General features: G+C 39.8%; 40 protein-coding genes, 2 pseudogenes and 1 CRISPR repeat array (1 of these 43 running past the window's edge). Of the genes and pseudogenes, 37 read left to right on the top strand and 5 right to left on the bottom strand.

The features are described from left to right. The 3 genes in view from FD16_RS04900 to FD16_RS04890 are tightly spaced (at most 58 nt apart) and all read left to right on the top strand, a layout consistent with a single transcriptional unit that may run on beyond the window. Positions 1–2357 carry the 3' portion of a heavy metal translocating P-type ATPase gene (locus tag FD16_RS04900; protein WP_010621262.1) on the top strand. Its footprint begins 64 nt before the window's first position, so only the last 2357 of its 2421 coding nucleotides appear in the window; the start codon falls outside the window, past its left edge; the stop codon is at positions 2355–2357. Position 2358: 1 nt separating this feature from the next. Further along, complete coding sequence (locus tag FD16_RS04895) at positions 2359–2655, top strand: rhodanese-like domain-containing protein (protein WP_010621263.1); 297 nt, start codon at positions 2359–2361, stop codon at positions 2653–2655. 58 nt (positions 2656–2713) lie between these two features. Beyond that, on the top strand, positions 2714–3028 hold the full coding sequence (locus FD16_RS04890) for a thioredoxin family protein (protein ID WP_010621264.1): 315 nt from the start codon (positions 2714–2716) through the stop codon (positions 3026–3028). Positions 3029–3407: 379 nt separating this feature from the next. Here FD16_RS04890 and FD16_RS04885 read toward each other — a convergent pair whose 3' ends face one another. The 3 genes from FD16_RS04885 to FD16_RS04875 form a co-directional block, all read right to left on the bottom strand. Beyond that, positions 3408–4949, bottom strand: a complete 1542-nt coding sequence (locus FD16_RS04885; RefSeq protein ID WP_010621265.1) for a glycoside hydrolase family 43 protein — start codon at positions 4947–4949, stop codon at positions 3408–3410. Positions 4950–4983: 34 nt separating this feature from the next. Next, positions 4984–6378, bottom strand: a complete 1395-nt coding sequence (locus tag FD16_RS04880) for a glycoside-pentoside-hexuronide (GPH):cation symporter (RefSeq protein WP_010621266.1) — start codon at positions 6376–6378, stop codon at positions 4984–4986. A gap of 405 nt (positions 6379–6783) precedes the next feature. Next, positions 6784–7782 (bottom strand): LacI family DNA-binding transcriptional regulator, encoded by a 999-nt coding sequence (locus tag FD16_RS04875; RefSeq protein ID WP_010621267.1) that lies wholly within the window; start codon positions 7780–7782, stop codon positions 6784–6786. A gap of 656 nt (positions 7783–8438) precedes the next feature. Here FD16_RS04875 and FD16_RS04870 point away from each other — a divergent pair. From FD16_RS04870 to FD16_RS04810, 13 genes and pseudogenes are all read left to right on the top strand, one after another. After that, positions 8439–9878 (top strand): glycoside-pentoside-hexuronide (GPH):cation symporter, encoded by a 1440-nt coding sequence (locus FD16_RS04870; protein ID WP_033385507.1) that lies wholly within the window; start codon positions 8439–8441, stop codon positions 9876–9878. Positions 9879–9920: 42 nt separating this feature from the next. Continuing rightward, positions 9921–11480: a tagaturonate epimerase family protein gene (locus FD16_RS04865; protein ID WP_010621269.1), complete on the top strand. Its 1560-nt coding sequence runs from the start codon at positions 9921–9923 to the stop codon at positions 11478–11480. A 140-nt stretch (positions 11481–11620) separates the two neighbouring features. After that, positions 11621–13069 (top strand): glucuronate isomerase, encoded by a 1449-nt coding sequence (gene uxaC / locus FD16_RS04860; protein WP_010621270.1) that lies wholly within the window; start codon positions 11621–11623, stop codon positions 13067–13069. A gap of 502 nt (positions 13070–13571) precedes the next feature. Continuing rightward, the gene (locus FD16_RS04855) at positions 13572–14603 is read left to right on the top strand and encodes a LacI family DNA-binding transcriptional regulator (protein ID WP_010621271.1); all 1032 of its coding nucleotides are present in this window, start codon (positions 13572–13574) and stop codon (positions 14601–14603) included. A gap of 126 nt (positions 14604–14729) precedes the next feature. Next, complete coding sequence (locus FD16_RS04850; RefSeq protein ID WP_010621272.1) at positions 14730–16355, top strand: hypothetical protein; 1626 nt, start codon at positions 14730–14732, stop codon at positions 16353–16355. Positions 16356–16476: 121 nt separating this feature from the next. Then, positions 16477–17133 (top strand): CRISPR-associated protein Cas4, encoded by a 657-nt coding sequence (gene cas4 / locus FD16_RS04845; protein ID WP_010621273.1) that lies wholly within the window; start codon positions 16477–16479, stop codon positions 17131–17133. Beyond that, a pseudogene (gene cas1c / locus FD16_RS04840) lies at positions 17130–18148 on the top strand (type I-C CRISPR-associated endonuclease Cas1c). Before cas4 ends, cas1c begins: the two are co-directional and overlap by 4 nt. After that, positions 18139–18447 (top strand): CRISPR-associated endonuclease Cas2, encoded by a 309-nt coding sequence (gene cas2 / locus FD16_RS04835; RefSeq protein WP_338048823.1) that lies wholly within the window; start codon positions 18139–18141, stop codon positions 18445–18447. The pseudogene cas1c and the gene cas2 overlap by 10 nt, the downstream one beginning before the upstream one ends. Positions 18448–18499: 52 nt before the next feature. Next, positions 18500–19222 carry a type I-C CRISPR-associated protein Cas5c gene (gene cas5c / locus FD16_RS04830; protein WP_010621277.1) on the top strand — a complete coding sequence of 241 codons (723 nt, stop codon included), beginning with the start codon at positions 18500–18502 and terminating at the stop codon, positions 19220–19222. Between the two features lie 2 nt (positions 19223–19224). After that, a complete protein-coding gene (locus FD16_RS04825) occupies positions 19225–21117 on the top strand; it encodes a type I-C CRISPR-associated protein Cas8c/Csd1 (protein ID WP_010621278.1) in 1893 nt (630 codons plus the stop codon). A 12-nt stretch (positions 21118–21129) separates the two neighbouring features. Next, positions 21130–22005 carry a type I-C CRISPR-associated protein Cas7/Csd2 gene (cas7c, locus tag FD16_RS04820; RefSeq protein WP_010621279.1) on the top strand — a complete coding sequence of 292 codons (876 nt, stop codon included), beginning with the start codon at positions 21130–21132 and terminating at the stop codon, positions 22003–22005. Positions 22006–22195: 190 nt separating this feature from the next. After that, positions 22196–22963: a CRISPR direct-repeat array (repeat unit 32 nt; unit sequence GTCGCACTCTTCGTGAGTGCGTGAATTGAAAT). A 429-nt stretch (positions 22964–23392) separates the two neighbouring features. Next, positions 23393–25591, top strand: coding sequence for a CRISPR-associated helicase/endonuclease Cas3 (locus FD16_RS04815; protein ID WP_010621280.1), 2199 nt, complete (start codon positions 23393–23395; stop codon positions 25589–25591). Between the two features lie 126 nt (positions 25592–25717). Continuing rightward, on the top strand, positions 25718–26179 hold the full coding sequence (locus FD16_RS04810; RefSeq protein WP_010621281.1) for a hypothetical protein: 462 nt from the start codon (positions 25718–25720) through the stop codon (positions 26177–26179). Positions 26180–26217: 38 nt separating this feature from the next. Here the strand turns inward: FD16_RS04810 and FD16_RS04805 are convergent, their stop codons facing one another. Beyond that, positions 26218–27069, bottom strand: coding sequence for a DMT family transporter (locus FD16_RS04805; protein WP_010621282.1), 852 nt, complete (start codon positions 27067–27069; stop codon positions 26218–26220). A gap of 324 nt (positions 27070–27393) precedes the next feature. On the opposite strand from FD16_RS04805, the gene FD16_RS04800 reads away from it, so the two are divergent. The 4 genes from FD16_RS04800 to FD16_RS13245 all read left to right on the top strand — a co-directional run bounded on the left by FD16_RS04800 (position 27394) and on the right by FD16_RS13245 (position 30667). Further along, positions 27394–28758, top strand: coding sequence for a cytosine permease (locus tag FD16_RS04800; protein WP_010621283.1), 1365 nt, complete (start codon positions 27394–27396; stop codon positions 28756–28758). Positions 28759–28785: 27 nt separating this feature from the next. Next, a complete protein-coding gene (codA, locus tag FD16_RS04795) occupies positions 28786–30021 on the top strand; it encodes a cytosine deaminase (RefSeq protein WP_010621284.1) in 1236 nt (411 codons plus the stop codon). A 13-nt stretch (positions 30022–30034) separates the two neighbouring features. After that, positions 30035–30436, top strand: a complete 402-nt coding sequence (locus FD16_RS13095; protein WP_010621285.1) for an NAD(P)-dependent oxidoreductase — start codon at positions 30035–30037, stop codon at positions 30434–30436. A gap of 105 nt (positions 30437–30541) precedes the next feature. Further along, positions 30542–30667, top strand: a complete 126-nt coding sequence (locus FD16_RS13245; RefSeq protein ID WP_010621286.1) for a hypothetical protein — start codon at positions 30542–30544, stop codon at positions 30665–30667. A 318-nt stretch (positions 30668–30985) separates the two neighbouring features. Here FD16_RS13245 and FD16_RS04785 read toward each other — a convergent pair whose 3' ends face one another. Beyond that, positions 30986–31546 (bottom strand): LysE family translocator, encoded by a 561-nt coding sequence (locus FD16_RS04785; RefSeq protein WP_010621287.1) that lies wholly within the window; start codon positions 31544–31546, stop codon positions 30986–30988. A 100-nt stretch (positions 31547–31646) separates the two neighbouring features. On the opposite strand from FD16_RS04785, the gene FD16_RS04780 reads away from it, so the two are divergent. The 17 genes and pseudogenes from FD16_RS04780 to FD16_RS13330 form a co-directional block, all read left to right on the top strand. Beyond that, entirely contained in the window at positions 31647–32048 is a 402-nt protein-coding gene (locus FD16_RS04780) for a MarR family winged helix-turn-helix transcriptional regulator (RefSeq protein ID WP_010621288.1), read from the top strand. 21 nt (positions 32049–32069) lie between these two features. Next, entirely contained in the window at positions 32070–32999 is a 930-nt protein-coding gene (locus FD16_RS04775; protein ID WP_010621289.1) for a DMT family transporter, read from the top strand. A 59-nt stretch (positions 33000–33058) separates the two neighbouring features. Continuing rightward, positions 33059–33382, top strand: coding sequence for a heavy metal-binding domain-containing protein (locus FD16_RS04770; RefSeq protein ID WP_010621290.1), 324 nt, complete (start codon positions 33059–33061; stop codon positions 33380–33382). 104 nt (positions 33383–33486) lie between these two features. Then, positions 33487–34323, top strand: a complete 837-nt coding sequence (gene hisJ, locus FD16_RS04765; protein WP_010621291.1) for a histidinol-phosphatase HisJ — start codon at positions 33487–33489, stop codon at positions 34321–34323. A gap of 410 nt (positions 34324–34733) precedes the next feature. Next, on the top strand, positions 34734–35876 hold the full coding sequence (locus tag FD16_RS04760; RefSeq protein WP_010621292.1) for an ATP phosphoribosyltransferase regulatory subunit: 1143 nt from the start codon (positions 34734–34736) through the stop codon (positions 35874–35876). Further along, positions 35877–36521: an ATP phosphoribosyltransferase gene (hisG, locus tag FD16_RS04755; protein ID WP_010621293.1), complete on the top strand. Its 645-nt coding sequence runs from the start codon at positions 35877–35879 to the stop codon at positions 36519–36521. A gap of 16 nt (positions 36522–36537) precedes the next feature. Further along, positions 36538–37815, top strand: coding sequence for a histidinol dehydrogenase (gene hisD, locus FD16_RS04750; protein ID WP_010621294.1), 1278 nt, complete (start codon positions 36538–36540; stop codon positions 37813–37815). After that, positions 37815–38399 (top strand): imidazoleglycerol-phosphate dehydratase HisB, encoded by a 585-nt coding sequence (gene hisB, locus FD16_RS04745; RefSeq protein ID WP_010621295.1) that lies wholly within the window; start codon positions 37815–37817, stop codon positions 38397–38399. The genes hisD and hisB overlap by 1 nt, the downstream gene beginning before the upstream one ends. Beyond that, positions 38399–39025: an imidazole glycerol phosphate synthase subunit HisH gene (gene hisH / locus FD16_RS04740; RefSeq protein WP_010621296.1), complete on the top strand. Its 627-nt coding sequence runs from the start codon at positions 38399–38401 to the stop codon at positions 39023–39025. The genes hisB and hisH overlap by 1 nt, the downstream gene beginning before the upstream one ends. Further along, the gene (gene hisA, locus FD16_RS04735; RefSeq protein ID WP_010621297.1) at positions 39006–39719 is read left to right on the top strand and encodes a 1-(5-phosphoribosyl)-5-[(5-phosphoribosylamino)methylideneamino]imidazole-4-carboxamide isomerase; all 714 of its coding nucleotides are present in this window, start codon (positions 39006–39008) and stop codon (positions 39717–39719) included. The genes hisH and hisA overlap by 20 nt, the downstream gene beginning before the upstream one ends. Then, positions 39719–40477: an imidazole glycerol phosphate synthase subunit HisF gene (gene hisF / locus FD16_RS04730; protein ID WP_010621298.1), complete on the top strand. Its 759-nt coding sequence runs from the start codon at positions 39719–39721 to the stop codon at positions 40475–40477. Before hisA ends, hisF begins: the two co-directional genes overlap by 1 nt. Continuing rightward, on the top strand, positions 40474–40809 hold the full coding sequence (gene hisI, locus FD16_RS04725) for a phosphoribosyl-AMP cyclohydrolase (protein WP_010621299.1): 336 nt from the start codon (positions 40474–40476) through the stop codon (positions 40807–40809). The genes hisF and hisI overlap by 4 nt, the downstream gene beginning before the upstream one ends. Before the next feature lie 29 nt (positions 40810–40838). Beyond that, positions 40839–41168, top strand: a complete 330-nt coding sequence (gene hisE, locus FD16_RS04720; protein ID WP_010621300.1) for a phosphoribosyl-ATP diphosphatase — start codon at positions 40839–40841, stop codon at positions 41166–41168. A gap of 38 nt (positions 41169–41206) precedes the next feature. Beyond that, on the top strand, positions 41207–42274 hold the full coding sequence (gene hisC, locus FD16_RS04715; RefSeq protein ID WP_010621301.1) for a histidinol-phosphate transaminase: 1068 nt from the start codon (positions 41207–41209) through the stop codon (positions 42272–42274). Between the two features lie 186 nt (positions 42275–42460). After that, complete coding sequence (locus FD16_RS04710; RefSeq protein ID WP_010621302.1) at positions 42461–51970, top strand: mucin-binding protein; 9510 nt, start codon at positions 42461–42463, stop codon at positions 51968–51970. Between the two features lie 580 nt (positions 51971–52550). After that, positions 52551–56693, top strand: a pseudogene (locus tag FD16_RS13335) (KxYKxGKxW signal peptide domain-containing protein); the annotation flags it as partial. A gap of 203 nt (positions 56694–56896) precedes the next feature. Then, positions 56897–57671: mucin-binding protein (locus FD16_RS13330; RefSeq protein WP_056938530.1), on the top strand; the 775-nt coding region annotated here is incomplete at its 3' end.

Genomic DNA, 57671 nt, shown 5'->3' with positions numbered 1-57671 from the left:
AAGCAGTTCGGAAACTGCCAGGAATTGATGAAGCAAACGTTAATTTAGCGTCTGAACGGATGCAAATTGAATTCGAAAATCAAGCAGTGACACCAGCACAGGTGATTCAGGCGGTAGTGAATGCTGGTTATGGTGCCGAATTGGCGGGTGAACTGACCAAAGAGAGTGATCAGCATGATCGACAAGCAAAACAGATTGAATTAGGCAAGCAGAAGCGATCAATGATTAGTGCGTTGGTTGTGGCGGTCGTCTTAATGTACGTCGCTATGGCTAGTGATCTGCATTTACCGATGATTAATTGGCGCAACACGCTATCTATGGCCAGTGTGGAGCTCTTGTTGAGTTTACCAATTATTTGGTTAGGTCGTAGTTATTTGATTGCCGGTGCTAAGGCGTTAGCCAACTTACACCCAAATATGGATTCACTGGTGCTAGTGGGGACGGCGACGGCTTGGCTTTACAGTGTGGTTAACACGGTTATTATGGCAGTCAGTGGCGCGGAACAACCGTTATACTATGAGGCTAGTGGCACAATCTTAGCTTTGATCATGTTGGGTAAGTACATTGAAGCGTTGTCGAAACAAAAAACAACCAATTCTTTGACATCGTTGTTAACACTAATTCCGGCGACTGCGGAAGTTGTCGGTGATAGCGGGGATGTTACGACCGTCGACGTCAATGACATTCACGTTGGTGATCATGTGCTGGTTAAATCTGGCCAATCAATTCCTGTTGATGGAAAAGTTCTGACCGGGCAAACAACGGTTGATGAATCGATGCTGACGGGTGAAAGTATGCCCGTCACAAAGATGACCGGCGATCCGGTGGTTGGTGGCAGTATTAACAAAAATGGTCAAGTAACTTATGAAGCAACACATGTGGGTAGCGATACGGCATTGGCTCACATTGTTAAGCTCGTATCAGATGCGCAGGGTTCCAAAGCACCAATTGCGAGGTTGGCCGATCGTATTTCCGGTGTGTTCGTCCCTGTAATTATGACGATCGCATTATTAGGGGCTATTGCCTGGTTGATCAGTGGTCAATCGCTGGCCTTCTCGCTGACAATCTTTGTATCTGTTCTTGTGATTGCTTGTCCATGTGCACTAGGACTTGCCACGCCGACTGCGATTATGGTCGGTACGGGAAAGGGTGCTCAGCATGGTGTGCTCTTTAAGAACGGTACTGCATTGGAGCAGCTAACTCAGGTAAATACCGTTGTATTGGATAAGACGGGAACAATTACTGAAGGTCAACCACGTGTCACCTCAATTGAGACGAATCATCAAGATACGTCAACAGTGTTGCAGCTGGCGGTTAGTCTTGAATATTACTCCGATCATCCCCTAGCAGCCGCAATTGTTGAAGCAAATGATCAACAACGTTTGCCGGTTGAAGGTTTCAAAACGCGTCCCGGGTTTGGTTTAACCGGAACGATTGATGATAAGGTGATTGCTGCCGGTAATCAGAAGCTGATGGCGGAACAAAATGTTGATGTTTCATCATTATCTGCGACAACAGATCGTTTAACAGTGCAAGCTCAAACCTTGATTTATGTAGCTAGTGATCATGAACTGATGGGCGTGATTGCGGTCGCTGATCCAGTCAAAGAGGATAGTCGAAAGGCTGTGCTACAGCTGAAAGAGCGGGGATTGAATGTGGTAATGTTGACGGGCGATAATCGTGCCACAGCGATGGCGATTGCCCAGCAAGTTGGTATTACTGACGTGATTAGTGATGTGCTACCCGATCAAAAGGCTGCTGCTATCCAACAAATTCAAACGGATAACACACGGGTCGCAATGGTCGGTGATGGTATTAATGACGCACCTGCCCTAGTGCAGGCGGATGTCGGAGTAGCCATTGGCAACGGCACTGATGTGGCAGTTGATTCGGCTTCAGTCATTTTGATGAACTCAGATTTAAGTTCACTGGTGACAGCACACCGTCTCAGCCATGCGACGATGACTAACATTAAAGAGAATCTGTTTTGGGCTTTCTTTTATAATGTGTTGGGCATTCCTGTTGCGTTAGGTGTTTTGTATCTTTTTGGTGGTCCGCTGTTGAACCCGATGATCGCTGCAGCGGCGATGGGTTTCAGTTCAGTGACCGTTGTGTTGAATGCATTAAGGTTGAACCGATTTAAGGTTTCGAAAAACGAAAGGATGAATAAAATGAACAAAGTTGCAGTTGAAGGTATGATGTGTCAGGGTTGTGCGGATACAGTTACAGAAAAATTAGGGCAAGTTGTGTCAAATGTGAAAGTTGATTTAGATGCTAAGTCAGCAACCTTTGATGGGGATGCTAACATTGATCAGTTGAATCAAACGTTAGCTGATACCCCTTATTCGGTTAAATAAAATGTCCGAATCAATCAGCACTGACCAACTGGCAGTACTGTTGGCGCAATCACAAATTAATCTGATTGATGTGCGAGAAACATTTGAGTTTAATGTTCAGCACATCGATGGTGCGGTGAACCATCCGTTGAGTGAGATTGATAAGTGGGACCAACAGCTAGATCATAATCAAAAGTATTATTTGATCTGTCGCTCCGGACACAGATCGAGCCAAGCACAAATAACGTTAACACAACTTGGTTTTGACACTGTGAATGTCGAAGGTGGCATGTTGAACTGGCATGGGTCAACTGTTTAGCCTCGACTGATTACATAGATGGCGCTATACTGGTTCATAATTGAAGGGTGGCGTTCACATGGCAGTGCTTGAGGTAACAGATCAAAATTTTGCAGACGAAACTGGGACTGGGTTAACGGTCACTAATTTTCACGCAACATGGTGTGGTTCATGCCAAATGATGACGCCAATCATTAGTAAGTTAGCGGAAGAAATGAATGGCACGGTTAAATTCGCCAACATGGACATGGACCAAAATCCCTATGTAGCTCGGTATTACGGTATTAAGAGTTTACCAACAATGTTAGTGCGTAGAGATGGTAAGGTCGTGAAGATCATTGTCGGTGTTAGGTCTGTTAGTCGATTGAGGGCGGAGATTAAGCAGTTAGAGTGAAACAAGAGATGCCCTGACCCGTCTCCAATAAGTAGTAAAAGACTAAATCGTCTCGGTTTTTGAGATGGTTTAGTCTTTTACTGCTTATTGGATGTGGGTCAGTCTCTTGTTTCACGTTTCGGCTAAACTGCATGAAACCAATCTAAAAATATCACTATAAAAAATCACCCAAGCAATATCCACTTTGCTTGGGTGATTTCGTCGGTGTTAGATTGTTGGAAGGTTTGAAACTTTGGGTGTGTTATGGTTGAAGCTTGTCTAGCTATGCTCCGAAAACCAGTTCATTCCGCTTAACCCAGTAATATCAATCATCCCAAGCCCAGGGATAATTAATATTACTTCATTAATGCTCATGAACTACTCGGTTTTCTCCGCACACTTATTTTGCTTTATAATCAAAGTCCGTAAACGTGGCCTTTGCTCTATTGAACTGACCCATATCAATTGTATCTAGTGCAATGAAGTTACCCGTAAAGCCACCAGATAGGAAGCTTAGATCAATGTTATCATTAACGATCTTATGTTGATCGCCATCCGTGAATGAAACTGATCCGCTTAAACCAGTGACGTCAATTTGCATGTTAATAGCCGCATCACTAATCGCAATTGGTTCGGTCAAAATTTTGAAATCACTCTTGACTGCCTGAATTAAAGTTATCGCACGGCCCACTTTTTCATCGTGCGTGATAGCTAGAAACAGGTAGTTATCAATATCTAGATAAAGGCCTAACCCCGCTAACTGCATATAATTAGTCGGTTGAAATTCTACCGTTACGCTGGTGCTGAAATTAAAGTCGGTCTGACGTTTAGCAATCAGGTGCTGGTCGAATTCAGACTGTGGTGATTGACCACCGGCGAGTGTCACACCATGACCGGTCAATTGTAGCCAATCATCAGTCGGCATCTTGCGGAGAGTATTCCAGTGCTTGAAGTCGATCTTACTGTCAGTAAAATCATCATGAAAATCGTGGGGCTCAACTACGACATCAGTATCAATTGGAACCGTGTAATAATCATCCGGTTGATTAGTGCCGTTTGACAATCTTAACCAGTCGTCATCAGTCCAATAGACGTTTTGGATGGCTGATTCACGTCCTAGTAGTGTAACATCGTCTTTCAGTGGACGTGTTGTGAGGTGAGCCATGTACCAGTTATCGTTATCATCCCTGACGATACTGGCATGCCCAGCGTTTTGCAGTGGAAGTTTTGGATTATCTCGTGAAGTTAACATTGGGTTTTGCGGATCAAGTTCGTAAGGCCCAGTGACATTTTTTGATCTAGCAACTGTTACCTGGTGGCCTGCTTCAGTGCCGCCTTCCGCAGTTAGCAGGTAGTAGTAACCGTGATGCTTGTATATTTCAGGTGCTTCAGTCTTTTTAGCCTCTGTACCATTAAACAAGACTTGAGGATCACCTTTAACATCAAGCGTTGACGGATAGAGTTCCTGAATTAGAATCCCAGCAGACTTGTTATGTGTTGACATGCGATAGTCCCAGTACTCATTCAAAAAGTAAATCTTACCGTCATCATCAAAGAAAATTGATGGATCGAAACCTGAACTATTAATGTACTTGGGTTCGCTCCAAGGACTATCGATACTGTCAGATGTAATAATGTAGTTATTAACATCTTTGTAGGGGACCCGAGTGCTTTTGACATCGGTATAGATTACATAGTACTTGCCATTATGGTAAGCGGCAAAGGGAGCCCAAATCGAGCAACCTCTGGTATTACCGGTTAGATCAATATCAGTAAGAATTGAAGTGCGGTAAGACCAATTAGCTAGATCATTCGATTGATAAACTCGGATTCCCGGCATGAATTCAAACGTTGAAACTAACAGATAATAAGCATCTTTTCCTCTGAACAAGCATGGATCGGGGTTGAACCCTGGCAGAACCGGGTTAGCAACTTTTACCATGAAATCACTCTTTTCATATACAAATATTTCAAAATTAATCTTGTGAATCTAATTCCTTAGCGTTACGTGCCTTTAATTCAGCGGAAATCTTAGCATAAGTATCCTTGTCCAAGTTGTAGAACTTCATTGAGATAATGGCGATGAAGTAGATAATGATTGGAATAATTGTGGTTGCAAGCACGATACCGTGAATGGCCCCAGCACTTTGATGTTGGACACCTTCAACGTAACCAGTCATGGATAATACCAATCCTGGAATCATACCGCCTAGAGCTGTACCACACTTAAACACGAAACCAATAATGGCATAAATCATCCCGCCCATTCGTTTGTTAGTTTTCCATTCACCATATTCAACGGTTTCAGGAATAAGAGCCCACATGTATGCACTGATCATCCCATTACCAACAGATGCAATTCCACGTGAAATAAAGATTAAAGCAATCCAACTTGGTTGGCAGAAGAATAATCCAGCCATACCAATGATATCGCAAGCAACGGATACAATAATTAGTTGAAATTTTGTCATCTTTTTTGCTAACCATGGAATAATAGGAATAAATGCTAAAGCTGGTAATGTACCCGCCAGTGAATACCATTTAACTAAATCAGCACGGCCAACATAGTAGGTAACGTAATAGATACCAGTTGAACTAACAATTGATTTAACACCATAGATAACAAAGAAGAAGATACATAGGACAACTAATGGACGATTTACTCTGAATTGTGCGAAGACATCTTTTAATGATATCTTTAAATGTGTAGGTGGAGTCTTTACACGTTCATGAGTTGTACCAAAACAGATAAGCAATAGTACACCACCAATGGTACCCATGATGACCATTGTTAACTGCCATGCTTTGGAAAGACCAACAGATTTTGTCATTGCATCTGCTAAAAATGGAACACCAAATGCAACGATAACTTGACCAACATTTGCTAAGAATGTCCGGTAAGTAGTTAAACTAACGGATTCTTGTTGATCATTGGTCATAGCAGCAGTTAAAGCACCATAAGGCACATTGACAAATGTATAGCACACATCCAACAAGATATAGGTGGCATACGCATAAATTAACTTAGTTGCACCCTGAAATGATGGACTTGAAAAACAAAGAACAGCCAAAACAGCAAATGGAACAGCACCATAGAGCAAGAATGGACGGAAACGACCAAATCTTGTATTTGTGTGATCAATGATGAAACCCATGATGGGGTCTGAAAATGCATCTACAAATCGCACAATCAGAAACATTAAGGCTGCGGCTGCAGCACTTATACCGAAGACATCGGTATAGAAAAATAAAAGATAGCTAGAGATACTGGCATAGACTAGGTTACAAGCCATATCACCTAATCCAAACCCGAACTTTTCACCCGCCGATATTTTACCAATTGGGCGAATTTTTTTTGAACTGGCGTCCATGTGACGACTCCTCCTTAGTTAATTGAACAAATCAATTACGTGCAGAATTCGAAAAGCGCTTTCAAAAATATCTCAAAAAAAATCTCCATTGCAATGGGTAAGAGATGCTAAATTAATGTTAACGTTAACATTAATTTGATAAACACACATTAACATATAATTTTTAGAAGTGCAACACTAACTTATGGCAAATATAAATGGCTATATCACCAGTATAGTAAGCGGTTACTGAAATGCGACGAGATTTAAAACTGAAAATATTTTGAAATAATGTTAACGTTAACATAAATATTCTGTTTGTTGGTACAGATATCAAATGTTTAGAAACTAATAAAAGAGTAGTAGATCATCTAGATAAGAATGATTTACTGCTCTTTTAACTATACTGTTAGTGTTTTGACAAATTTAAATTTTAGCCACTGATTCTCTAATAATTAACTTAGTAGGTAATGACTGGAACAGACGAACTTTTTTGGGACTTTCAATTGTTGAGATCAGCCGTTTAATTCCTAAACTGGCCATTTCAGGAATCGGATTAGAAATTGTTGTTAATGCGGGGGTGCTCAATTTTGAATAACTGTTGTCATCAAAACCAGTAATTGACATTTCCTCAGGAATTTTAATGCCTTTTTCGTAGCAAGCACGAAAAGCACCAATGGCCATATCATCATTAGCACAGACGACACAAGTTGGCCTGATTTCCTTAGGCAGTTCTAGAATTTCTTCCATTAAGTTCTTACCGGTGATTGGACCAAAATCACCGATCTTGATTGCATCATCAACCAGTTTTAAATGGTTGGCAACACATCCTAGTTCAACACCACGTCGTCTTTTAATTGTGTTTTCATAAGAGGGTGGGCCTTCAATAAATCCAATTCGTTTGTGCCCTTGCCTAGCAATGTAGTTGATAGCATCTAGGATACCTTTTTCATCGTCTGCGTAGATATTGTCAATCTCTGGATTATCCATTGCACGGAGGACGACGACCATTGGAATGTTATTATTTTTTAACTTGTAAATGAATTGGTTATCAGCAGCAGATTGACTAACTACCAAAATTCCATCAAATCGATTTTTAACCTTTTGATCGAAGCTCTGAATACGATCGATTCCCTCGACCGATAACAGGTAGTTTTCCGGTAGAGAATCGTGAATGTTACTTATGATATCTGATAGGTAAGTAGACATATCAGTATGAATACTTGAAAGAAAGACGCCAATCACGAACTTCTTGTTTGTGACTAAACCGCGGGCACTGATGTTTGGTGCATAGCCAATGTCGTCAGCAATTTTAAATATTCGCTGGCGTGTTTCTTCTTTAATGACCGCTTTAGGATTAAAGGCTCGTGACACGGTAGTCATGGAAACCCCAGCGATTTTTGCGACTTCTCGAATTGTTACCATTGGAAAACCCCTCAGAGTGTGACGGAACGCGATTTGAAGCCGTGGGATAAGACATGATTGGAAATCGATTGCGTTTTTTGCAATTGATTTCCAATCATGTCTTATCCGTTAGGCTTCAGCGTTCCGGAACACGTTTAATCTATATAAAGCTAAGGAAAACAACCAAATCTTCCCAAATTAACCTGACAACATTCTACCATAATTATCCCAGCATCCTCGTCCTGACGACTAAGTTAAATATTTCAAAGTAAAAAAATAGTAAAACTAAATAATGTTACCGGTAACATATAAGCACAAATTCATCCCAGTAAAAACCGCTTTAGAATAAGAATACAACCGATTTAACAATCGTGACGCTAATCACATATGCAATTATTTTTTAGTAAAAATGTTGATCCACTAGGATTTAGTTTCAAAAAAAGCGTTGACAAAAATATGATAAGGCTTACAATGAAACCGTTAACAAAAATAATTTATTGCTATTTTAACGAAGCGCTTCGTAAAAATTATTATTCTTGTTAAGTCGTTGGTTTGTTTGGTGTTTGAAATTTTATATTTTTTTCGGATAAAATGTTACCGTGTGCATTTAGAGCCGAAAAAGGGAGTGAAAAATAATGAGTGACAATCCAAGTACAGGGCATCACCGCGAGCCGTCAATGCCGCAAAAGATGGTCGATGCTAACTATAGTAAGCAAATTCCCGTAACGCAAAAGATTGCTTATGGGTTTGGGGACTTCGGTAATGGTTTCATGTTTGACTTAGGTCAAGCATACCTGACTAAGTTCTGGACCGATGCCGCAGGTATTGGTGCCGGTGCCGTTGCCGGTATCTTCGCATTTACAAAGATTTTCGATGCATTTATGGATCCAATTGCTGGGACTCTTATTGATAATCGTAAGAACATTGGTAAGCAAGGTAAGTTCCGGCCAGTCATGATGTTGTCAGCTATTATTCTTGGTATTATGACTGTCGTTACATTCTACATGCCACTAGGCTTATCTGGTGGTGGCAAGATCGCGTACGCATATATTGCATACATGATCTGGGGCTTGTTCTATTCATTTACTAATGACCCTTATGGATCACTGGCGTCGGTTATGTCGCGTAACCCACAAGATCGTAGCTTCATGGCTACTTCACGTCAGATTGGTTCAGTTGGTGCCCAATTCATCGCCGGTGTTGCATTTATTCCTTTGATGGAATTGCTTGGTGGTGGTATGGGTAGCAGTAACGAACGTCATGGCTACTTCTGGACAGCCGCAATCTTCGCATTTATCGGTGTATGTATGTTCTTCGTTTGTTTCTTAGGAACAAAAGAAAACGTTAAGATCGATCGTAAGAAGACTGACAAGAGTAAGAGTGGTAACGCCGCTAAGGATTACTTAAAGGTTGTCTTTACTAACGGACCTTTGTTTACAGTTATCCTGATGACTTTGTTCACTATCTCAGCCATGAACACTAACAACACGATGATGGTTTACTTTGCTCAATACAACTTGGGTAACATTAACTATCAACCACTTGTTAACTCAATCATGATGGGTGTTTCTATCATTGCTATCTTCTCAATTCCATTCCTTACTAAGGCATTTGGTAAGAAGAAGACAACAGTTGTTTGCTTGGTTATTTCTGGTTTAGCTAGTCTTTTGAACTTTGTTATGCCAACTAGTCCTACAACATTTATTGTTTTGGTTACAATTGGTTACGCTGCAATGTGTATCCCTAATGGTATTACTTGGGCCTTCGTTTCTGACGTTATTGATTACGGGGAATGGCATACTGGTATGCGTAAGGAAGCTATCACATACGCTGCCTTCAACTTTTCACGTAAGATTGCTCAATCATTAGCTGCTATTGTCAGTGCTGGTATTCTTGCCATCACTGGTTACGTTGCAAACGCACATCAATCTTCAGATACTTTATTAGGTATCAAGGGTGCGATGACTCTTTACCCTGGTGCATGTATGATTATTGCTGCTATTGTTATCGGTCTTCTTTACAAGTTGAATGACGATCGTTTCGAAAAGGTTGCTACTGATCTTGATAACGGCAAATGGGAACATGGTACTATCGGTGATAATGACGATAATGAATAATCTTTAATTAGACTATTTAAAAAAATTTATGGAGGTAATTTGATGAGTACAAGTAAGTATATTGATGACGCAAGAGAAATCTTCGCCGCAAATGGTGACTATTCAAACCTAAGTGACAAGGATGTCTATGTTCCATCAATTCAGGTTGATCGTACAAATGTTTACTTCATTTCACATGCTAACAATGAAAAGAAATTAGTTGTTTTTGAAAACGGCAATACAATCGGTGACTTTGACGCCGAAGAAACAGAAGTTGCCGGCGCAGGCAAGACTTTAGTTGTTGCACCTTTAACTAAGGCTAACAACGATGCCATTGCAAAGCGTTTCCAATGGGTTAAACCAATTTCACGTCATGGCTACAAGTACACCTTTGGTTTAGGTGATCGTTTAGGCAATGCTTCAAACGCTCACTTACGTTTATTCAAAGGCCGTGGCATCTTCCCTATCTTAGGCCAACAATCAATTCGTGAATTGCTTTTGACTGACCGGACAGAATTAGATGTTGTTACTTCAGCTGCATGGGCAATCTTCGAAGAAGGTTACACAACTGGATGGGGTGCTGATGGCGACCACGTTAAGGAACCTTATGAAGTTGAATATGCCGTTGAAAGTGGCTGCACCATGATCACTTTGGATGCTACTAAGAAGATCCACAACGAAATTGCTGATCTATCTGATGAAGAATTGGATGCTAAGTTCAATGCTTTGGATGATGACTATGTTAAGTACTTCAACGACACTTACTTGGACAAGACATTCGATCTTGGCGACGGTGCAGAAGTTCACTTTACCAAGAAAGATGTTGAACAATCAGTATTAATCTTCTTTGACGCCGTACTTTATGGCGAATTCATCTATCATCGTTTCATCGAACCAAACAACTTGGACTTCGAAATTTCAATGGATGAAACTATCGTGCCAACAACTCCAGCAAACCATTACTTCTTTGCTAACGAATTGCACGAAAAGGGTATCACTCCAGAAACTTTGGCACCTAAGTTCTATGGTGAATTCCAGAAAGCCATCGATTACATTGGTGACTTGGATCGCTTCGAACGTGAATACAAGATTCACCAAGCTATTTCAAAGCACTTTGGCTACCGTGTAAGTATTCACTCAGGTTCAGATAAGCTTTCAGTATACCCAATCGTTCACAAATTGGACGACGGTACTGGCTGGCACGTAAAGACTGCCGGAACGAACTGGCTTGAAGCTATGCGTGTTATCGCAAAGCATGATCCTGAATTGATGAAGGAAATGTACTCATATGCCTACAACCACCTGCAAGATGTTAAGCCATTCTACGTCTTCACTGCTGACAAGGACAACTCTCCTAAGCCAGAAACAATCAATGACAGCAACGTTATGTCATTGCTCAGTGATGACAACCCACGGCAAATCATCCACACTATGTATGGGAACTTGTTGACATATCAAGAAAGCTTCCGTTATGTCTTCCGTGATCGTTTCTTCAAGGTATTGACTGATCACCAAGATCAATATGATGACTACTTGAACCGTCACATCTCAGAACATATCGACTTACTACAAGGTAAGGCTGCTTCTAGAGACGAAGTACGTGCAAAGTACGAACCAAAATAATGTAGCGCTTGATCGCTAACACATTGATAAGTCTGTTTTTCCTGCGGGAATCGCAGGCTTATCGTTTTCAAAACGGTGTGTTGTTATGACAGATACAAATTTCTAAATAACCGATAAAAATTAAGGAGAGTGTATTTCACATGGCATTACTAGACGACAACTTTTTGTTACAAAATGACATGGCTGTTAAATTGTTTAATGACTACGCAAAAGATATGCCAATCATCGATTTCCATTGTCATTTAAACCCAGAAGAAATTTACGAGAACAAGAATTATCCAAACATCACACGGATTTGGATTAACGAAGACCATTATGGTGATCACTACAAGTGGCGCTTAATGCGTGCCAATGGTGTTCCTGAAGAACTCATCACTGGTGACGGTGACGAATATGAGAAGTTCCTTGCTTGGGCAGGAACGATTGAGAAGTCAGCTGGTAACCCATTATACGAATGGACTCACCTTGAATTACGTCGGTTCTTTGGTATCAATGACACCTTTAACCGTGAGAGCGCTCCAGCAATCTGGGAAAAGGCTAACAAGTTATTAGCCACAGATGCATTCAAACCACGCAACTTAATCAAGGATTCAAATGTTAAGGCTGTCTGCACCACTGATGACCCAGCTTCAGACCTTAAGTATCACAAGTTATTGAAGAAAGAAGAAAAGGAAAACGGCTTCCGTGTTCTTCCTGCAATGCGTCCAGATGGACTGATTCAAATCTTCAAGCCTAACTACGGCGAATACTTGCAGACACTTGGTAAGGCAGCTGGCGTTGAAATTACTGATTTCAAGAGCATGATGAAAGCTGTTCACCAACGCTTTGAATTCTTCAATGAAATGGGTGGCCGTTTATCAGATCACTCATTGTGGACATACCACTTTATTGAAGCTAGCGAAGCAGAAGTCAACGCTATCATGCAAAAGGGTATCAAGAACGAAGAACTAACTGATGATGAACAAGATAAGTACCTCACTGCTTTACTTGAGGAACTCATGAAGTACAACAAAGAATTTGATTGGACAATGCAGTTCCACATCAACTCAGTTCGTGACTTGAACCGTCCTATGTACGATCAACTTGGTGCCGATACTGGTTACGATGCCGTTGGTACTCAACCAGATATCGCATTGCACATCCAAAAGCTATATACCAAGATGCGCAACACTAACGACATTCCAAAGTCAATCTTCTATTCATTGAATCCTAATGACTGGATGGAATTGGCCACAATGATGGGTGCCTTCCTCGAAGGTGGCGTTCAACGGATGCAGTTAGGTGCCGGCTGGTGGTTCAACGATACTGCCGAAGGTATGCATGAACAACTACGGGTATTTGCACAAGAAAGTTTGCTTCCTAACTTTGTCGGTATGCTGACAGATTCACGGAGCTTCCTATCATACCCACGTCATGAATACTTCCGTCGTGTATTGTGCAACTTCTACGGCGAACTAGTTGAACAGGGACGTGTTCCTGATGACGAAGAATACCTTGGTAAGATTGTTCAAGATATTTCTTACAACAATGCTTACAACTTCTTCGGATTCTTCAATGACGCTACTCCAGAAGAATTATTCGGTAAATAAGTTAGACAGTCTGTGTTAAAAAGGAGTTACGTGATTAAGGTTGCGTAACTCCTTTTTTTCGTCGAGGGTGTTTACGTGGAAGAAAGGTTGGGCTAGTCAAATGGGCTTTATAGTGTGTGGTTTGGATTCCTTATTATGTGGGGCCATTAACTAGAGGAACGCCTTTGTTTTCCAACAGACTAAACTGGCTGCATGAGGCATATCCGACTGTCTAACACAGAATAATGAATACTCCCAAGTGCAGGGACTATCCATTATTCTACGTTAGTCAATCGGATATAAACGCCTCACTCCGCACCAAATAAAACTGGCTACACAGGGCATATCCGGAGTTCTAACACAGTCCAGGGGACAACTCCAAACCCGGGAGTTATACCCTGGACTACGTTAGCTCACCGGATATAACCGCCCTGTTCTGCACCTAATTAAATCTAAAGCTGTAAAAACGTGTTGCATTACTCTATAATTCATTATATGTATACATGCTTCAAGGCTAAGGGAGTTGAGTATTATCGCCTCAAGTAAAAAAGATGCTACAATTCGAACAATTGCAAACATTGCTGGTGTGTCACACACGACGGTATCGCGCGCATTAAATGATAGTGCGTCTGTAAAAGAAAGTACTAAAACTAAAATTAAAGAAATCGCCGAACAGTTAGGATATGTTCCTAACCTGAATGCCAAAGGGTTGGCAAGCCAGAAAAATTACTTGATTGGTGTATTTTTTACCAGTTTAGGTGTCGGAACTTCTGACAGTTTTTTGTCCGACGTTGTTCATGAAATCAACTTCAACTTACCTTCTGAATACTCGATTTCCATCAATAGTATGGAGGAACGAGACAAATCCGCTTCAGCTCAAAAATTTGATGGGGCGTTAGTGATCAGTCAAGCTAAGTCAGATGACAAGTCGATTGACCAAATTTTTAATCGTAATCTACCCTTGGTGGTTTTAAACCGGCCAATTGATCGCAATGATATTCCTAATATTACGGTTGATGAATATGTTGGCTCTAAAGCGATCACTGACTACGCTATAAGACTTGGTCACAAGAATTTCGGAATTATTCGTGGAGAGAATAACTTTGCTTCTAGCCATCTGCGTGAGCGAGGGTTCCGTGATGCATTGGACGAAAGTGGCCTCGACCTTAATCCGTCATTTGTTGCAAATGGTAACTATTTACCTAAGAGTGGGTATTCAGCCATGCGTGAGATTCTTTCAGGTGGTACACACCCAACTTGTGTATTCTGCTTGAATGATGAAATGGCGATTGGTGCGATTCGTGCTTGCTCTGACTTGGGCTTCCGGGTGCCAGAGGATATTTCGATCTATGGGTATGATGATACGCGTTACTCAAAATACCTACTACCAGCACTCACAACCGTTAATAAGCCGACTGATCTATTGGCTCGTAAAGGTATTAAGTTGTTAACCAAGATGCTGATGGGTGAGGAACCGGTCCGTTCGAATGTTCGAGAGGCAATTGAACCAATTCCGATTATTCGTAATTCGGTCGTTGATTTGAGAAATAAATAAGTTAGTTACGTGGGAAATGAGGCAATTACCTTGTTTCCCACGTTTCGTTGAATGCCGTTTTACGATACAATGTAACCATATTGCTCGCTGTCTTTTTGTGAAGCACGATGAAAGGTGACTAACCACATGGCGAAAATGAACTATGAACAAAACAAGCAGCACGTTGCTGAATTTGTGGCATCGAAAAATTTTAAAAGATTAACTGACAATCAGCAGAAATATGCTGAATTAATTTTGAATCGAATTAATGAATTTATGGAAAAAGAATCTGAACGAGATGATCAACATTGGACAGCACCAAGCTTGAGAAAAGTTTTGTCTGGCGGTTTTTCGTTTGATCAAACTTTTTCTGATAACAAATATAAAGTAGCTATTGTACCGGTCTTGAAGAGCTACATTAAATATCTGGGGCTAAAAAATAAAGATGCACTGGATAAAATGTTAACGGATAACAGAGAAAAGATCATTTACAACAGAGATTTTCAAATTAATCAAATCGTCGGTAATTCAAATATCAGCGATATTTTTTCCGATGACGATGAAGAATGGGAGAAGATTGATGATGTCTTACAATTGATCCCTGATATTGAAAGCAAGCTGGTTAAAAGTTCTGAGTTCAAGAAAATCGATTTGGATGAAGAATCTAAGATAAATATTGCGTTTATATTTATGACTGATTTAGCCGGTCAATTGGATCAGATGCCAACAGAATGGAATGCTGATGGGCTTGGCATTGTTCTGACACAAATGTTGCCAATTGATGTTCAAATTGAAGAAGATGATATGCAGTTTATAGTGCCGGTTATCCGTTCTTTGATTAACAGTTTATCAGCTAACGATCAAATATCGGTAAGACAGGCTTCTCAGCTGTTAACCGCGTTAAGTGATCTAATGCCAATTATCGATCAAGTGATCTCAATGGATGATATGGGTCGTCATGTGATGGCCATGGGACCATTTATTCAATCTCATATTAAGGGCGAACCCACGGATGAAAAGATGCAAAATTATGTCATGGAGCATATGGATGAAGTAGTTGCTTACATGAAGTGGTTACAACCGTGGATCGAAGACCTGAATGTTGAGGATGAATTGAGTGATCAGGATATTATTATGGGTATTACTGACGATGATATGTCTGATCTTTCACCGAAAGAATTACAGAGAGTTCGTGATACGAATGAAATGGTAGCTCGTAAAGAGGCTAAATCGTTTGCTAAATCAGAATATTTTTCGAAGTTGTCTAAGGGTGAAAAGGCCGATGCTCAAGATATTATTGAGTCAACCGCTGATTGGATGTTTGATGTAGCTCAGCAGCAATTAACAGATTGGACACCTGATGCATTTGAAGATGTTTTGACCATGGTGATTCCAGGTAAGGTGACGGCGCCGAAGGAATATTTTGAACATATCATTCCTGTGTTGATGCAATTTGTTGGGTATGAAGGTATCCAAAGAAATATGCAATCTGCTGGTGATTTACTAGAGGTTATTGGTGATAATTTAGAAACCGTTGTTAAAAATTCACAGGATCCTAAGATGTGGGGATCAGGTAAACAGGTGGGGATGTCAATGATGGATGCTGGAGTTGATCCTACTGATGAAAATGCGGTTAATAAATTTATTATGGACTATAATCAACAACTTGGTGTTGGTCAGATGGCAGAACGTAGGATTCCTGAGAAAAAAGAGCGTAAGGTGATTCCATTTAGTAAGAAAAAACGTGGGAAAAGGAAGAAACGTAAGAAGTAAAATATTTTAAAATGAAGCTAAGATTTTTTTCTTGGCTTATTTTATGCTTTTATAAGTAAGCGTTTACATTTGCTACGTAAATAATTAAACTAGTAGTTAAGACAATTGGGAGGGATGATGATTGGAGTATTTGGAAGATGATTTCTTAATGATATCTGGAATTCAACATTTTTTGTTTTGTAAGCGTCAGTGGGCACTTATACATGTTGAACAGAAGTGGGAAGAAAATTTTTTGACATATGAAGGTCAAAGATTGCATAAAAAGGCTGATAATCCATACATTAAGGAAAAACGAGGTCGTAGTTTTTTAGTTAGAGCGATGCCTGTTCACTCAAGAATATATGGATTGACTGGTAAATGTGATGTTGTTGAGTTTATTGAATCAAAAACTGGAATAAATGTTATTGGACATGACGGAAAGTACACTTTAAGACCAATTGAATATAAACATGGTCATAAAAAATATGATTTATCAGACTCTCTACAGTTATTGGGAGAAGCGTTGTGTATCGAAGAAATGATGCAGTGTGAAATTACTCAAGGATACATTTATTACAATGAAACAAAACATAAAGAGACAATTGCATTTGATGATAAGTTGCGCAGCATATTAAAAAAGACGATCGAAGAAATGCATATGTATTGGTATAAGAAATATACACCAAAGGTTAAAACTGGTCGTTGGTGCAATAGTTGTTCATTAAAGGACGTTTGTTTGCCAGAACTATTGAACAGACAGACGGTTGCGTCATATTTAGATAGGCGGTTAAACGAATGAAAGAAATGCTTAATACGTTGTACGTTACGCTTCCTGAATCGTATTTGTCGTTGGATGGCGGGAATGTTGCAGTCATCGTTAATCATAAGTCAATTGGAAAGGTTCCGTTACTGAATCTTGAAGGAATTGTAACGTTTGGTAGATCTGGAGCAAGTCCCGCATTAATGCAAGATTGCATGGCAAGAGGCATACATTTATCATTTCTTACGCCAAATGGTAAATTTATGGGACGTGTAGAGGGCGCAGTTACGGGTAATGTTTTACTAAGAAAGAAGCAGTATAAAGTTTCTGAAGAAGATTATGGTAGCTGCATAATTGCCAGAAATTTTATTATTGGCAAATTGTATAATTCGAGATGGCAATTTGAGAGATCAACAAGAGACCACGCCATGATTATTGACGTTCAAAAGTTTAAAGAGATATCGGGAAAAATGAAACAAGCTATTAGCAGTGTCAGAACAGTTTCAAATCTTGAAACCCTGAGAGGTATTGAAGGTAATATGGCAGCCGAGTATTTCTCAATTTTTGATCAAATGATTCTTCAACAAAAAGACGTATTTAAATTTAGTGGTAGAAATAGACGACCACCACGTGATCGAGTAAATGCGTTGCTTTCTTTTACTTATACACTATTATCACATGATGTAACTTCAGCGCTTGAAACTGTTGGATTAGATCCATATGTAGGATTTATGCATGACGGGCTTCATTGTCGTTAGATATGATGGAAGAACTAAGAAGCGTGTTCGCTGATAGATTCGTTTTGACAGTAATAAATAAAAAAATATTGAAAGAAAAAGATTTTGTTGTTAAAGAAGATGGTGCTGTGATACTCACACAAAATGCACGTAAATTATTTTTAAGTGAGTGGCAAAAAAAGAAACAAGAAGATATAACTCACCCATACTTAAAAGAAAAAATTTGCTGGGGACTTGTACCTTACACACAAGCTGCACTGTTATCAAGATACTTAAGAGGTGATATAGATGAATATCCACCTTTTTTGTGGAAGTAGGTGAAAAATTGCTAATTGTGGTAGCCTATGATATTTCAATTACTACAGAAAATGGTACAAAAAGGCTAAGTAAAGTAGCCAAAATATGCTTGAAATATGGACAACGAGTGCAAAATTCAGTTTATGAATGCAATATAGATACTTTAAATTATAAAAAGTTGAGGAATGAATTGATTGATACAATTGATTGTTCATATGATAGTGTTCGGTTTTATAATTTAGGAAAAAATTATGAAAATAAGATAATACATTTTGGCAGTAAAACTATAAATAATGTTGACTCACCTTTGATATTATAGAATAATATTAATACAATCGTTTTTAACAATTTTTATAGATGGAGGACGAATTATGAATTATTATAATAAGCGTATGTCACCACCAGTTACCTTTAGAGTATGGGGACCTCTCGCACTGTTCACAGACCCAATAACTAAGGGCGGTGAAAAAGCAAGTTATCCGGTTCCTACACAAGAGGCTTGTAAGGGAATTACTGAGTCTTTGTACTGGAAACCAACAATCATGTATCATGTTATAAGTGTAAGAATTTTAAATGAAATCAGATATCAGGCGATGGGAGAAACGCCAATGATTACTGATCAATATGCAACAGGACATACGTCTCGTCGAACACAGGCATATAATACTTATTTAGCAAATCCAGCATATGAGATAACAGTTCGCATACATTTCAATCCATTCGAAAAAAATATGGTTCAGGATAGAGATATGACAAAACATGTTGCCATGCTAAAACGAGCTATTAAACATGGAGGACGTCGAGACATTTTTTTTGGCACTCGTGAGTGCCAAGCACATGTTGAGTTGGTAGATTCTGAAAACAAAGAAGAAGGATTTTACGATCAAGTTTCCACAGATATTCCCTTTGGTAATCAGTTTTTAAAGTATGAATATCCTAACGAAACCGGTGTTCCAGAACTGCAAGCTGACTTTGGACTGTATGTAATGAAGCGTGGAATTATTGATTTTACTGAAATTGAAAAAAAAGTAAGGCAGCAACTGGTAAAAAGAATTGATCATATAGACCTCTTTAAAAATAAGAAGGTGGATTGATTATGCAGTTGTATGAGAGTTTGTACAATCTTTATGAACAAAATAAATCGCTAGTTTTACAGCCACAAATTGATAGATTTGATAACGAGTATTGTTTATTGCCACCAGGTGATTACGTCTTAAAAGCTGCTATTCAAGTTACAGTAGACTTAAATGGAAAATTACAATCTATTATAAAAAATGAACGAAAAATACCAGTGCTTGCAAGTCCACAAAACAATGCTCGAACAAGTAATCCGGCACCACTAGCTTTATTTGATAAAGTTGAATATTTGACTGATACTTCGCTACTACAATTATCTGCAAAAACCCAAGAGAAAAATACAAATAAAAGAAAAATATACTCGGAACAATTGCACGATTGGATAGACTATGCATCCAAAAACCAAAAAAATGATCTAGTTTTAGAATGGCTAACTGCTATCAGTGAATATTTGAGTAAAGATACACTTATTAGTGATATTGATAAAAGTATTGGCTTGAAAAGTTTTAAGACCGCTAATATTGTTTACTTTGATATTATGGATCTTAGTCCACATTTATGGTATCAGACAGCCCTAGCTGAAAGTTGGTGGAATTTTGTTTGCAAAACGCAGTCTGGAACTAAGGGACTGGATTTAATTACTGGTAATTTTACAGATAATCAGGCAACTGTATATTCAAAAGGACTCGGCGGTTCTGCCAATAATTCGTCTAAACTTATCAGCTATAATGATAATGATGGGTATACCTATCATGGCATTTTAGGCAATCAGGAACTTAAAACTAATGGGGAAGCGCACTATTTAGCTCCCATGGATGCGACAAACGCCGCTAAATCAGAAAATATGCTTCTTTTCTTGAGACAAACTCAATCGATGCCATTAGTTTCAGGCTCATCGAATAATACAACATCTATAGTAATTTGGTCTGACAATAATGAAAAAGTAAATCATGATACACAACTTGAAGTATTTGCAGCTTTGGGCCTTAATTTGTCCAATACTAGCAAGGATAATCTTGATGAGAGTACAGGACAAAATGATGCTACTGCTGCGATGGAATTGTTGCGAGGAGAGCCATTAGGCGGCGAATATAATAGTCACATTAATTTATTGACAGTAAATGCTACAAGCACAGGGAGATTGTCTGTAGTTGATTTTCAAAGTATTACTTTAAATGAGTTCAAAACTGGATTTAAAAATTGGCAAAATCGTTGTAACTATCGACATATTGATGATTACAAGCAACCAAATTTAAAACAAATGTCCAAGATGATATATGCTGATAAACAAACAAGCTCTGATAAAGGGGCATCATTTGTTAGTCGTGCATATAGTCAATTATTAAATTGTATGCTTAACAATACTAAAATACCTTCCTACATTATTAGACTTGCTACAAAGCGCTATGTTGATGGAGTCCTTAATCGTGGTGGAGGATACGTTCGAAGATGTAGTGCTCAATGGAACGATATTTTACTTACATTAGTTAATGCTGAGAAACCGGAAAGGAACGACAAATTGATGTCAGACAAATCGATAGAAACAAGAGACTATAAATTTGGAAAATTGTTGGCTACAATCCATTTGTTGGAAAATGACGCTTTATATAAACGTTCAACAGGTGGAATTATTAGACAAACTAATGCCCAAAAAGCATTGGGACGTCTTGGAGATCAGCCAGCTAATACTATTAAAGTGCTGGTAAAAAAGGTGAATCCTTATTTCAAAGACGATCCATACTTAGTCAAAGAAATAATGAAACAATTAGCTGGATTCGATGCTGAGGAAATGACCAATGAACCACTTAAAGCAATATATCTTGTTGCATATGGAAGAACTATTGACAAACATTTTGAAGATTTAAAACGTTATAAACAAGAAACTGATAAAAATATTGAACAAAATGGATAGGGGATAAATAAAATGACAAAATTAGAAAATCGAATTGATTTCACTGCTGTAATTGGTGTTAAAAATGCTAACCCGAATGGAGATCCTTTGGCAGACAATATGCCTCGTGTGAATAATCAGGGTAAGGGAATTATTACGGATGTTGCATTGAAACGAAAAATTCGAAATGCTATGTTGGATCAGGGGGGGAGTGTATATGTTCAATCTGATGATTATTCTAATGACGATTACAAAGATATGAGAAGTAGATTACTTGGAAATAAAGAAATTGCAAGTGTTCTTAGTGAAAATGATGCTACCAGTGACGAAGGGAAACCAATTTTTTATAAAACAGCGTGTGAACAGTTTTTAGATGTTCGAGCTTTTGGTGCTCTTTTTGCTTTTTCAAAAGGAAAGAAAGATGGATTAGATGGTGCAGCAATTGGTATTCGTGGCCCTGTTTCTATTCAAATGGCAGAATCAATTAAACCTATAGATGTTACAGATATGCAAATTACAAAGTCAACTTCAGCAGAATTAAAAGATAACGGTGCAAGAGGTTCAGATACGATGGGCCATAAACAAATAGTTGAATTTGGTGTGTATAAGTTTAGTGGTAGTATTAGGCCAAATTTAGCTGAAAAAACTCAATTTAGTTTGGAGGATTCGGAGCTTTTGAAACAGGCGTTATTACATATGTTTGACAATGACGCATCAGCTTCAAGACCTGCAGGATCTATGCAGTTATTAAAAGTAGTATGGTCTGTGCACGATAATAAATTAGGCCAGTATCCGCAGTGGAAAGTAGAACAACAGGTTTCTGTTGAATATAATGATACGGCTTCTGATTTTGAAAATGTTAAAATTAAGTTTAACGCATTACCAAATCTTAAAAATGAAGAATTTTAAAAAGTTTAGTAGCAATAATTTTCATCAGTGCGAAAGTGTTGTGCACATGAAATTGCACGTTAATTCGCACTTGATGGAATTAACATATTACTGCATATAGTATTATTGTATTAGCTTTCTTTACACGAATTATGTATATTTTGAATCTTAAAAACGGATTATATTACCTGAATTTGGGTATTTATCCGCAGTCGCACTCTTCGTGAGTGCGTGAATTGAAATTGAAACAGGTAGTATGCGTAGATTACGAAATGAAACGTCGCACTCTTCGTGAGTGCGTGAATTGAAATATCATCTGTAAGGCCAGCTAGTTATGGTGGTACTGTCGCACTCTTCGTGAGTGCGTGAATTGAAATATGATCGAACAAAACGCTCTTTCACCGATCTTAAGTCGCACTCTTCGTGAGTGCGTGAATTGAAATACAACAGGATAAATATAAAAAATGTTGTTCTTTAGTCGCACTCTTCGTGAGTGCGTGAATTGAAATTTAATCACGGGTACTAGTGCCGACGCCATACGATCGTGTCGCACTCTTCGTGAGTGCGTGAATTGAAATAACGCTACCATGTTGATGAATTTGAATTAGATGAAGTCGCACTCTTCGTGAGTGCGTGAATTGAAATAAAACGAATTTCCAGAAGAAATGGCAAAACGTACCGTCGCACTCTTCGTGAGTGCGTGAATTGAAATCATCTTGCCAGCCTTTTGTAGTGCTTTAATCAGAGTCGCACTCTTCGTGAGTGCGTGAATTGAAATGGAACTGCCCAAATGAATTAAGTGAAGTCATGCCGTCGCACTCTTCGTGAGTGCGTGAATTGAAATATGTTTGGTGATGATTTGGCTAATGGGTCGAGTAAGTCGCACTCTTCGTGAGTGCGTGAATTGAAATAAGGAAAAGCTAGAAGAGGCCACTAGGGCTAAGCACGTCGCACTCTTCGTGAGTGCGTGAATTGAAATCAAGAGGCATTTAGGCTTAAAAATGGTTTAGTTGGTGTCACACTCTTCATGAGTGCGTTAAGATCTATTATCTGAAAAAATAATGCCTGTAATTACCATTTTTTATCAATTGTAGTTTTTGCCGTCACCTTGAAACGATATATAAATTATCTCTACTAATGTGTAGACACGTTTTTATACTACAAGACAAGTAGAATAAATCTCGCTATCGTCTGTTTACTACGCAAAACGAAAATCTATTTTTATAAAATGTTATAATGATTGAAGTCGCATTCTTTTAAAATGCGTGAATTGAAATTATAAGATCAAGGGTCCTATTTGAGCCTTTTACTCACATACTTATTTTATGAAAGCATGTGAGAATACATACTTTTCAAAAATGAATTGTTGGCAGTGTAACATAACGTATGCTTAACGGGGTGACTAGATTTGGAATATTTGGCACATAAGAATGATGATGGAAGTATACAAACACTTAGAGAACATTTACAACAGACAGCTAACTTGGCTTATAAACTAGCACCTGGCAATCTTAAAAATATCGCCTATTTGCTAGGACTGCTACATGATATTGGTAAGTATCAACCAGAATTTCAGTCTCACATTCAAAAACAGGATCATAACAAAGTTGACCACTCTTCTATGGCAAATGCGATTTTAATAAATTACTTTGAACAGGTAAATGATGATATGTCACGACTATGCATTGAAGCATTTGGTGGTATCATTATGGCTCATCATGTGGGATATTTACCAAACTTTGGTAACGAATTGCTTCAAGAAACAGATTATGAAAAAAGAAGCAAACGGTTTGATTTCGAAAGTGTTAATGACTGCTATTTAAGCTTTTTAAAGGATAATAACATGTCAGAAAATCAAGTAGAAAACTTATTTCAAAAAGCAAAGCAACAATATATTGACTATATTAAATCCCACAGCAACAATGTATACGTAATGTACTGGACAGAGAGATTATTATTGTCGATTTTAATAAATGCTGATCATAGCGATACTTCAGGGATAATCCCAACTGCTAGCTATGCTAAATGGATTCACAGCAAATACAATATTTTGTTGAATAATCTAGAAACTAAATCGATTGAGACCAACGTTGATAAGGTGCGACAAATAATTTCATCACAGTGTGATGAGGCGGCAAATAGCATTCAGCCGAATATTCGTACATTGGCGGCACAGACGGGTCTTGGGAAAACTTTTGCGTCATTAAGATGGGGACTAAAGACTTGTATGATGACAGATCAGAAGCAAATTATAATAGTTGTTCCACTTTTATCTGTTATTGAACAAAATGTAAAAGAAATAAGGAATATATTGAATGTAGACAGTTCAGATTTAACAGTTATAGAGGATGATTCCAACACAAACCATCATACTTTGGACGATTATGAGCTTAACAATTGGGATGCTCCGATAATTATTACGACGACTGTTAATTTTCTTAAGGTTTGTTTTGGATCTGGAACAAGTCACGTGCAGCATTTCAGTAATATTGCAAATGCAGTAGTAATTTTTGACGAAGTTCAAGCAATACCAACAAAATCTTTGGATTTATTTAGTATTCTGCTCGATTGGTTCAATAGTTTTAGTACATCAAAAGTACTTTTGTCTTCAGCAACATTACCAGACTTTAGAGTGCTTCTTCCAACACTTAAGGTTAGTGACAGAGCTTCACTTGTTTCAAAAAGAATTAAAATTTCACCTCGTTACGAAATTAAGTATCATATGGATCATGTAGTTGACCCTGAAGATATAGTAAAATTTGCTTCTGAACGTGCAAAAACTGGTACTGTACTTATAATCGTAAATACAAAATCATTGGCTAATGAGATTTATAATAAGCTAGATTTTAATAATAAAAAGTTAATTACAACGGATATCTGTCATGCTGAAAGACTTGATAACTTAGCGGATATCGCTGATTTATTAAAAAAAGATAAACCAGTAATCTGTGTTAGTACACAAATTATGCAGGCGGGTGTAGATTTATCATTTGACTATCTAATTCGTGATTTAGCAGGATTGGATAGTATTATTCAGTCTGCCGGTAGATGTAATCGAAATGGTAATAAACACCTTGGCTGCGTGGATGTGTTTAATATAAGTGAAGATCTCAATAAGCTTCCTGAAATAAATGCGTCAAGGCAAGCTATGTTAGAGATAGATGATAAAAATGATGTAAATAAATATTTTAAAAAGTATTTTGGATTGATTAATACTAAATTTTATATCACTCTTTCGAATGGAAAAACATCTATCTTACAAGACTTAATAAATTCAACAAACATTAATTATAGTTTAGGAAAAGAAATTCACTCACAGTTGTACGGAACCGTAGCCCGCAATTATGAACCAATTGACAATGAAGCAAAATACACAATTTTAATTCAGTGTAAAGGTAGAGGAGAAGATGAGGACAAGGGTGTACGAATTGTAAACGAATTAATGGATGCTTACAATAATAATGACCCTAAAATGATAAAAAAGATGACACAATTGGCTCAAGATTACATGGTAAAAAAGTATAATAAGCCTGATAGACATGAGTATAAAGAAGTTGTTCCAAATGAGCTCTATTGTAAGATTAGTAAAGATTCTTTAATATTTTAGAGATATTTAGTAAGACCATTTTTTATGAAGTAAATTATAATGTCTGCTATGCCATTAATGATGTATAATAACCTCAACCGATTTCTAATCGAATTTTAATAATACATAGCAGGAAGGAAGATAAAAATGGCAGATAACAATACTGCAGCAACTAAATTACATACTCTCGATGACGAACATGACTACGATCGCCAAACGTTCACTAGTTCAACCGACAAGGATTACAGCCAGACGGCTGACAATCGTGAAGCATTTATTGAAAAATACAATGTTAACGAAATCAATGAAGGTTGGCGTAATTCAGAATTAGCAGAGTATTTAAGCTATAACTTTGATAGAAATAGCGAATATAGGTTTTTATTTAAGAATGCACGACGAGTGGCTTACGATACTGATGGTCAAACACATGAAATTTTAATGACCAGTGTTAACAAAGCTGACACTGATAAAGCAAAACAGGCCACCAAAAAATTGAGTGACAATGTTCAAAATGATTTGCGACGCAAATTAAATTACGAGTTCAAAGATACCGAGGACAGTATTTTCGATGCTGGCAACACAACCGATCTAATGATTTACAGCCGTTAACATAAAAGTGATCCACCATAATTTGGTGGATCACTTTTTTAACGTCTCAGATACAACCCAACGCCCCAAAGTACGACAAGACCGCCGATTACTTGCATTATGGATACCTGTTCACCTAACAATGGAATTGCAAGAATTGTGGTGCCAATTGGCTCACCTAACATGCTCATCGAAATCACGGTGGTGTTGACATATTTAAGGAGGTAATTATAGATAACGTGCGATGCAGTGGGGAAAATAGCGAGTAGCCAGAATAGCGACCATTCATGACCAGAATAGCCCATAGTCGGCACGTGACCGATCAGATTAAAAACGTTGAGCGTGATGCCGGCAATTAGGAAGACGCTAAAACTATATGTAATAAACGAAATTTCTTTGACGTGATGCTGACCAATCAACATATAACTGACCAGCGCCACGATACAGAGAAATGAAAGAAGGTCTCCGAAAATAGCGTCCATACTGCCACCACCAAGGTCACCCCATGCTACAAAGGCAATACCGATAATTGAAATGCCGATTGCAATCAAAGATTTGCGACTAGTAGTTTCATGGTACACAAGAAACCCGCCAATCAAGGCCACTAGTGGTTGTAACGCGGTAATGATCATCGAACTAGCGACAGTCGTTAACTTTAGTGACTCGAACCAAAGCGAAAAATGCATTGCTAGTAAAATACCGGCAAGAATAAGATAACAGGTTTCTTTGACCGACAACTTGAGCCAATCTCGTCGTTTAATCCATGCCGCTGGTAAAAGCAATATGCATGCTAAGTACATCCGATACATACTAATAATAGTTGCGGGTGCACTGCACCATTTGACTAAAATCGAGGAGAATGAACTAGCGATGATTGAAAAAATTAGTAAAGAGATTGTTTTCTTATTCACCAATAAATCCTCCCAATTCGAAAATAATTACTCTCTATTATACGCAATATGCTAAAAGTTATTAAGTCCGGATTTTACTAATTGTGATTGATTTTAAAAATTACGCATGACGTCGTGATGTTATGTGTGTCTCAACAATTATCGATAGTTCAAAAACTCAAAATAAATTTAGTTTTTAACGTAAAACATTTTACGTTGCGTCAAAACGCTAACATTCACGTTTGAATCTATCTTGATCGTTAAGAAAATGCTTTAAAACTACTGAACGTTGTTATACCATGTTACAGGGCATTTTTAAAAATAAAGATAGAGGACGTGGAAAATTTGAAAGCAACGCGACAGTATCCGCTCGAAAGTATTGCACCAAAACACCGTCATATGAACTACTGGGATATGTTTGCCACCTGGGTTGGGGCGAACGCCAACAACGGTACCTGGTTTATCGGTGGCGTAATCGCAGCCTGTGGTTTGTGGGGCGGCGTATCAGCATTAATTATCGGATCGTCAATTGCTTACGTCTTTCTTGCAATCGTTGGATTGATTGGTTATCGCACTGGAATCACGACAACCGGACTATCCAGAGCTTCATTTGGAATCCGTGGCAGTGTGGTCCCTTCGATTGTTAATTTGGTTCAATTTATTGGCTGGACTGCAGTGAATACATTTATTGCTGCAACCTCCATCTCGTACATTTGTAATACGGTGTTTGGGTGGCCGGTGTATGGTAAACCTGGTGGTAACTGGACGCTATTGTTCGGGATTGTTGTCATGAGCGTGTTACATCTGATTAGCGTTAGTGCGGGGCAGCGTTCCGTGCAAATGATCGAACGGATCGGCATGATTCTGGTCTTTGCGTTCGTTGTATGGGAAACGTTTGTCGTGTTCAAGCAAACTTCATTTCATCAAATTAGTCAGTGGCAGGTACCATTTAAGCAAAAGATGTCGTTTGGATCAGCGCTGGATGCTTTAGCTGCATTTAACCTGGCATGGGTGACCGCTGGTGCCGATTTTACTAGATTTACTAACAAACGGTTTGTGGCAACGAGTGCACCATTTTGGGGTGCCTTAATTGGAGTTTTGTGGTTTGCCTTAGTTGGCCTTGTAGCCACTATTAGTATTGCCGTTTCATCAGGGACGTACGATGCTAATAACTCCGATCCAAGTACAATCGCTGCTAAGTTAGGGCTCGGCATTTTAGCCATGATTGTCATTATTTTAACCAGTATGACGGCCAATGCGGTTAATCTGCAGGCAGCCGGTTCCGCCTTGAATAATATGATGCCAAAGATCAGCTTAAAGGTTGCGCTGTGGATTGCCACGATTGTAGCAACCTTTGTGACAATGATTCCAATGGTTGTTGGTAGTTTTCTGGATACGTTCACTGCGTTTCTGGACATTTTGGGGATGATTCTAGGACCATGGATGAGCATTATGTGTGTGGACTACTTCATTTTACATCGAGGTCATTATTCAATGGATGATCTGACTAATGGGGATGGACCCTTCTGGTATCGTCTAGGAATTAACTGGTGGGCATTCGCATGCTGGATTCTTGGCGTGGTTGTTTTCCTAGGCCTGCAAAAGATTGAATGGTTCGACCAGACAGTTGGTGCAGCTTATCCTGCCATGGTAATTGTCGGTATTGTATACTATATTATAATGAAGATAAGAAGCACGATGATTCATTAGGAATGGACATTTACTGGGAGGTAAACCATGTTAATTAAAAATGTGCACATCGAATCTAACGAAGAACCACAAGATGTTCGAATTGAAGATGGCAAATTTGTGCAAATCGCTGATAAAATTGACGCCCGTGATAACGAACAGGTAATCAATGGGGATGGCAAGCTAATATTACCGCCATTCATTGACTCACACGTTCATTTAGACGCTACCAGAACGGCTGGTCAGCCAGAATGGAACGAAACTGGGACTTTATTTGACGGTATTCGAATTTGGTCAGAACGTCGTAAGACACTAACCAAAGAAGATGTTAAAAGTCGCGCTAAGCAAACTATTCGTGAACAGGTTGCCAATGGTATTCAGGTTGTCCGTAGTCATGTGGACGTGACTGACCCTAGTTTGACAGCGTTGGAAGCTTTGTTGGAAGTTCGTGAAGAAGTTAAAGATGTGATTGATCTTCAACTGGTTGCTTTCCCACAATCCGGTATTTTGTCATTTCCACACGGTAAAGAATTAATGGAACAAGCCGTAAAAATGGGTGTGGATGTAATCGGTGGCATTCCGCACTATGAATTCACCCGTGACTACGGTGTTGATTCACTGAAATTCATCGTTGGTTTGGCACAAAAGTATGACCGTCTAATTGACGTTCATTGTGATGAAATTGACGATCCTAATTCTCGCAACCTTGAAGTTTTAGCAACGCTAGCATATGAAACTGGGTTAGGTAACCAGGTTACGGCTAGCCACACAACGGCGATGGCATCTTACAATGATGCATACTGCTACAAGTTATTTCGGCTGTTGCAAATGTCTAACGTGAACTTTGTCTGCAACCCAGAAGTTAACCTGCACCTTGGTGGACGTTTTGACACTTATCCTAAGCGTCGTAGTATGACTCGAATTAAAGAATTATCTGAAGCTGGCGTGAATGTGTCATTTGGTGAGGATGACATTAATGATCCATGGTATCCAATGGGTAACGGCAACATGCTGGATCAGGTTCAAGTTGGTATTTTAGGTGGTGGCTTAATGGGCTATACCCAAATTAAAAATGCCTACAATTTTGTGACCAACAATGCTGCCAAAACGCTACACATCAGTGATTACTACGGTATTGAACAGGGTAAGCCTGCTAACTGTATTTTGTTGAATCAGACTAATTTTTACGATGCTCTAAACGAGCATGCAGAAGTCTTGTATTCGATTCACAATGGTGAGATATTAGTGGAGACCCAGCCTAAGCAAGTCAAATTAAATTTCTAATGAGGTGAAATGCATGAAGTTAGCAGTAATCGGCGCAACCGGTAAACAAGGCTCGCGCATAGTTACAGAGGCACTTTCGCGTAATATTGATGTGACCGGTATTGTACGTAACCGTGCAAAATTAACGGTTGATATTCCAGTAATTGAAAAAGAAATCAAAGATATCACTAAAGAGGATGTGGCAGAGTTTGACGTTGTTGTTAATGCGTTTGCTGCACCAATTACTCAGCCTGAGCTACATGTAGAATATGGTCGTCATTTAATTGAGATTTTTACCGGTATCACTACACGTCTAATCATTGTTGGTGGTGCCAGCAGTTTATACACTGACAATACGAAAACTGACCAATTATTTAATCACCTAGATGTTCCAGATGAATTGAAGGGTGTCATGAAGGGCCAGTTGGACAACTAAAAGGATTATGAAAAATCATCAATTCGTTGGACATTTGTCAGTCCGGCCAGTTTCTTTGATCCAAACGGACCAAAGACGGGTCACTATCAAGTATTTGATGATGTAATGCATAATAACCACGACGGCGAGAGTTATGTCAGTTATGACGATTATGCCAGTGCAATTGTGGATGAAGCTCAGCAAGGGTTGCATGTGCAGGAGCATATTTCGGTGGTTTCGGACAAAAATTAAAAATTAGACAGCGAAGCAACACGGGTTAGCTCGTGTAAAATAACAGGGCAACCACAAATGGTCACGAACTTGGACCGGTTGTGGTTGCCCTGTTATTTTATGACGAGCTGTGTTGCGGAGCTGCTTTAGGCTGATAAGTTGAAATAGTGGTTCATTAATGACTAGCAAACCATACTTATATGCAGTCTAGCCGAAAGCAGCTCCGCCAAGCAGGCATCCATGATATAGTGAGAAAATAGACTAACCGTTCAAAGTGCGAACGATTAATCTATTTTCTCGCTATATCACAATGCCTAACCGCTTGGCTCCGCTGTCTGATTACTGCCACAAATCCCACACACTATAAACCAGCAACAAAGCCACAATCACATTTAACAACCGATAATGGTCGTTATAAAATCGCTGAATCAATTGGCCCGCAAGAGTCCAAGTTAGGGTTCCTAGAATACCTATAATCACCATCAATCCGAATTTAACCGGGAAACTGCCCCATACTCCGGCGATGATGAAGGTGCCCATTCCTGTGACAAAATATAGGTAACACTTGATGTTAGTGGCCTGTAACAGTGCTCCCGTCATTAGAGGATGACTGCCAGCCGAGGCATTATCACCTGGTTTAGACACAGCCACATGATAGGCCAAATATAGCAGGTAAATTGAACCAATTATTTTTAATCCATTAACTACCAGCACGTTGCTCTGAAAAATCGACGAAAAGATTGAAATGACTCCGCCGATTGTCAGTAAACCAATTAAAATACCAAAATTAAAGACGAGGCCACGTCTAAAACCCTTAGTCTGGCCCTCTGTCATCGCCATCAGGGTGTTTGGCCCGGGCGTAAATGACATCACCGTCACAAATGTTAAAAATCCAACCATGTGTATCGCTTCTCTCTTTTTTATTGCAAATGCAATTTTTATGTATTGCTGATGATTCTAGCATGTTATAATGACGATTGCAACGAAGGGAGCAAAGTTTATGTTTGAGATTATTCGCCGCATTGGTGCCATCACTCGATTGATTCAGATCGATTCTAATCAGCATTTCAAGGAACAAAAGCTAAACAACAACCTATTTATTTACATCATCCGGACTGTTGAACAGCCGGGAATGTTTTTGGGTGAATTGGCCGATAGTATGCAGATTGATCGGACGACGAGCTTTCGCACCGTCAAAAAATTAATTGAAATGGGCTACCTTGAGTTAGAAAATGATACGGAGAACCGTAAGATTAAGCGGGTCTATCCAACACAGCGGGCGAAACAAATATATCCAGAGCTCCATAGCTACGAACAGGTAAAGTCGGACAATTTATTGTCTGCGCTGACGGAAGATGAACGGGAACAGCTTCGCCAGCTATTGAATAAATTAACGGTATAGGAACGAAGAGAGGGAAGATTGGTGACAGATAAACATAAAGGGCTCCTATTTGCAATTTTAGGACCCGTCTTTTGGGGTGTATCCGGTAACGTCGCCGAATACTTATTTAATGATCCACTAATCACACCGCACTGGCTGGTGGGGATGAGATTAATTGGCTCTGGGATTTTACTAATGGGCTGGTGTCTGATTCGTCAGCGCAAACAGGCGTTTCAGATTTGGCGTAATCGTGAATCCGCCATTCGGTTGATTGGGTTTGGACTATTAGGCGTTTTAGTTTCACAATATACATATTTTTCGGCGGTCAAAAACAGTAATGCGCCGACTGCCACAATTATCCAGTATTCGGCGCCAATCATGATCATTATCTACTTGGCTATCCGACATCGGCAGTTACCGCGACGAGTTGATGTGATTTCAATTGTAATGGCTGTGGTGGGGACTTACATGTTGGTTACCCATGGTCATTGGAATTCGCTAGCCATCTCACCGGCTGGTGTGTGGTGGGGCTTAGGAGCCGGCGTTGGTGGTGCAATTTATACACTCATGCCCCGCAAGCTATTATTTCATTACAACGCACGTATTGTGACTGGCTGGGCCATGTTAGTAGCCGGACTATTAATGTTTCCGACATTATTTCATCAGCAATGGCCAGCCATGACCTTTACAACGGTGGTTGGTACGTTATTTGTGACCGTGATTGGCACAATGGGCGCCTATTTGTTGTACATTCAAAGCTTGAAGTATTTGACACCTACCACAGTCGGAATGCTTGGCGTGTTTGAACCATTAACGGCATCGTTCGTGTCGGTTCTTGTATTCGGCACCAGGTTTGACTGGGCTGAAATTATTGGTGCAATTCTTGTACTGATGACGACGTTTTTACAGACGATTCCGGCCAAGAAAAGGGTCACGCATAAAATGGATCATAACGTGAATGCGAAACTCTAGATTGTATTGCCTTGCTTTCGTGAATACGCTATCATTACAGTAGAAACGGGGGATTTAAAATGAGCGATATGCTAGTAACTACCACTGAAAAAATTCCAGGTAAGGATTACGAGATTATTGGTGAAGTATTTGGGCTGACGACCCAGTCTAAAAATATTGTGCGCAATATTGGTGCTGGACTGAAAAACATTGTTGGTGGTGAAATCAAAGATTACACCCAGATGATGGTTGAAGCACGGGATGTATCAATTGACCGTCTCCGTGAAAATGCGGCAGCCATGGGCGCCGATGCAGTGGTAATGATGCGGTTTGATTCTGGCTCAATTAGTGCGGATATGCAATCGGTCGCCGCATATGGAACGGCTGTTAAATTCATTGATTAAGATTAAATTAGAACAACGAAATTCATTAACTTAGTGAATCTCGTTGTTTTTTTATGGTGAAAACTTAAAATAGAAATATAAACACGCAATTCGGAGGGTAGCTAATGGTCAAAAAAGATGGACACACGCACACGCAATTTTGTCCGCACGGCAGTGGTGATGATGCGGAATTAATGATTCAAAAAGCGATTAAAATGGGATTTGAAGAATATAGCATCACAGAACACGCACCGTTGCCGGAGACGTTCGGGGATGTTTATGCTGGCGAAATTACGGGTTACACAGAAGCATCAATTACCATGGAACAAGTTGAACCATATTTGAAATTTGCTGAAAAAATGCAACAAAAGTATCGTGATCAAATTAAAATTAACGTTGGCTTCGAAGTTGATTATTTACCAGGATTTGAAAATTGGACAACCGAATTTTTGAATCGATTTGGTTCGCGGACGCAAGATAATGTTTTGTCTGTTCATTTCATGCCTGGTAAGGATAATAAATTCTGGTGTGTTGACGACACGATTAGTGACTTTGCAACGGGCTTTGCCGCATCTTTAACGGATCCACAAATACTGTTTAATCATTTCTTTAACTTAGAATTACAAGCAGTGACTGTCGACCTTGGCGAGTATAAACCTCAAAGAATTGGTCATTTGACCTTGATCCGTAAATTTCAGGATTACTTCAATTTGCCGCAACAGCTTGACGAAAAAAATACTGCATTGATCGATGAAATTTTGCAAGAGATTAAACAACGCGGATATCAACTTGATTTAAATACAGCTGGCTTATACAAGGAATATTGCAATGAAATTTATCCGTCTAAAAATATTGTGAGTCAAGCTAGTCAAATGAAAATCCCGCTAGTATTTGGTTCCGATGCTCATAGTATTAAAGAGGTCGGTCATGGATATCATGAGATTGCAGAGTACATTAACTAACGTTAATATCGATGCCATTTTCCTGCCTTGACTTAAGAAAAATAATCAGATCTTTTTCTTGACAATCAAAAATTAACGCGTATGATATGAATTAAATTAAATCTGAATTAGAGAAAAATTAAAAGTTTTGAATAGTTTAGTAGACACGGGGCAACGTACCCAGGGAGTTTTGGCCATCGATTGCAAGCCAAAATTACGTTCCGCGGTCGAACTCACAGCTATGAACAACTGATTAATTAGCGAATACTATAATCCGGTGCAACCGTTAAAAGCGTTGACAGCATTTTTGCCAACATGAGCCAATCACTGCAAGGTGGTTGGAAAATGAGGTGGGACCGCGATTATATCGTCCTCGTAACAGAAACTAATTCTGTTGCGGGGTTTTTTTTATTGTCAGGAGGAATGAAATTATGATGCGTAACCAATTACCAACCGGAGTTCGAGATGAACTTGGTGATTCAGCACAAATTAAAGAACAAATCGTTTATACAATTCAAAACTACTTAAAGAATCGGGGATTCGACAAGGTCATTACACCAGTTGTTGAGTACCAAGATGTATTTGAGGATTACGATGCCGGTCAAAAGAAATTATTCAAGTTCCTCGCATCCGATGGTAACATGGTTGTTCTTCGACCAGATATGACGTTACCGGTAGCTCGGGTGGTCAGTTCAACCAATATTTCGTTACCAGCTAAATTTTATTACTCCGGCGATATTTTCAGAATCAACAGAGCCTTATCTGGATCACAAGACGAAATGACACAGGCTGGTGCTGAGTTGATTGGGTTTGACAGCATTAAGGCGGAACAGGAATGTTTGGTGATGATGATGCAGTTGAGTGAGAAGTTGGAACTCACTGGTGTTCAGATTGAACTAGGAATTGCCAGATTTGCTTTACTAATCCTTGAATCATTCATCGATGACGAATCTCAAATTAAAGAAATTGAATCAGCATTATTCCAAAAACAAATTACCCAGTACAACAAGTTGATTGAACCATTTGCAGATAATGAATTATATCCTTTATTACAAATTTGGCCACGGCTCTTTGGACCAACTGATGAAGTCTTAGATCAGATTAGTGACTTCGAACTACCAGCCGAAATTCAAGCAGAGATAAAGGAACTCAAGCAGTTAGTCAAATGGATGGCCGATAAATTTCCTGCAGCTGATGTACAAATCGATTTAAGCGCCAAAGCACCGCAGGACTACTACACGGGCATCACGTTCCAGGCATTCAGTGCTAAGTCATCTAGCTACCTGTTCAGTGGTGGTCGTTACGATCATTTGATGGCTCACTTTCAAAATAAGAACGTAGCTGCGATCGGACTAGGTATTGATATTGAACGGTTGGTTGAAATTAATCAGGCCGGTAAACAAAAACAACAACGGACATTTATTTATTTTGACGATGCACAGTGGGACGACGCAGAACAAAAGTTAACCGAAATTCCAAATTCTCAGTTGTGCCTAGCGGATAACCTTGAACAGGCCAAACAAATTGTTAAGGCGCAAGACGGCAAACTATTAGATTTAAGCGGGGGTGATTAAATGACAGATCGAATCAAAATTGCATTAACTAAGGGCAGAGTAGAAAAGCAAACATTGCCGTTACTCGAACAGGCTGGATTCAATATGGCACCGGTGCGGGACAATAAGCGCAAGTTAATCTTTGATTTACCAGATGATCCATATACTGTGATTTTAGCCAAAGGACCCGATGTTTCAACGTATCTTTCGCAAGGAGCAGTTGATATTGGAATTGTTGGTAGCGACATCTTGACCGAACAGCAAAACCAAGCGTACGAGTTATTGGATTTAGGCATTGGCAAATGTCAATTCGTTCTTGCATCAACCAAGGACTTCGATCCCAAAGCATCACGTCGTAAGGTGATCGGCACCAAGTACCCACTTATCACGCAGCGTTACTTCGCAGAAAAAGGTGAGGACGTCGAAGTAGTTAAAATTGAAGGTTCAGTTGAATTAGCACCGTTGATCGGTATGGCCGATGCAATCGTTGATATCACTGAAACCGGCACGACTCTTCGTGAAAATCATCTTCAAATTTATGATCGTCTCCAAGAGGTTTCTACCAGAGTGGTTGTTAACCCAATGTCGCTCAAGCAACATCGACAAGAAATATTTGATTTTGTTGATCGATTAAATGAAGTAATTAAAAAACCACAAGCCAATTAGAAAGGAATCATTCACTATGAAAATTATTACAGATTCACTTGAAAGCCAGTTAAAACAAGTTAGTCAACGGACTGCAGGATTAACCGATCCTAAGATTGAAGCAAGTGTTCGTGAGATTATCGAAAACGTCCAAGCAAAGGGCGATCAAGCGTTGCGCGACTACGAAAAGAAGTTTGACAACGTTGATCTGACATCATTTCGCTTAAGCGATCAAGAATTAACCGATGCGTTAGATAGTATTGACGATGATTTGCGTGAGGCTCTCGAAGTTGCCAAGGCCAATATTACTAGCTTCCACAAGAAGGAAATTGAATATGGTTTTGTTGATTCAGAAAAACCCGGTGTAATGCGTGGCCAAAAGGTGATTTCAATCGCTACGGTTGGTCTGTACGTTCCAGGCGGCACGGCTGCTTATCCATCAAGTGTGCTGATGAATGCCATTCCTGCTAAGTTGGCCGGTGTTAACCGTTTAGTGATGGTAACACCACCACAAAAAGATGGAATTAATAAAGCAGTTTTAGCTGCGGCTAAATTAGCCGGTGTCGATGATGTGTTCCAAATTGGTGGTGCTCAAGCAATCGCTGCTTTAGCTTACGGTACAGAGTCAGTTCCACGTGTTGATAAAATCTTTGGTCCCGGCAACGTCTTTGTGGCTACCGCCAAAAAGATGGTGTTCGGTCAAGTCGCAATCGATATGATTGCTGGCCCTTCTGAAATCGGCGTCATCGCAGACGACAGTGCCAAGCCCGCACAAGTGGCCGCTGACTTACTATCACAAGCTGAACACGACAAGCGCTCACGTCCGATTTTAGTTACCGATAGTATTAATTTAGCCAATGCTGTTTCTGACGAAGTTGAAAAGCAGCTTCAAACCTTGCCGCGTGAAGAAATTGCACGGGCCGCTGTTGAAGATCAAGGATTCATTGCTGTGTTACCAAAAGTGGATGACATGTTCACCTTGATGAATGCCATTGCTCCAGAACACTTGGAAATTCAGTTACCTAATCCAACAGATTATTTAGCTCAAATTAAAAATGCTGGTTCCGTCTTCCTAGGCCGTTATGCTTCAGAACCACTGGGAGATTACGTTGCTGGTCCTAACCACATTTTGCCAACATCCGGGACTGCTAGATTCTCCTCACCAGTCGGCGTTTACGACTTTGTTAAGAGAACCCAATTTATTCAATACACCAGTGATGCCTTAGCTAAGGAAGCTGATTACATTACTAAGTTGGCCCGCGTTGAAGGTCTGGAAGGTCACGCACGAGCAATTGAAGCACGGGAGGAAAAGTAATGAGAACAGCCAAAGTTACACGCGAAACCAAAGAAACGCAAATTACGATTGAACTGAATCTCGATGAACAATATGATAGTGAGATTGATACGGGAATTGGTTTTTTGGATCACATGCTGACATTGTTTGCAAAGCACGGCCGGTTTGGCTTGAAAGTTAAAGCCAACGGTGACTTGAACGTCGATCCTCACCACACTACTGAAGATGTCGGAATTACCCTTGGCGAATGCTTCAAGGAAGCACTTGGTGACAAAGTTGGTATTGAACGCTACGGAATGGCCATGGTGCCAATGGACGAAACATTAGGCCGCGTGGTGGTTGATCTGAGTGGGCGTCCTTACTTAATTTTCAATGCTGAACTAACTAACCCAAGATTGGGTAGTTTTGAAACAGAAACTGTTGAAGATTTCTTCCAAGGTTTTGCTTTTACTGCACTGCTCAATTTGCACGCTGAAATTTTATATGGCCGTAACACTCACCACAAGATCGAGAGCCTTTTTAAGGCACTCGGCAGAGCGATGCGGGCTGCTGTCACAATTAATCCAGAAATCAAAGGAGTTAATTCAACGAAAGGGGTCATCTAATGATTGCTGTAGTCGATTACGATACCGGTAATATCCGTAACTTAATGAAGGCCTTAGACTATGTGGGTCTGGATAGTAAATTAACTGATGATCCGGAAGAAATTTTAAACGCTGATGGCGTAATTTTACCGGGAGTAGGCGCATTCGCAGAAGCCATGGATGAACTGCGTCGGCGTAATTTGATTGATGTTTTGAACCAGGTAGTTGATAAACAGATTCCGTTGTTGGGAATTTGTTTGGGGATGCAGTTATTATTTGAAAATAGCGAAGAATTTGGCTTGCACGATGGCCTTGGGTTTTTACCAGGTACCGTGAAAGAAATTCCAGCAACTAATGATCTGAAAGTTCCTGAAATGGGTTGGAACGAAAATAAGGTGCTGAAAAATGATTCATACTTCAGCGAAGCAAACGAAAAATTTACTTACTTTGTTCACTCGTACTATGCTTCATGTCCGTTAGATATTGTTACGGCTGGCGTAGATTATGGCGTGTTTGTGCCAAGTATCGTCCAAAAAAACAAAGTAATTGGCATGCAGTTTCACCCTGAAAAGAGTTCCGATGTTGGGCTTGGCTTACTACAAAATTACAAAAGGATGGTGCAGGATTATGTGGATTCCCGCAATTGATTTATCTAACGGGCAAAGTGTTCGGCTCTACAAGGGTGATTTTGATCAGAAAACATTGATTAACGCCGATCCCTTAACCCAAGCTCAAACGATCGAAGCAGCGGGATTGACCACATTGCACCTTGTTGATCTTGATGGTGCCAAGGCCGGTAATCCTGAAAATTTACAGGTTATCAAGAGCCTGGTAGCTAACACCAACCTGACAATCGAAGTGGGTGGTGGAATTCGAACAATCGAACGAATTCAACAATACCTACAATTGGGTATTCGTCGTGTGATTATCGGATCCGCTGCCGTTACTAATCCAGAACTGGTTAAAGATGCGGTCCAAAAATTTGGCACGGATAAAATTGTGGTGGGCGTTGACGGCCGTAACGAAATGGTTGCCACTCAGGGGTGGCTGGATACTGCCACGGTTTCGATGAGTGATTTGATCAAGCAAATGATTGGATTTGGCGCACGCACGTTTATTGTGACCGACATCGATCGAGATGGCACCATGCAGGGGCCTAACGTTGATCTACTGGTTAAATTACAAAATGAGTTTCAAACCGCTGATATCATTGCTTCAGGTGGAATTCGTGATATTGATGACTTGAAAAACTTGAAAGATAATGGCATCACCAGCGCAGTGATTGGTAAAGCACTGGCTGCCGGTGGTATGACATTAGAACAGTTAAAGGCGGTGAGCTAATGTTAGCGAAACGAATTATTCCGTGTTTGGACGTTGATGACGGTCGTGTAAAAAAAGGTGTGAACTTCGTTGATTTAAAAGACGTGGGTGATCCTGTTGAAATAGCAGCCAGCTATCAAAAACAAGGAGCCGATGAGCTTGTTTTTCTCGATATCACCGCTACCAGTGATCATCGTCAAACGATGAGCGATGTAATTGAACAGGTTTCTTCACAGGTTTTCATGCCACTAACGGTTGGCGGCGGGATTCGCAGTGTTGATGATATGCAAGCAATGTTGCGGGCCGGTGCTGATAAGGTCTCATTGAACTCGGCGGCCGTGCACAACCCAGAATTAATTACACAGGGTGCTGAAAAGTTCGGCAAGCAGTGTATTGTGGTGGCCGTTGATACCAAATGGAACGAGTCAACCAAGCAATTTGACGTTGTGATCAATGGTGGCCGTGTTAATACAGGCATGAACGCCATTGACTGGATTAAGAAGGTCCAAGACTTAGGTGCTGGCGAACTACTGGTGACGAGTATGGATGCCGACGGGACGAAGCAAGGTTATGATATTCCCCTGTACCAAGCCATCGATAAAGTTGCCACCGTACCTGTAATTGCCTCTGGTGGTTGCGGTAAGGTTGAAGATTTTAGTGAAGTATTTGAGGATACTAAGGTGGACGCCGCTTTAGCAGCATCAGTTTTTCATTTCGGTGAACTGACGATTGCTAATGTTAAGCAACACCTGACAAATGTGGGGGTGACGGTCAGATGATACAACCACGATTTGATGAAAAAACGGGTCTGATGCCAGCAATCATTGTTGACGCCACGACCAAGGATGTTCTAATGATGGCTTACATGAACCAAGAAAGTTTTGATAAAACTATTGAAACTGGGACGACGTGGTTCTGGTCACGTTCACGGCAAACGTTGTGGAATAAGGGTGAAAGTTCGGGCCATACGCAGACGGTGAAGGAAATTCGAATCGACTGTGATCTTGATACATTGGTGATTAAGGTCGATAAGAAAGGACCCGCGTGTCACACTAATCACGAGAGTTGTTTTTTCAGAACCATTAATGATGAAGATGAAACTGTTTATTAATAGAAGAAACATGGAAGGAAGCAATTAATATGAGTAAACAAGAACAGGATTTAGACGAATTATATGCGATGATCAAGGATCGTAAGGAAAACCCAGTTAAGGGTTCATACACTGACTACTTATTTACTAAGGGACTCGACAAGATTTTGAAGAAGGTCGGCGAGGAAAGTACAGAAGTCATTGTGGCCTCAAAGAATAACAACGAAGAATTACAGTATGAAACTGCTGATTTGTTGTATCACTTGATGGTTTTATTGGTGGAAAAGGATTTGCCATTTGATGCAATCAAAAAAGAATTAGCATCACGTGAAGGCTTGATGAGCAAGACTAAGGATCGCGACGAAATCAAGAAATTATAGTCATTACTGCGCTACGTTGTTAACAGAGGAGGATCAGGATGAAGAAGAGTATTAAAGATTTAAAACCATATGTGCCCGAAGAACCGTTGGATGATTTAAAAAAACGCCTGCATTTAGATCGGGTAGTGCGTTTGTCAGCCAATGAGAATCCTTATGGCACCTCACCAAAAGTGGCAGAAATGCTACAAACTAAGTTATTTGAATCAAATCGTTATCCTGATGGTGGTGCTGTTGAACTGCGTAACGCTGTGAGTGATTTTTATGGCGTTAAATCTGAACAATTGGTGTTTGGTGTTGGCTTAGATGAGATCATCGGGTTACTAAATCGAACGTTCTTAACTGATGGTGATGAAGTCTTAGTCAGCGTTCCCACGTTTTCTGAATACATGATCAACGCTGAAGTTGAACAGGCGGTACCGGTTAGCGTGCCAACGTTAGATAATGGACACATTGATTTTGCGGGGATGCAAGCGGCAATTACTGATAAAACGAAGATGATTTGGATTTGTAATCCTAATAATCCGACCGGAACCTACGAAACAAAGGCTGATATTATGGCGTTTGTTAAAGAGGTGCCAAGTAATGTTTTAGTCATTATTGATGAAGCGTACTTAGAATATGTTACTGATGAGTCAGAACCTTCTTCGTTGGTATTGCCAAGTCAATTTGATAACGTAATTGTGTTAAAAACATTTTCTAAAGTTTACGGATTGGCCAATTTCAGAGTTGGGTTTGGAATTTTCCCAGTTCAGCTCGCTAGCTACATGGAATCGGTTCGTCCGCCATATAATTTGAATACCGTATCCCAGGATGCAGCACTAACCGGATTAAAAGATCAAGAGTTCGTTCGTGAAACGGTTGATAAGACGGTAGGTGAACGTGACAAGTGGGAAGAATTTTTTAAACAAAATGGGATTAAATTCTATCACAGCCAAACCAACTTTATTTTCTTTGAAATTGATGATGCGGATGATGTTGCAAATTACTTGCTGAACCATGGCTTTATCGTCAGAAATGGATTGCGTGATGGGTGGCTAAGACTGACGATTGGCGAACCTGAGGATAATCAAAGAATCCAGCAATTACTGCTAGAAACAATCAAATAATAATCGTACAAAAACAGACTGAAATTAGTTTTCAGTCTGTTTTTGTATAGTGCCTGAACAAATTTATTGATTAATAACTATATACGTATTTACTGGATAAGATAATAGCCTTACAATGAGTTATAAGTATTTAAGTTATCAAATATTAACTTAATGAGGAGATCCGGTTTTGGGAGGCGTTTAATATTGGTCAGTAAAAACAATAATATTCGGGAAATTAATTCTAATTTAAAGAAACATTATAAATCGTATAAAGTCGGTAAGAATTGGGCGTATGCGGGAATTGGTAGCATCGCTGTGGCAGCTGGACTAATTATTGGGGGCAGCACAGTTGCTCATGCGGATAGCACAACTGCTACTGACCAAAGCCCAGTCTTGAATGATAATGCTGCTAGCTCAACGGTCACCAGTCAAAGTGCAAGCAGTGTTACTTTACCGGCAGGTAGCTCATCTGCTAGTGAAAATAGTAGTGCATCTATAGAGAGCGCACCTAATAGTGTGGCAACAACAGCTAATTCAGATCAGCCGGTGTCGGATAGTGGATTAAGTGCACAATCAGCGTCATCAACTGGCACAGTTTCTAATTCAAGTTCAACTAGTGAAACTCAGGTAATATCAAGTTCTCAAGCTGCAAGCTTCAGTGCCGGTTCGCAGACATTGGTTAATCCAACATCTGATGAGTTGAATACTGCAAAATCAAGTGCTGCACAGGCATATGTGGCAACGGGACAGGCACAAGAAGTTAATGCTGTGGCAGCAGATACAACTTCACCAATTGACGTTACTCCGAAGATTGAGGATCAGTATGGAAATCAGATTGATTCGGTTGGTTACGGAAAAGGAATTGCTGGTTACTTCCAGTTAGTTTTTACTATTTCAAATCCACAGGCTGGTGACACTATTAGCATCACAGTCCCAACAAGCACTTCTGTGTATACTGTTGGGCAATCTAATGTTGAACAAATAACTACTGGTGGAAAAACAACTTTTGTTACGAACTCAGATGGAACTATGACAATCACTGATACCTTTTCAAGTGGTGCATCTAGTTCATATACTCAAGCCATTAAATTTCAGGTTAATAATAACTATAAAGCACAACCTAAACCAATGACGGATGTTGGAACTACTACGCAAACGATTAGTTATTCAGTCAATAATGCCCAACAAAATCTAGTTACTTTTACACAAATTGTCACACCAAATATTACTCAGTTAGGCAATATTACAGCGGCTTATCCAAATAGTTCGACAACTACAATATTGCCCGATACAGATTATGTATACTCTTTTAGTGTTAATGAAGCTGATGGGGTTTTTGATGGAAGTTATACATCGGACAAAATCAATTCTGCAGCTAACTATGGTGGCACGACTATTACAATCCCAGTACCAGAAGGTTTTGTACTAAATGAACCAGAAACTTTAAGTTTAAGCGCGTTAACTGATGGGACGACTGTTACCCAACCAGGTGGAAAAGGTAGTGACATAATTATTTTTGCAGGTAAGGGTTTAGGAGAGCAAAATTATAATACTATGCCATACTACCTGGTTGGATCATTTGATGTGACACAAACAGCTACAGATCAAACTCTTACAGCAGACGGCGAGAGGTCTTTCTCACAAATTGTTGATAGTGCTGGTAACACTCTTAAAACGCAAGGAATTTTACCGTGGACAGTGACTATACAAGGTACTAACGATAGTGATAAAGCCGCAACAGCAACAGTCACAATTAGTAGTGTCCCAGGTTCCAACAATAGTTTGGTGTTGGACGACAATGCTAATGATGTACCTGCATATTTGGCAAGGCTTGGCTTTTCTACTAATTCTAATACCACATCGACTGATACACATATTGTCATTAGCGTGCCAGATGGCATGACGGCAACGCAATTGCAGGTACCAACAGCAGGAGCTTCATCTGATCCTACCGCGAATACCATGTATTATTTACCAGGAACGACTTCATATTCATACACGCTAAGTTATGCAGATGGGAGTACACCTTACAGTGGAAATATCAATTCCGGTGGAATAATTACATTCTATCCGGGCAAAGTTGTTAGGACAATCGACTTAGTACCAAATTACCTGGCTGCGGGTGCGACAACAGGAAATGGTGATTATTTCACTTTACTGGGATCACTTTCCTCATCTTATGACAGTGGTAAATCTGTGGCAGTTGGTGATCAGTTAACAATGAACATGACCATAAGTTCAAGTGATCTTGTTACAGCAACTCAATCTGTCACATATACTGTTTCACAGGCAATTTCCAACGTATATTCATATTCGTTATCTATGAGTAGCACTCCTGGAACAGACAATGCGGCTTACTTGATGATGAGCAGTACGGGTGTAAATTCACATACAACTGCTTATATTTATGAACCAATTTTTTACTATGTGATTCCAACATCAATGACCGTCTCATCATTTATGAAGTGTGGTGATGCCGCTACGTCTGTGTTTACAGCAGATGATGGCAGGTCAGTTGCCAAGATTGATTATACAGGTACCAACGAGTATGTTAATGTCGAAAATAGCGGCATTAACGAAATTGCATTGGCAATCAATGCTGATGCATTACCTGGAAGCTACGATTACGAGATGTATGTGTATTCTCCTGTTACTGAACTAATTAATAGCACATTAGTTGATAATACTTCTTACACTGAAGGACATGCAGACGCCGTGTTGATGTCAGATATTAGGCCAGGATACGCAACCAACTTACCTGTTGACGCGGCAGGCACGTACTCCATGTATTCATTTGCGCAAGGAAATCAGGATGCTGAGGCTGTGGCATCCGGTACATCAAATATATCTGGGAACAATGTACAAACTTTTTACACATCAATCAATAATACTTCTTCTGATAAAACTGGTACCGCAACGATGGTAATTAATTTACCAACTGTTGGTGATGATCAGGGATCACAATATAATTTTGATCTAACCGGGCCAGTGACAATACCAGATAATTACACTACCAGTAGTGGTGGTACCGGTGACGAGATTAGTGCGACGGTCTATTATTCGACATCACTGAAGACAATGACCTCAGGTGAAGCAGCACCAAGCACAGACGGATATGTTACAGCTGATCAAGTAACCGATTGGTCCAGTATTAGATCAATAATGATTGTTTTTACCAACATGGAAAACAATGCATCAACCGGTAGAATTGCAATTAATGGTACTGCTGATGATTTCGCAAATGATGCGGGTAAGACTGGCTATTTAGAGACAGGTTTTTCAATTGGTGATGGTACACTTAGTGTTTCAAACAAAAGTTCTACAGTTCCAGCTGCACAAATTAGTATAATTGGGACTTCAACGATTAAGGCAAGATTCCACTATCAAATTAACGGTGTGGATAAATATATTTATCTTGATGATTTAAGCCAAACTCTTAATGATGGTGTCGATTCGCTACTTGAATCATTTTATCCAACAAGTAAAGAAGGTTTATCAAGTACGGATTTGGCTTTAATACCAGATGGATATGATTTTCAAAACGATACTCTAAGTCCAACACTTATTGACACGGATGGAAAAATCGTTACCGATCAATTTGGTGAAACTGTTACACCAAGTCTGGATGGCGATTACATTCAATATGAACTAGTTGGTAAAAGCAGTATTTCAATTTCGTACGTCGACGACGATGATGATGAACGGCAAGTTGGTGATACAGTAAATTATAGTGGGGCACCTGGCTACACAGGCAATTATCAAATTGCAGTTCCGGATAATTACGAACTAGTTAGCGTTTATAACGGTGAATCAGAAATGACGGTTAACGATGGTGATACTGTTAACTATGTGCTTCCAAGTGAAAATGATGACGCAGAAAATTTAGTAATTCATTTGAAGCACACACATACCATTGACAGTGAGACAACAACTGATACGGTTTCATATACCGGCTTACCCACAAAAAATGTGCAACCCGATAACGTGTATACGTTGATTTGGACAACTGATACAGATAACGTAACAAAGGAAAAGACATATACCCCTAGTGTTTCAAGCGAGAGCGTAAGCACACCAATTGTTGCTGGATATACAACAAGTGATCCAGTGGTTACATTTTCACACACGGAACAAACCGACCAACCAACCGATCAAATTCAGACTGTGATATATTTGGCTAGTTCACAAACTGCAGTGATTAATTATGTTGACGATGATAACAACGAAAATATAGTAGCATCAAATCAAATCGCAGGCGTTACTGACGGCAGCGAAGACTGGACCACTAATAATTTACCTAGTGGATACCAGTTAGCCAGCGGTCAGCCAGCAATTGGGACCTATACTTTTACCGCTAATTCTGATCAGACTATCTCAGTTCATGTTACACATATCCATACGTCTGGGGCTCTCACAACCATTAATACTGTTAATTACACTGGACTTCCCGATGCTAAAGCAATTGCTGATAGTACAGTATCAGTTAATTGGACAACTGATACAGACGAGGCGAATAACACAACAACATATACCCCCACTGCAATTAATAGCACAATAACTGCTACGAATGTTGCAGGTTATACGCCAAGTGAATCGAGTATTACATTTACGCAGGCAGCAAGTACTAGTAAACCGAGTGGTCAATCAAAAACAGTAACATATACAGCCAACCCACAAACAGTAGCGGTTGAATATCTTGATGATAATGACAATGGAATGATATTGAGTACGAACAAGATACTTAATGGTACCACTGATGGCATTACAGCTTGGGATACATTAAATTTGCCTGGTACTTACGCGTTAGCAGCAGGCCAAGCAGCAAACGGAACGTATGTCTTCACCGCAGATTCAAATCAGGTAATTCAGATTCATGTTGTCCATCAACACAAATCAGGAACTGTTACTTCAACGGACACAGTTAGCTATACAGGATTACCAGCTGATGTTGCGGCATCACCGGTTAAAGTTGATATAGATTGGACTACGGATACCGATGAGGCAACCAGTAATGTCACATATACACCAACTGATAGTGCAACGAGAGTTATCAATTCACCAGTAATCGCTGGCTATACGCCTAATCATGAAACAGTATCATTTACTCCTGTGGCAACCACCACACTTCCTGGTGATTTATCTTCAGTTGTAAACTACACTGCGAACGCCCAAACGGTAACGGTTGAATATGTAGATAATGATAATAATGAAGCTATTGTTGGTAATTCTGTGACTATTAATGGTAAAACCGGAGATACTGTTAATTGGGATACGGTTAATTTACCTGATGGATATCAGTTAGCTGCAGGCCAACTTGATGGCGGAACATACATGTTTACAGCTGATGCCAATCAAGCGGTCCAAGTGCATGTTACTCATATTGTTACCAGTGGGTCGATAACGACAACTAATACGATTACTTATTTAGGATTACCAACTAGCGATGCTCAACCTAACAGTGTTACTAGTGTAGATTGGACAACTAGCACTGACCAAGCAACTGGTACTATAACTTACCAACCTTCCATCCAAACAAATTCTATTGTTTCACCAGTCATTGCCGGATATACAGCTGATACTCCTACAGTCACATTTAGCCAAGAAACTACTACAAAAGAACCGGAGAATCAAAATGTATCTGTAACCTATGAAGCTGATCCCCAAACTGCAACTGTTGAGTATGTCGATGATGATAATGATGGAAATGTTTTGGGAATATACGCAACTATTTCCGGACATACTGATTCCAGTGCGGCATGGAATACAGATAATTTATTGCCTGTTTATAGTTTGGCAACGGGTCAAGCTAGTAGCGGTAGTTATACATTCACTGGTGCAGCTAACCAAGTTGTTGAAGTACATGTTAAGCATGTGCATGCATACGGTAATTCTATAACCACTGATACAGTTAATTATACAGGACTACCAGCAGATCGGTCACAGACTGCACAACATGAGGAGGTTAACTGGGATACTGATACTGATGAAGCAACGGGCATAATTATTTATACTCCAAAAAATAAAGAAACTGAAATTACTATACCGGTGGTTGATGGTTATACTGCCGATTCAAATTCAGATACAGACGCCACCGTATTCAATCAACAAGTGGTTACTGTAGATCCAACTGATGCCCAAGTAACAACTCCCACAGATCAAACAAAGACTGTTAATTACAGCGCAAATGTGCAAATAGCATCAGTGGTATATGTCGATGATGATAATAATGGAAGAGTTGTGTCATTAATTCAGACCATTACCGGTGGCACAGATAGTACCGTTAACTGGAATGCAATTGATGTACCATTTGGATATCAGTTAAATCCTAATCAAGCTACTAGTGGTGCTTATACATTTACGGCAGATGCAATTCAAACAGTTGAGGTCCATCTAACCGAAATTCATAAAACTGGTAATTTTACGTCTGTTGACGAGGTTGTTTATACGGGACTGTCTGCTGATATGCCTCAAGCAATTACAATCACGGTAGACTGGCAGGCAAATACTAATGAAGTAACTGGTATCACATCTTACACTCCGTTAACAAACACAAGCACAATTGTTTCACCAGAGGTTGCTGGTTATTCTCCAAGCATTTCTAGTGTAACTTTCTCACACGAGTATTCAGATTCAACAGCGCCGACTGATAGAATAGTAAACGTTTCATATGTTGCAGATACTCAAATCGTAACGATTGAGTACATTGATGATAGTGAAGACGGTGCGGTATTAGGTGAGATTCAACAAATTACTAGTACAACTGGAAGTACTGAATCTTGGAATACTGAAAATCTACCTGACACTTATATTATTGTGAGTGGGCAGAATTTTAATAATTATGAATATACTTTCACTGCCGATTCTAATCAAACGATTCAGGTTCATGTAATTCACAATTACTCGGTATATAAATATCAAACAACAAATACGATTAATTATGCTGGATTGCCTGCTGATAACGTAAAACCAGATCAAACATCTACTGTAGATTGGAATGAAGTTACAGATCAGGTCACAGGAGAAGTCACATATTTATGTCTATCTCCTTCAGTAGTTTACACCGTACCAATTGTGGACGGATATACACCTGATCAACAGTTAGTTACATTCCCAGAAGCTACAGTTAAGACTGACCCAAACGATCCAACGATTGTTCCACCCGCCAATCAAACAATTACTGTCACATATTCACCAAACGCTCAGCAAGCAACAGTTGAATATGTTGATGATGACAATGTAGATAGCAACGGTTATCCACAAGTATTAGGAACAACCGCAACAATTACCGGTGTAACGGACAGTACAGTAGATTGGAGTACTGATCATTTACCCTATGGATATCAGCTAACGACCGGTCAAGCTTCGTCTGGAAGTTACACATTTACCGCCAATGATGATCAAGTGATTCAAGTACATGTAAGTCATGTGCACAAACAAACTAGTTTGGTGACTAAAAATACAATTCATTATGAAGGACTGCCAACTAGCCAGCCAGATTATTCAATGAATATTGCCTGGTCAATAGATACTGATGTAGCAACTGGGACAGTTACTTATGCGCCAATGGTTTTGAACACAACCGTTGTTTCGCCTGTCATTCCTGGATACACGCCAGATCAATCGACAGTTACTTTTAGTGAAGTATTATTAATGCCAAGCGATCAGGCGGTAACAGTTAGCTACACGGCAAATCCACAAATTGCTTCAATCGAGTATATTGATGACGACAGCAATGACACGATTCTAATGCCAATCACGACAATTTCTGGTTATACAAATGGAAAAGCTGACTGGAACACTGATAATTTACCGAATGGTTATCAATTGGCTAAGGGCCAAGATGCAAATGGTACGTATCTGTTTACCGCTGACGCTAATCAAACTGTTCAAGTACATGTTGACCACATCCATGTCACGGGTACTGCGAATTCGACAGATTCAGTCAGTTATACTGGATTGCCGAAAGATAGTACTTTGAACGATCAAAAAGCAACAGTCAATTGGACTACAGATACAGATCAAGTAACTGGTGTTACCACATATACTCCTGTAGATACTGTGACAACAATTTCTTCACCAACTGTGGCCGGTTATGAACCTGAGCAATCTGAAGTGAACTTTAACCAAGAAGTTCAAACAGATGTACCCGAGGACAAAACCGCAACGGTCAGTTATAAAGCTATTCCAGAAACGTTAACAATTTTGTACATTGATGATGTGACAGGTAAGACGGTTAAAACATTTGAAATTCACGGTATCATTAATGACAAAGGAACATACAATGTTGATTTAAGCAACCTTAATAGTGGCTATCGCCTTGCTGGCGGACAGGATAATACGATCCAATATAAGATGTCACCAGATATCACTAACGTTGATATCAACTTGAGTCATCATATAACGGACAGTACTATTACTGGGACAAGAACGATCGATTATGTTATTTTGGAAAAGGATGGCAATCCTGCCAGTGACCAATCTAAGGCACCAACGGATAACGTGGATACGATCACCTGGAAAGTGGTCACGGATGATGTCGATGGTTCAAGTTACGCAACCGCAAATGCTACAAGCTATGCGGCCGTTGATTCTCCGATTGTGCTTGGATATACAGCAGATCAACAGGTGGTTAACGCATATCCAGCACCAACAACTGCCGCAGAAGCGAAAAACATTGTCATGACCGTTAATTATATTCCAGACACCACAACGTTGAATGTTTCATATGTTGATGATGTGACAGGTAAGATTGTTAAGACAGTGCCAGTGGAAGTAGTAACTGATGAAACTGGTGCATATAAGACAAATCTTAGTGGCCTAAATACCGGTTATCAATTAGCCAAGGATCAAACCAGTGCTGTTAATTACGCAATTGAACCGGATACCACTAACGACCTTACAGTTCACCTTAGTCATATTATTAAGACCGGTACCTACCAAACCACCAGAACTATTAGATATGTAATTGCTGATGGTGATCAAAGTAAGACGCCAGCACCTGTGACACAGACGATTAACTGGATCACCACTACTGACGAAGTGACAGGTGTCAGCAGTGCGGTTGCTAAAAACTCGTATGGTAAAGTCGATACTCCTCAAATTCCGGGCTATACTGCCAACGAAAGTAGTATTGCGGATGTGAATGAAGGCGACAAACCAACAGATGAGCTGGGTGATACCTCAGATACGGTTACCTATACAGCTGATCTGCAAACCGTCACGATTTCATATGTAAATTCAAGGACGGATGCGATTGTTAAAACAGTGACAGTCACTGGTAGAACAGATTCACAGTTTATGGTAGCTAATTTGCCAGGATATGTTTTGAATAGTAAGAATTTGCCAACTTTATTTGAACCTGGAATGAAAACAATCAGCGTGCTAGTATCACCAATTAATGATGAAACAAGTGGAAATGATAGATCAATCACGAAAACAAACGATAATGGTGGGACCTCAGGTGCTACTAACGTTTCATTAAACACTGCACGCACAGCAAAAATCACTGAAAATTCAGTTTCAAGCGATGTAAATGGCGATTCTCAAACAGCATCACGGCTAAATATGGATTCTCAAAATGAAAATAATGGTGAGACGCAGTTACCGCAAACTGGTGAAGCAAAAAATCAAACAATTGGATTATCAATTTTAGGATTTGCTACGGGGATGTTTGGACTAGTTGGTCTCAAGCGAAAAAAACGTAACGAAGACTAGTTATTGAGTAATACAACAATCAACAATCTATAATTATTACTATTGTTAACCGATATTGTTAATTAACATTGTAATAACTTTAGATTGTTTTTTATATAAACGTTAATCTGTCAACGCTGTTTAAGATTTCACACATTTATCTTTTCAAATTAATCGAAAAAAATAAAATAATTATTACGTAGTTATTTACTTGACGTATGCAAATCTATTAAAATGGTGGCGAATAATAAATATTTTCTGGCCGTTATTTTAAATGAATCTAATAGTAATTACGCTTGGGTTATTGGACTTATTACTCTTAACGGTCTTGTAGTATGAATTGAGCGTCTATACAAATAATGATTATCATATTATATAAATAGACGTGTATTCGTATATCTCTGGATAATAATGGATAGGAGGAGTGTTTTAAGTGGAAAAGAGGAAATATACAACCACGTTGGATGCTGATCTAGTTAAGCGGATGAAGCTGCTGTAGAAAATGACACCAGTGTGACGGGATTATTGTAAGATTTGATGAAAAATTATTTGAATAATTCAGTTAAGGTTCACTAATAAGTTGGTTTTGGGGGGATAAAAGATGGTAGGAAAAAATAACCGTAGTAAAGATATTGAGTCTAATTTAACCGAACATTACAAATCATACAAGGCTGGCAAAAACTGGATATATGCTAGTATCGCCGGTTTAGCGATGGGTGCAGGATTGTTCTTTGGTACCAGCGTGACAACACATGCTGATACAACTAATGCTGACGCAAATGATGCCAGTACAATGAATGATGATGCTGGTAGTGCAGCAGTTCAAAGTCAAAGTGCAAGTACGGCAACATTAAGTGCAACAACCTCAACTGCTTCATCGTCAACGGCATTGAGTGTCCAATCTTCAACTGAAAATAGTCAAGCAAGCAGTGCCTCAACAAGCACTGCCATTAGTGGCGCAACAAATGAAACCGGTTCAACGGCTACTTCTGCAAGTGCTGCAACAAGTGCATCGACGAACTCTGCTGTAAGCTCAGCAGCTAACGCAGTTACTCTATCAGCAAGCTCAAAGAGCAGTGCAACTGCGGTTAATAGTAACTCAAACAGTGGGCTGGCTAGTGCTGCAACGAGTGACTCAACGGCAACCTCTACTAACGACAGTGCAAGCGTTACAAGTAGTTCAAATGAAGTGACACTGGTTAACCCGACTTCAGCACAAATCAGTTCTGCAAAGGAAACAGCAGCAGCCGTTTATTCAGTTACTCAAGAAGAACAACGAGTTAATCTAGTTGCTGCGGATGAATCAACAATTAATGTAAACGCCACTATTGACCACACGACCATTGGATATGATACAGGCGTAACTGAACTGGAGTACCAACTAAGAATCGCAAATGCTCAAGCTGGTGATGTAGTAACAATTAATGTACCAGCTGGTGGATCCGCTTTTAGCTTTGGCAGTGTTGAACAAATTACGGGTGGATATGCTACTGTTGTGACAACAAAAAACGCAGATGGTAGCTATACCATTGTCGATACATTTACTGGGCAACCTTCATCTGTCATTACACAGAATGTTGATTTTTCAATTAACAGTAGTTATGGCGGACAGGCAAGCCCAATCAGTGATGTTGGTACTACTACCCACACCATTAGCTATTCTGTAAACGGTGGTACTGATGTAGCAACTAATTTTACTCAGATTATTACTCCGACGATCAATATGAGTAACGTTACTCAGCTCTATCCGAGCTCAAGTATTACAGAATTAATGCCCAATACGAATTATGTGTATACTCTTAATATTGGTGAATCAAACGGTGTTTCTGATAACACTTCACCATCGGCTACAGTTAATTCTTCCGTCAACTATGGCACAACGATTACAATTCCAGTCCCAGCGGGGTTCACGTTAGATAGTGCTTTAACTGCATCATTAAATGGATTTACAGATGCTACAACGATTACTCAAACGGGTACAGGAGCTGACATTATTATCACTGTTCCTGAAGGATCTGGTACACAGGGGTATGCTAGTGCAGCACCTTATAAGATTGCAGGTTCTTACAGTGTTACTCAAACTAGCGCCAATCAAACTTTAACTGCTAGCGCACCTGTTTCTTTAACTCAACAAGTTGATAGTTCCGGAACAACAATAACTGCAACAAGTCCAGCCAATTGGTCAGCAGTTATTAGTGCTGCGGGTACTAGCTCAAGTACTGGACAAGAGTCAATTAATGCTATCACTGGTGGTAACAGTACAACTTCTACTAATCAGTTAGTGTTGAATCCGGACGCGGCTGATACACCAACATATTTGGCAATGTATGGCTTTTCATCTCAGGCCGCAGCCGCTGTTACAGATGCTCATATTGTAATTACGGTTCCAAGCGGATTTAGTAATGTCAGCTTACTTGTACCGGCTGAAGGTGCAAATACCACTTACTATATGACTGGTACAACTTCATACACTTACACATTGACATTTGCGGATGGTACAACTGAAAAAGGGAATGTTGACGCTGGTGGGACGATTTCCTCAACCTATGGATCGCAAATTAGAAAAATTGATTTAGTTCCTAATATTCTAGCCGCCGGTGCATCAACTGCCACTTCATTGTTTGGTGATATGGTTACTGCAAAAGAATGTTTTGCATTGTACGGAACTCTGGCAGATACCTATGATAATGGTAATGCTGTGCAAATTGGTGATGTTTTAACGACTTCAATTGCCATTTCAAGTAGTTCGGCTGACGTATCTGGACAAGCTTCATATAGTGAAACTGTGGTTCAACCGGCTGCGGCTGTGTATAAGTTAGCAACTCAAAACTCGGTGGTTCCAGGTATAACGAATTCTGGATCAATATATTTGATGAACACTGGTGGCTTTACACATACTACAAGCTCAATTTATGAGCCAATCTTTTACTATGTTTTGCCTTCGGCGACATCATTTGCAGGTACAGCAAATACTGGCGACGCGACTGTCACTGAGTTTACAGCTGATGACGGTAGAACAGTAGTTGAAATAGATTACACGGGCACTAATGAATATGTATCAACAATGAACACATATGCAAATCAGGTTTTCTTATCTAATAATGCTGATGCATTACCTGGGTCGTATGGGTACCTTATGTATGTCTATTCACCAGTTACAAAATTAGAAAATTCTACTAAAGTTACTGATACTTCCTATACCAATGGAAATGCCAACGCATATGTCATTACAGATGGATATAATAATGGCAATAATTGGACCATTGATGCTGCCGGAACGTTTGATGAGTATTCATTTGGCCAAGGTAATCAGGATGCAGATCCAGTAGTTGATGCGACGTCCAACGTTTCTGGTAGTAGTGATATGACTTTCTATACTTCAGTTACTAACACTACTTCAGCCGTTACTGGTACTAGCTCAACTGTTGTAATTAACTTACCAACAGACGGTGACGATCAAGGATCACAGTACACGTTTAACATGACTGGTCCAATTACAATTCCAAGTAATTACACAACGGTGAGTGGTACTGGGGATCCAATTAATGCAACTGTATTGTATTCAACTGAACGTCAGACAATGGCTTCTGGAGAAACAGCACCTGATACAACCGGTTATGTAACGGCAGATGAAGTGACAGATTGGTCGACGATAAGATCAATTATCATTGAATTTAGTGATGTTCAGGCTAATACAACGACTGGACGGATTGCCATTAATGGAACCGTGGCGGACTTTACAACACAATATGGTAAAACTGGTTACCTACAGACAGGATTTTTTGCTGCCGGTAGTAGTGTTAGCATAAGGGGAGCTGGCCAGGCAGGCCAAATATCAATTATTGGTATTTCAACAATCAGAACCCGTCTTCACTACACACAAGATGGAGCAGACAAGTATGTTTATTTAGATGATTTAACACAAACTCTAAACGACGGTGTTGACACATTTACTAATGATTATCCGACATCACTTAGTGGCTTTTCAGTAACTGATCAGGCATTGATCCCGTCTGGTTATCAATTAGTTACAAATGCTGACGGAACGGTTACTCCAACCATCCAAGATGTTAATGGTGATGGTGCGGCTGAATTTGGTGGAATTGCAGAATACTACTATGATGGTGATATTGTTCAGTATGAGCTTGTGCAACAAGCAGCTTTAACTGTCACATACGTTGATGATGATAATGGTGGCGTTACTGTTGGAACACCTGAGACCATTTCAGGAACCGTTGGTGAAACAGGCAGCTACAGTGCAACAGCACCAACTAACTACGTGTTAGCACCAACCCAGAGCGCTACGATTAATTACACAATGACGGCGGATGATACTGATAATATTGTTGTTCATTTAAAGCATGCAACTACAACGACTACTAGCACAACGACAAATACCGTTACGTATACTGGGTTACCAGCTGACAAGTCGGTTCCTAATTCAACAACTACTGTAACTTGGACTACAGTGACAGATGACGTAACAGATGAAGCAACTACTACACCGGATACAGATACTACAAGCGTTGCTAGTCCAACGGTTGCTGGATATACCGCATCAGCGACATCCGTTAGTTTTACAAATGCTACACCCGCTATAGATCAAAGTCAGACTGTTACTTACACAGATAATGCGGCAACAACAAATAATGTCATCACGTACACGGGAGCAGGTGCATCAACACCGGCCACCAGCACAACACCAGTTAACTGGACGAGTGATACGGATGAAGTAACAAATACANCTGGACGAGTGATACGGATGAAGTAACAAAGACGGAAGTTTGGACACCAGATAACGCAACAACTTCGGTAACTAGTCCAGTCATTGCCGGATATTCAGCAGACAAAGGTACAGTTACATTCACCAATGCGACAGCTAATAACGATATACCAGCTGATCAAAGCGAGACAGTCACATACACAGCTGGAGATCAAACTACGACATTGACATATGTGGATGATGACGCAGATGAAGCTGTTGTTGGAGATGTTGTGACACTTAGCGGTGTGACAGACGGAACCACGCCATGGACGGCCACAGCCCCAACAGGTTATGACTTCGCCGCTGGCCAGGCAACTACTGGAACAGTCACGTTTAGTGCAACAGGTGCACCAGCTGTAACCGTGCACTTAGTGCACCATCACACAGTAGTAGATAATGCGGCAACAACAAATAATGTCATCACGTACACGGGAGCAGGTGCATCAACACCGGCCACCAGCACAACACCAGTTAACTGGACGAGTGATACGGATGAAGTAACAAAGATGGAAGTTTGGACGCCAGATAACGCAACAACTTCAGTAACTAGTCCAGTCATTGCGGGATATTCAGCAGACAAAGGTACAGTTACATTCACGAATGCGACAGCTAATAACGGTATACCAGTTGATCAAAGTGAGACAGTAACTTATACGGCTGGCAGCCAAACCGCTACAGTTGAATATATCGATGATGATAATAACGAAGCGATCGTTGGTACACCTACCACAATTTCAGGTAATACTGATGAAACAACTACATGGACTACCAATAACAAACCCACCGGGTATGTTTTGGCCGATGGTCAAGCAGCAAGTGGCAGTTACACGTTCACTGCTGATAGTAATCAAGTTATAAAGATCCATGTTAAGCATTTGATTACGAACAGCACCGCTACAACCACGCGGACAATCAACTACGTGGTAGATGATTCGAACTACACTGGTGAAGTACCAG

It is taken from the genome of Paucilactobacillus suebicus DSM 5007 = KCTC 3549 (assembly GCF_001434475.1).
Lineage (GTDB): Bacteria > Bacillota > Bacilli > Lactobacillales > Lactobacillaceae > Paucilactobacillus > Paucilactobacillus suebicus.
The sequence above is the reverse complement of the archived record's forward strand: the minus strand, read 5'-3'. Positions and strand labels throughout refer to the sequence as shown.

Coding starts and splice junctions, on each gene's coding strand:
- FD16_RS04895 (WP_010621263.1), top strand. CDS start 2,359: ATGTCCGAATCAATCAGCACTGACCAACTGGCAGTACTGTTGGCGCAA.
- FD16_RS04890 (WP_010621264.1), top strand. CDS start 2,714: ATGGCAGTGCTTGAGGTAACAGATCAAAATTTTGCAGACGAAACTGGG.
- FD16_RS04885 (WP_010621265.1), bottom strand. CDS start 4,949: ATGGTAAAAGTTGCTAACCCGGTTCTGCCAGGGTTCAACCCCGATCCA.
- FD16_RS04880 (WP_010621266.1), bottom strand. CDS start 6,378: ATGGACGCCAGTTCAAAAAAAATTCGCCCAATTGGTAAAATATCGGCG.
- FD16_RS04875 (WP_010621267.1), bottom strand. CDS start 7,782: ATGGTAACAATTCGAGAAGTCGCAAAAATCGCTGGGGTTTCCATGACT.
- FD16_RS04870 (WP_033385507.1), top strand. CDS start 8,439: ATGCCGCAAAAGATGGTCGATGCTAACTATAGTAAGCAAATTCCCGTA.
- FD16_RS04865 (WP_010621269.1), top strand. CDS start 9,921: ATGAGTACAAGTAAGTATATTGATGACGCAAGAGAAATCTTCGCCGCA.
- uxaC (WP_010621270.1), top strand. CDS start 11,621: ATGGCATTACTAGACGACAACTTTTTGTTACAAAATGACATGGCTGTT.
- FD16_RS04850 (WP_010621272.1), top strand. CDS start 14,730: ATGGCGAAAATGAACTATGAACAAAACAAGCAGCACGTTGCTGAATTT.
- cas5c (WP_010621277.1), top strand. CDS start 18,500: ATGAATTATTATAATAAGCGTATGTCACCACCAGTTACCTTTAGAGTA.
- FD16_RS04825 (WP_010621278.1), top strand. CDS start 19,225: ATGCAGTTGTATGAGAGTTTGTACAATCTTTATGAACAAAATAAATCG.
- cas7c (WP_010621279.1), top strand. CDS start 21,130: ATGACAAAATTAGAAAATCGAATTGATTTCACTGCTGTAATTGGTGTT.
- FD16_RS04810 (WP_010621281.1), top strand. CDS start 25,718: ATGGCAGATAACAATACTGCAGCAACTAAATTACATACTCTCGATGAC.
- codA (WP_010621284.1), top strand. CDS start 28,786: ATGTTAATTAAAAATGTGCACATCGAATCTAACGAAGAACCACAAGAT.
- FD16_RS13095 (WP_010621285.1), top strand. CDS start 30,035: ATGAAGTTAGCAGTAATCGGCGCAACCGGTAAACAAGGCTCGCGCATA.
- FD16_RS13245 (WP_010621286.1), top strand. CDS start 30,542: ATGCATAATAACCACGACGGCGAGAGTTATGTCAGTTATGACGATTAT.
- FD16_RS04785 (WP_010621287.1), bottom strand. CDS start 31,546: ATGGTTGGATTTTTAACATTTGTGACGGTGATGTCATTTACGCCCGGG.
- FD16_RS04780 (WP_010621288.1), top strand. CDS start 31,647: ATGTTTGAGATTATTCGCCGCATTGGTGCCATCACTCGATTGATTCAG.
- FD16_RS04770 (WP_010621290.1), top strand. CDS start 33,059: ATGAGCGATATGCTAGTAACTACCACTGAAAAAATTCCAGGTAAGGAT.
- hisJ (WP_010621291.1), top strand. CDS start 33,487: ATGGTCAAAAAAGATGGACACACGCACACGCAATTTTGTCCGCACGGC.
- FD16_RS04760 (WP_010621292.1), top strand. CDS start 34,734: ATGATGCGTAACCAATTACCAACCGGAGTTCGAGATGAACTTGGTGAT.
- hisG (WP_010621293.1), top strand. CDS start 35,877: ATGACAGATCGAATCAAAATTGCATTAACTAAGGGCAGAGTAGAAAAG.
- hisD (WP_010621294.1), top strand. CDS start 36,538: ATGAAAATTATTACAGATTCACTTGAAAGCCAGTTAAAACAAGTTAGT.
- hisB (WP_010621295.1), top strand. CDS start 37,815: ATGAGAACAGCCAAAGTTACACGCGAAACCAAAGAAACGCAAATTACG.
- hisH (WP_010621296.1), top strand. CDS start 38,399: ATGATTGCTGTAGTCGATTACGATACCGGTAATATCCGTAACTTAATG.
- hisA (WP_010621297.1), top strand. CDS start 39,006: ATGTGGATTCCCGCAATTGATTTATCTAACGGGCAAAGTGTTCGGCTC.
- hisF (WP_010621298.1), top strand. CDS start 39,719: ATGTTAGCGAAACGAATTATTCCGTGTTTGGACGTTGATGACGGTCGT.
- hisI (WP_010621299.1), top strand. CDS start 40,474: ATGATACAACCACGATTTGATGAAAAAACGGGTCTGATGCCAGCAATC.
- hisE (WP_010621300.1), top strand. CDS start 40,839: ATGAGTAAACAAGAACAGGATTTAGACGAATTATATGCGATGATCAAG.
- hisC (WP_010621301.1), top strand. CDS start 41,207: ATGAAGAAGAGTATTAAAGATTTAAAACCATATGTGCCCGAAGAACCG.